Source organism: Actinoplanes rectilineatus (assembly GCF_000962825.1).
In the GTDB taxonomy this organism is placed as follows: Bacteria; Actinomycetota; Actinomycetes; order Mycobacteriales; family Micromonosporaceae; genus Actinoplanes; species Actinoplanes rectilineatus.
Genome location: NZ_JZKF01000011.1, coordinates 1 through 57530 on the forward strand (window position 1 = coordinate 1; position 57530 = coordinate 57530).

A 57530-nucleotide genomic window follows, 5' to 3' on the forward strand; every position below is an offset into this window, starting at 1 on the left:
CCATCAGCCCGAGCCGGATCGGCGACATCGTCGCCGCAGCACTTCACCTCATCCATTTCGAATACCGATACCTGACCGCCGCTCGCTGAGATCACGTCACTGGCCGGTGTGAATTGCGTTTTCTGTGATCTCGTGGCGGGGCGGGCCCCTGCCAGATGGGTGGGCCGCGAGGAGGGAGCCGCCGCTTTCCTGACGCTCCCGGAGCGGGCTCTAGCTCCAGGACATACCTTGGTCATCCCCACCGAGCACGCCGTGGGCCTCCAAGACGTGAGTCCTCAAGCGCTGATGCGCGTGATGGCGCTCGTCCAGAAGGTTGCGCACGCCATGGCGGTGGGCTTGGGCGCAGCCGGGGTCAACGTACTCAACGCCAGCGGCCCCGGCTCCGAGCAGTCGGTGCCGCACCTGCATTTTCACGTGGTCCCCAGGTGGCCGGACGATGGCTTCACCACGTGGCCGAGGGAACGGTCCCGTCGAATCATCACTGGCGATCCAGGCGCCGCCCTGGCAGCCGTTGTAGGGATCTTGCCGTCGGCTGAGTGATTGTCTCCGCAGCTGGCGCGAGTACCGGTCAGCTGATTTCCAGGACCGGATCACTTGGCCGCTTTCACACCCTGGGAGTCCATGATGGTGGCGCCCGGGTGGGGCCACCGGCCGCCAAGCACATCGCCGAGCGTAGAACCGGCTCTACCTTGATCTCTGAGATAGCGAGACAGGCACCTACGGGGTTCCTGTTACAACGGTTGCCCTTACAGCAGCTCGGCGAGGAGCTTCTCCGGACGCAGTGCGTGGTAGGTGGCCTCGTCCGACGTGCCGACCGTGATGGTGGCCTTCGCCGGGTCGTCGACGAGGGTGGCGCCGCGGGCCCGGACGTGCCGCTGCGCCAGGTCGTCGATGCTGACCTTGGTGTTGCGGCGGCCGACGACCGCGGAGACCAGCGTGGCGATGTCGTGCCCGGTGCCCTCGACGCTGGACCGCGGATAGCCGTTGACGTACACGTCCACGTAGAGGATCTCGTCGGCCCGCAGGTCGAGCAGCATCGGCACGGCGTACCGCTTGCCGCCGGTCAGGGCGAACGCGTTCGCCACGGTGGCCGGGTCGAACACCCGGTGCTCCCGGGACGCCTCGTCGCGCAGCATCCATCCGGCCGACGCCTCGGCGAGCGCGTCGAACGTGGCCCCGGCGTAGCGGTAGATCACCGGCACCAGGTAGCGCCAGCGCTTCTGACGGCCCACCTCGGCGGCCTTGGCCAGGTCGACGTCGAGGAACTCCTCGGCGCCGTCCGGGGCGGACGTGAGGTCACCGGAGTGGACCATCGGCCCGTTGCTCAGGTTGGTCCAGGAGACCTGGTCGACGACCCGGAAGTCCGCGTCGAGCGCGATGCAGGACAGATCCAGGTCGGTGGTCACACCGTCCTCCCGCCAGTGCACGAACAGCCGTGCCACCTTCGCCTCGCCGATCGGCAGGCGGCTGCCCCGCTCGACCTGCACCAGGCCCTGCGCCGTGGACCGCAGCTGGTCCGGCAGCAGAAGACGGTCGAGGCCGGGCTCGACGAACACGGTCTCCGCGGACCAGTCGCCCTTCGCCGCGATCTGTGCGTCCGCCGCCGCGTCGACCGCGGCGAGCAGTTCGGCCTTGAAGTCCGCGGGCACGGCGAGATGCCCGGCCGGGCGGGCGATCGGCAGCGACGAGCCGTCCTTGCCGAAAACCACCCGGGGGTACGTGTGACCGTTGTCAGCGAGCTGCGCGCGGGCCGCGAGCAGCACCCGCAGCGGAATCCGCTCCCCGGCGCCGGTGATCGCGGCGATCAGCGCCGCCCGCTTCTCCGCCGTGGTGACGCGCTTGCCGACGCCGCGCTCGCCGGCAGCAGTGGCGTGCTTGCCGTCGGCCGCGGCGTGCTCGGCGGGGGAAGCGGCTGCGGTCAGGGCGGCCAGGCGGCGCAGTCCGCGACCGAGCAGGCCCGGCGCCTCGGCCGCGGCCAGGTCCACCGCCGCGATGAAGTCGTCGGCGAGCAGCCGCTCGAACCGGGACGGGAACGAGGTGTGGTCGTGACGGCTGTCCCGCAGCCGGGCGAACGTCTCGCGGACCCGGGGCGCCCGGAACTCGCCCACGTGCAGGCCCCGGTCGACGGCCAGCCACAGGCCCCGCTTGCGGAACACGTCACCCAGCCGATCACTGGCCTCCAGGGTGTTCACCACGACCCGGCGGTCGCCGCGGGACAGGCGCGGGAAACGGACCGGCTCGGTCAGGCTGATGTCGCCGCCGGTCAGCCGGGCGAACAGCCGCAGCAGGTCGTCCGGGGTGGCGCCAGTGGCCGGCAGGCTCGGCCGGTCGAGCGCCCAGAGCAGCTCGAACAGCAGGGTGCGGTTCTCCCGGAAGCGGACGTCGGCGAACTCCACACCGTCCACCCCGAGACGCTTCGCCAGCACCCCGAGATCGTTCTGCACGTCCTCGCGCAGCGACGCGGCACTGGTGAAACAGCCCCGCATCCAGGCGCGCAGGCGCGTCTCCAACTCGGTCGCGCCCACCAGCCGCACGGTCAGCCACTCGATGCGACTGTCCCGGGGCAGCATCTCCTGGGCCCGGCGGTCGGCACGGGCCCGCTCGGTGTCCTGCGGGATCGAGGAGGCCGGCCACCAGCCGATGTCACTGAAGTCCAGCGCCTCCTGCCAGGCCTTCTCGTCGGGGGTGCCGATCACGCGGACCCGGGCCACCAGGAACCGGAAGATCGCGTCGTCGAAGGCGGGCAGCTTGTCCGGGAACCCGGCGAACAGCGGCGCGAACGGCGTGGTCTGCCCGCGCCGGGCCCGGACGTGCCGGATCAGGTCGCGATGCGGCCCGGCCAGCCCGTCGGTGATCGCCCCCGGATTGGCGAACCGGACGCCCACGTGCGCGAACTCGGCGAGCAGCGGCGCGGACACGGCCGGCGTGGCGGTGCCGTCCGGTGTGACGACGAGTCCCAGCCGGTCGAATCCGATGCGCTCCAGCGCGTCCACGAGTGCCCCTCCAGGGTCTTGAGAATGACGATCGGCGCCGCGCAGCGACGCCGAAGTGAGGAGAGTGCCCGGGCGTGGATTCTTAAGAGGAAGTCGTCGAAGTATGCCCAGGCTAGGCCTCGTGCCGGAATCCTAACGGCGCGCTCACCGCCGGCGCACCCGGATTATCCGGGCCCGGATCGCGGCGACAGCGGAATGAGAATCGGCGCCGCATCGCGGCGCCGATGTGAGGAGAATGCCCAGGCGATTTCCCCAAGAAGTGTCGAAGTATGCCCAGGCTAGGCCTCTGACAGCGATCCTACTCCGCCGTCCCCGGCCGGTCGAACCCGATCCACTCTCCCTCGGAGACGACCTCGACGACCCCGTCGACGACCGTGATGGCGGTCTGCTCGTCGATCGCGTAGGAGGCGACGTCCAGCCCGGCAGCCCACCGCCGTGCGTGCTCCGGCTGGTTGGTGGGGAAGAGGTTCAGGTGCGGGAAGATCGAGAAATCGACCACGCCGAGGGTACGGTCGTCGGCCGCCCCCGCCCACTCGACGAAGTAGTCACCGATCCGGGGCGTCAGCACCATGCTCCCGGCGCTCACCCCCACCCACACCGTGTCGTCCAGTTCGGGCAGAAGGCCGGCGAGCCCGGACTCCCGCATCCAGTGCCCCAGGTAGGTGGCGTCACCGCCGTCGACCAGCAGCACGTCGGCTTCTTCGACCCACGGGACCCACCGTTGCGCGCCGATCGTCGGCAGCGCGGTGAGTTCGAGCAGCCCGAGAGAGGCCCAGCCGAGCCCGCTGTGGTTCTTCCAGCCGTCGCCGGCGGCGACGAACCCGCGAGCCGACTCCGGCCCGCACATCGGATGCCCCCACTGCGCGGTCGGGATGCACAGCGCCCGGCTCTCGCCGATCGGTTTGCCGAGCATGTCGACGAGGGCGGCCCGGATGCTCGGGTTGGTGACCCCGCCGGACGTGAGCAACAGCTTCACAACGCCTCCGCAGTCGAGCTCATGAACGCCTCATCGTAGGCCGGTCCGGGCCGCCCACGACGTGTTCGAGCGGTCGAGTGGTCCCGGCGCACCGGTTCGGCAGAAGACCACTTCCGGGGTCCCCGCGCCGCTGGACCCGGAGGGAATCGCGCTGCCGGCGGGTCCTGCCCGCGAGGTGGCGGCGTGAGCCGGTGGCCGATCGCCGGGGATACGGCGTCGCCGCCGCGGTCATCGACGACTGGCCGCCGCCCGAGTGGTCAGGAGGCGGGCTGCGGGGCGGCGGCCGGGCTGCGGTAACCGGTGGTGCCCACCGCGCGTACCCCGAACAGGACGTTGTCCTTGGAGATGTCGACCGTGACCGTGGTGACCTTGCCGACCGGCTTGGTGTGTTCCCAATCCGGTGCTGTCGTCTCGCGCCACACGATCTCGTAGCCCGCCAGTCCCGGCTCGGTGCTGGGCTGCCAGCGCAGGGTGGTCTCGTTCGTCAGCCGGGTCGTGTCGATGACCACGCCGCGTGGGGTGCCCGGCGCCTGCGACAGCGACCATATCGCCGCGGCGTTCACCCTCGCCACCCTGGTGATGTAGGCGAAGTCGCAGAATTCGACGAGGTCGCCGTACTGGACGCCGTCGACCTCGCGGACGTCCTGGTGTTCGTGGGCGAAGTTCTCGCGCGGCTCGGTGAAGCGGGCGGCCGGGTAGCCGCGCAGCAGGAACGACACGTGGTCGCTGCCGCGCAGGTAGCGGTCGCGGCGCCACACCACGCGGACGTCCATGCCGGCCGGCCCGGTCACCGACGGGACGAAACGGCCGAGTTGGCGCGACGGGCCGTCGTTCTCGCCGCCGATGCTGCGGCGTACGTTCGCCTCGGCCGGGGTCTCCGCCGTGGGCACGCCCTCGACGAACAGGCGGACGGTGCGCGGGTCGGGCCGGCTGCCGTCGCGAGGGTCGCCGGTGCCGACGATGTCGTTGCTGAACATGGCCTGGATGTCGGCGTCCGTGTCCTTGAAGCTCTGCGCCAGGTGGTCCGAGCCGTACAGGCCCTGTTCCTCGCCGGCCACCGCGGCCAGCACGATGGTGGCGTCCGGGGCTCTGCGGGACAGCACCCGGGCCAGTTCCAGCACCACCGCGACGCCGGACGCGTCGTCGTCGGCGCCCGGGGCGTCGCTGACCGCGTCCAGGACGTCCGAGGCCCGCGAGTCGTAGTGCCCGGTCACCACGTAGATCCGGGACGGTGTGACCCGGCCGGGGATGGTGGCGACCACGTTGGTGATGGTGGTGGGGACCGGGATGCGGGGCGACACCGGCTGCACGAACGACTGGAGTGCGACGGTCGTCGGGGTGTTCTCCGCGTACCCCCGGAGCTGTTGGAAGATCCAGTCCCGGGCGGCGCCGATGCCGCGGACCGGGTCGGTCTGCGAGGAGAGGGTGTGCCGGGTGCCGAAGCCGGCCAGGGTGCGGACCGTCGCCTCGATCCGGGCCGGGTCGATCTCCGCGAGGATCCCCCGCAGGCCGGGTGCCGCGGCGGCGGGGGCGGGGGACAGCGCGGCGGCTGCCGGGAGAGCCAGGACCACACGCCTCTTCATAGACGAAACTCTATGTGGTACGCGAGGGGCCTGTCGAGTGATCGACGGCGAAGGGCCTGCCTACGATGCATGTCATGATCACTGGGGCGTTCGGCCGGGCCGGCGCGCGGGCCGGGGCGGCGGTGGCCCGGCGCGACGGCGCTGACGCGGTCGCCGGACCGCCCGGCACACCGCGGCGGCCTCCGGGGTGTGCCGGCCGGGCGGCGGTGATCTCGCCGAGGTTCGGATCGGGGCGGCCGGGTCCTCTGACCAGGCGCGACGGCGCGGTGATCCCGGTCCGGACGTGACCCGCCGATCTACACAGGACGTTGACAGGTGACGGGTTCCGGTATTAAGTCACCGCTGATATCTTACGGTTGCTTTTCGAGATGCATTCCCCACTCGAAACCCGAACGATTCCATTCTTGATGCTGGAGCAACACTGTGACCGCTGTGCCCGGCTGACGCCCGCTGTTTCCTCAGGACGCTGTTACAAGCTGATACACAAGAGGGCACAGCATTGAGGAATTCCCTTTCCGCCGACATGGCATTCCGTTCCGACGCCCAGCAACTCGCCGTCGTCACCCCCAACAGAATGATGACGTTGTGGAACACCGCCGACCCGGCCGAGCCGCGCCGCCTCGGCCGGTTCCGCTATGGCCGTGGCATCTACGCCGCGGCCTGGAACCCGGTCGCGGTGAGCCTGCTCGCCACCGCGTCGGTCGACGGCATGACCACGGTCTGGCGGTTCCTCGACGACCGCCAGCCGGAGCAACTGGCCGCCTGGCAGTCACCGGTGACCGCCCAGCACATCGGCTGGTCGCCGGCCGGCCAGTGGGTGTTCAGCGTGGCGCCGTCCGGGGTGGCCAGCGTGTGGGACATGCGCAGCTCGTACAACGTGGGCCAGGCCGACCTGACCGGCGGCCGGCAGGTGGTCGCGGTCTACGGGGTGGACGACACCATCGTGGTGATCGCCGAGGACGGCTGGGCCCGCTGGTGGAGCCCTCGGACCCGGACCGGCGAATGGGTACGCCTCACCGGCGCCCCCGTCCGGGCCTGCGCCCACGCCGGGGGTCTGCTCGTGGTCACCGGCGTGGACGGCACGCTCGCCTGCTTCGACGCGCGCCTCGACCCGGCCGGGGAACTGCGGGTCGACCACACCCAGACGTACGCGGTGGCCTGCACCGGTGACGGTCGTCTCGTCATCGCGTTCGGCTCCGGGAACGTGGTGGCGATCGGATCCGACGGCGACATCCTGTGGCAGCTCGACGCCGGGCCGCTGACCATGGTGGGAGTCGCCATCGCCGGGGATCTGGTGGCGATCGGGAGCGGCACCGCCCGGCCGTACCTGGTGTCGCTCGCCACGGGCGCGGCCCTCGGCGGCACCGGGTCCGGGCTGTGATGATCATCGGGGCGGGAATACCGCGGGGAGGCGCAACAGCTCACCTGAGGGTCCGCCCCGTACCGACAAGGAGCCCGCACTGATGGAGTACGCGGAAGCAGCGCTGTCCGACGCCGAGGCCGTACGCCTGCTCGGCGCCGACGGCGACGAGCTGGAGGACCTCTGCGCCCGGGCCGACGCGCTGCGCCGTGAACTGGCCGGCGACGACCTCACCTTCGTGGTCAACCGCAACCTCGACACCGCGAAGGTGGGCGCCGGCACCGACGAGTCCCGCGCCCGCCTCGCCGCGCTCGCCCGGGAGGCCGTCGCCCTCGGCGCCACCGAGATCTGCGTGCAGGGCCCGCTGCCGGCCGGCGCCCCCGACGACGGCTACCTCGACCTGATCCGGACCCTGCACACCGCCGCCCCGAGCCTGCACCTGCACGCCTTCCGCGCCCCCGAGTTCGCCGACGCCGCCGCACGCCAGGGCGTCACCGTCGCCGCGTTCCTGCGCCAGGCCCGCGACGCCGGCCTGGGTTCGGTGCCCGGCACCGCCGCGAAGATCCTCGACGACGACGTGCGGGCCCGGCTCAACGGCGGCCCGGACATGCCCGTCACCCGCTGGGTCGAGCTGATCACCACCGCGCACGAGGCCGGCCTCACCTCCACGGCGACCATGCTCTACGGCCACGTCGAGACACCCGCCCAGCAGGTCGCCCACCTGCGGCTGCTCGCCGGGATCGCCGCGACGACCGGCGGTTTCACCGAGTTCATCGCGATGCCCGCCCCGGGCTTCCCCCACCCTGATCTGGTACGCGAGACGCGCGCGCTGACCGCCGTCGCCCGGATCCTGCTGGCCGGACGGATCGCCAACATCCAGGCCCCGTGGCCGAAACTCGGTACCGGTCTCGCCGTGCGGCTGCTGCGCGGCGGTGCGAACGACCTCGGCGGCCTGCTCCTCGACGGTGACCTCGACCCGTCCGCCGGCCAGGAACAGGGCATCACCCTGACCCGTGACGAGGTGACCCGGATCGCGGCCGGGCTCGGCCGCCCGGTCCGCCAGCGCACCACCCGGTACGGACGGGTGGAAGCCGCCGCATGACCGACGTGGACGTCGTGGTGGTCGGTGCGGGACTCGCCGGGATCGGCGCGGCGATCGCGCTGGCCGGCCGCGGCGAATCGTTCGTCGTGCTGGAACGGGCCACGGAGGTCGGCGGCACCTGGCGGGACAACACCTACCCCGGGGTGGCCTGCGACGTGCCGTCCCACCTGTACGCCTTCGCCCACTCACCGAACCCGGCCTGGTCCCGCCGGTTCGCCCCGGGCCACGAGATCCAGTCCTATCTGCGTGCTCTGGCCGCCCGCCCGGGCGTCGCCCCGCACCTGCGACTGGACCACGAGGTGCTGTCCGCGGAGTACGACGGTCTCTGGACGGTCACCACCAACCGGGGCGTGTTCCGCAGCCGGGTGCTGGTGCTGGCCGCCGGCCGGCTGACCGAACCGCGAATCCCGGACGTGCCGGGACTCGCCGGCTTCGACGGCCCGGTGTTCCACTCCGCGCGCTGGGACCACGGCGCCGACCTGGCCGGCAGACGGGTCGGTGTTGTCGGCACCGGCGCCTCCGCCATCCAGATCATCCCGGAACTGGCCGGTCACGCGTCGCGGCTGACGGTGTTCGCGCGCAGCGCCCCCTACGTGGTGCCGCGCAACGACCACGCCCTGGACTCGACCGCCGACCCGGCCGCGATCACCCGCATCCGCGAGGAGATCTTCACCGACATGGAACGGGGCATCGCCGCCCGCCGCCGCGAACAGACGGCACTTGATGCGTTGCGTACCCTCGCCCTGGACCATCTGGAATCCCAGGTCCCCGACCCGGAACTGCGCAAACGGCTGATCCCGGATTACGAGGTCGGCTGCAAGCGGGTCCTGCTGTCGGACACGTTCTACCCCGCCCTGGGCCGGCCGGACGTCGACCTGACCGGTGCCCTGGACCGTCTCGAGGGCCGGGTCGCGGTGTCCGCCGACGGCAGCCGCACCGCACTCGACGCCCTGGTGCTGGCCACCGGCTTCCACTCCACGCAGCAGCCGTACGCGCACCGCGTCACCGGCCGCGACGGCCTGCGCCTGTCCCAGGCGTGGGAACAGGGCATGGTGTCACACGCGTCGACGGTCGTGCACGGGTTCCCGAACATGTTCGTGCTGGACGGCCCGAACGCGAGCCTGGGCCACAACTCGGCGGTCCACGTGATCGAGAGTCAGCTGTCGTACCTGACCGGCGCCCTGGACCACCTGGCCGGTCACGACGGCCCGCTGGAGGTCACGGCGCGGGCGCAGGACGCCTACACCCGGTCGATCGACGCGATGGCGGCCGGCACGGTGTGGCTGCGCGGCGGCTGCACCAGCTGGTACGTGGACTCCCGCAGCGGACGCCTCACCCTGCTGTGGCCGGGCACCGCGTCGGCGTTCCGCGCCCGCAACGGCCGGTTCGACCCCGAGCCGTTCCGCTGATGAGATGCCCCGTCCCCATCGCCCCCGCGGACGGGAGCGACATCGGTCCGTGAGTCCACCCGGTCAGGCGTAACTCTTGACGATCGTCACCGTCTCCTTCCAGTCCGCGACGTAGAAGTGGTGCTCCGGGCAGGAGACGATGCCGCGTTTGCGGACCTCGGTGTGGGTCAGCGGGCCGAGGAACACGATGCCCACGATCGGGGTCGCCGCGTGCGCGTTTCGTTCGCAGAGGCGCCGGCCCAGGGCGAGGTTGTCGTCGATGACGATCACCTGTCCCGGGCCGGTGGTGAGGAGACGCTCCAACTCGCCGGTCTTCCAGTCGACGGTGCGCGCGCGATCCACACTCTCCGGCCGGGCGACGACCGGTGCCACGGGGAACCCGAGCCGTCGCAGGTCCGCGGCGGTCGCCGCCGCGACCGGGGCCGGGCGGGTGGTCAGGTAGCAGCCGACCCGCACACCGGGCAGATCGCCGAGACTCGTCAGCGCCTCCACGGCGCCGTCGATGGGGTCGAGCCCGGAGTTGAACTCGGGGTCCGCCCGGAGAGTGTCCGCGAACACCGAGAACGCGGGGTAGTCCGGATGCGCCGCCAGATAGTTGTCCCATCCGCCGGCCGGCTCCACCTGCGACGACGCGATGTCCCAGCCGAACCGGCGGTTCACCCGCTCGGCCCATCGCGGCAACGGGTTCAGCAGTGTCTCGTCGATGTCGACGACCAGGTTGACCCCCGCGGGGGTCGCGTCGCGGTGGCCGCTCATGGATGGCCCTCCCTCAGGTAGGCGGTCGGTTTGATCTGTCCGAAGTACTTGCCGTGATACGGCCGTTCACAGGGCGCCGACAGACGGTGGACGAAGATCTGGCAGAACCGGATTCCCGGCCGGATGACCACCGGCCGGGAATTCAGATTGGTGACCTCCAGCGTGATGGTGTGATCGGAACCGGGGTCGACATGACCATCACCGTTGTGCACCTGGATCCCGGCCCGTGCGATGTCCCCTTTTGTTTCGAGGAATCCCTGATAGCCGTTCGGCATCCTGATGCGTTCGAGTGTTCGGGCCAGGACGAAAGCCCCTGGGGCCAGGCGGAATCCGGCGTCCGCGTCGATCTCGAATTCCTCGGTCTCCGGGTCGGACCGGCCCAATTCGATGACCTCGCAGCGGTACGTCACGAGAGTGGGCCCGAGCCGCAGGTCGATGCTGGTGGGGCCGATGGCGTCATCGTCGAACGGGTCAATCGACAACTCTCCAGACTTCACCAGGTCACGCAGTTGCCAATCCGGAAGAATCATGAATCCGGCTCGCCGATGATTGCGGATTCGTCGAGATTCCGTGCCGAGCTTAAAGTATCCGGATGATCGGATCCAAGGACCCGCTGCCGCCGCGAAAGAGTGTCCTCGTCCATCTTCCGGGCTTCGCCGGTCAACCCCAGCAGACGCAGATCAGCGGCGAGACTGTGCGCCGATTCCAGCGTGTCGGGGTGCTCCTCACCGAGGACCCGGCGGCGTCGTTCCAGGGTGTCCTCGTCCCTGAGTCGCGCCTCACCCACAAGGCCGAGAAACCGGAGATCGTGGGCAAGGTTATGGGCGGAGAGAAAAGTGTACGGATGGTCCTCGCCGAGGATCCGTCTCCGCAGGGACAGGATCTCCTCGTCCATCCGGCGCGCCTCGTCCACCCGGCCCAGGAGCCGTAACCCCTCGGCGAGGTTGTTGGCGGAACTGAGCGTGTCCGGGTGCTCCTCGCCGAGGACCCGGCGGCGCCGGGCCAGGGTGTCCTCGTCCATCTGCCGGGCCTCCTCGACCAGACCGAGACGGCGCAGGTCGATGGCGAGGCTGTGTGCCGAGGCGAGGGTGGTCGGGTGGTCGTCACCGAGCCGGTTCCGGCGCCGCTTCAGCGTGTCCTCGTCGACCTCCCGGGCCTTGACGTAGGCGCCCAGTACCCGGTGGATGACCCCGAGGTTGGTCGCGGCCACCAGGACGTACTCGTCGTCCCGGGAGTACCGGCCCGACCAGGCGGCGTACAGCTGCTCCACGATGGCCAGCGCAGTTCGCGCGTCGCCGCGGGCATGCAGATGCCACACCGCCTCGCACGCCAGTAACCTGATGGCGTCACTCGTCGTGGTGTCGGGTCCGATGGCCAGGATGTGCGCCATCAGCTGACTCCACCGCGGCCAATTCGACGGCACGCGGGGATTGCCCGGATTGCCGAGGGCGAGCACCCCCTCCGCCGCGGCCCGCCCGGCGGCCCGGCCGGCCTCGCCCAGGTCGTCGCGGATCACCGCCTGGGTGAGACGGTGCATGACCACCGAGTCCCCGCCGATCTGCAGCAGCCCGAGACCGGCCGCACGGGCGAGGCATTCCCGTAGCGCCAGCGGGTCGCCCGCGACCTGGCCGAGCTGTTCGCTGACCACCTCGGCCCCCGCAGCCAGCAGCCACAGGGGTAGCGGTTCCGGGCCCATCATGGCGAGCAGGGAGACCAACGGCCCGCCGGCCGGATCGGCCTCGGCCAGATGCGCGACCGACACGTGCACGGTTGCGGCGAGTGAGCCCGGATAGCCGACCGGTGCGCGAGTGGCCAGGATCCGGGACGCCGCCGACCCGAGCATGGCGAGATACTCGGTCGCGGGCATGCCGGTGCCGCTCATCACCCCGACCGCCTGGGCCAGCGCCAGCGGCAGATCGCCCAGCGCGTCCGCCAGCCGGTCCGCGTCGCCGGCGCCCAGACCGGGCACGTGGTCCTGCAGCAGGGCCGTCGATTCGGCGCGGTCGAAGACGTTCACCGGCAGCGGCACGGCGACACCGACCCATTCCGGACTGCGCGAGGTGATCACCAGGTCGCCCGGTCCCTGCGGGAGCCAGTCCAGCACGTCGGCCACGAAGGGGACGTTGTCGAAGACCATCAGCCATCGGGCCCGGCTGCGGAGCAGTCCGCGTGCTGCCTGGACCGCGGCCGGTGTGGGCGCGCCCGCGTCGGCGACTCCCGCGGCGACCGCGAACGCGGCAAGTTGTTCGCCGATCAGGTCGGGACGCTCGGCGTTGATCCACCACACCAGGTCGTAGTCGTCGGCGAAGCGATGGGCGTACTCGGTCGCCAGCAGCGTCTTGCCGACGCCGCCCCAGCCGTGCAGGGCGTGCACGGCGGTGCGGTGACCGCTGCGCAGTGACCTCCGCAGCCGGATCAGGAGATCGTCGCGGCCAGTGAAGGTCACGGACCGTGCAGGTACGTTCCACACCGCCGGCAGCACACCGGGGACGCGGACGGCCCGGTCGTCTCCCGGGAACGGCACCCTGGCCGGGGTGCCGCCGGCCTGGGCGACGGCATCCACCAGCACCCGGGCGGCCCGGTCGTCGTCGAGACCGAACAGGTCGTGCCGGATCAGCGGCCGCCAGAACGGGGGCGGTACGACGTCCTCGATCCGGAGCGGGACGATGCGTTTCTTGGCGGCGGAGGCGGCCCGGAGCTCGCGGATGGCGTACCCGTCCGGTTCGAAGTAGGCCGCCGACCAGAGGGAGAGGATCACGTCGGCCCGTTCCAGGGCGCCCTCGATGCGGGCCAGGAAGTCGTCGCCCGCGGGCCAGTCGCGACTGTCCAGTTCGACCCGGTAGCCCGCCTTGTCGAGCAGCCAGGTCGCCCATTCCGCCCAGGAGCGGTCGCGTCCGGCGTGACTGACAAAGATCGTGACCCTGGATTCCATCACACCGACAGTGTGCGGCCGGAGCAGCGGACGTGCCTAGCGCTGATCGATCTGCATCAGTGAGTGCACGGTGTGGTCATGAGTGGTGGTGATTCGGACCGGCCACTGCCATCGAGCTGTGGGCGGTCGGTCCGGGCTGTGAAGGCGGCTGCGGGTGGTGTAGCGCATCTACGCGGTCGCCGGCGAGACGGCGAGCTTCTCCTGGCTGTCGAGGGTTACTACTCCGACCGCGCGGAGGAGATCGCGGTCCGGCTCGCTGCGGAGCTGGGCGCGCGGGTTCAGGGCGACGACGAGGACTGATCGTGCTTGACCGTGCTTGATCTGGCTTTGATAGTGCGCCGGTGGCTTCGACCGTGCGTCAGTGGCGGAGCAGGCCGGTCACCGGGATCGGGTCGACGTGACCGGTGGCCGGCTTCTCGCGCGCCAGAGCCAGGCCGATGTCGACGAGCGACGACCGGGCGAGCCGTTCGACGGCGTCGAGCGGCGTCCACACCGACTCGGAGGTCTCCCCGTTGGGTTCGGGCCGCAGCTCACCCCCGACGATCCGAACCTGGTAGAACACGCCGACGCTGTGCAGATCGGGTCCGCCGTAAAGGCGTTCGGCGGACCGCACGACGCGAGCGTCCACACCGAGGAGACGCTCGACGACACCGGTGCAGCCGGTCTCCTCGGCGACCTCCCTGATGACCGCGTCGACGGGATCCTCACCGTGCTCGACGCCGCCACCCGGCAGCGTCCAGTGCGTGTCCCCTTTCGGCGACACGTAATGCGCGAGCAGCACACGATCGCGATCAAGACAGATGCCGTACGCGGCAAGCCGGAACTCCGTCGTCACCCCGGTGAGAATGGTCCAGAACGCGGACTCTCGTCAACGCGGGCTCGCCGCTCGCCGCAATCGGCCCGCCTGATCGCGAGGGCCGCAGCACAAAGTCCCTGTTCGGCGTGTGGGTGGACCGTGGACGACGGCCGGTGGCTCCGGGCGGTGCCCGGCTCGGCCGTCGTCTGCGGTTCCTGCCCTCGTCGACTGCGGCGAACTCGGGTCACGCCGACAGCGGCCGATGACGAATGACCGGGTAAGCGTCGGAGATGCGGCCTATCTGGGCGACCACTGCTGGAAGACTTTCCGGACCTCCCGGGGCCAATCCCGGTCGCCCTTACGCCAGCCGGTGCCCGGCTCGCCGGTTTCCTGATTCACCACCAGGGCTGCGAGGGACCCCTTCTCGCCGCGGGCCTCGCAATCGCCGGATACGTCGTCCAGTATGAGCCCGAGCTGATTACGCAGGTCGACGCCCCGCATTCCGAGGGCCATCCCGAGTTCGCCGTAGGTGACGAGTGTTCTGCGGGTTGCGGCGATGATCAAGGCTGCCCGGGCTTGGTGCACCCACCGGGTTCGCTCCTCTGATGGCATCCCATGACCATGGATCCGTGGTCGCTGGATCCGCATCGCCGAAAAGGCTCACGACTCCCGCCGGACCGGCTGCGAAGACGAACGCGACAGCCCCGGCGCCGGGGGAACGGGGCCGGGGCTGTCGTGCGGTGCGGGTCAGCTGGTCGTGGTCACCAAGGGAGCGTCGTCCTCCTCGGGCGACGGGGTCTGCGGGGCCACCGGGTGGCTGCGTTCCAGGGCGGCGCCCTCCACGTCCACGTTGGGCAGGATGCGGTCGAGCCAGGCGGGCAGCCACCACGCCGAGCGGCCCAGCAGGTGCATCACCGCCGGGATCAGCAGCATCCGGACCAGGAACGCGTCGGTGAGCACGCCGAACGCCAGGCCGAAGCCCAGCGAGCGGATCATCGCCGAGTTGGAGAAGACGAAGCCGCCGAAGACCGCGATCATGATGATCGCCGCGGCGGTGACGACCGTGCGGCCGGCGTGCAGGCCCTGGCGGACGGCGAGGCGGGCCGGGGCACCGTGGGCGTACGCCTCACGCATGCCGGAGACCAGGAACAGCTGGTAGTCCATCGCCAGGCCGAACAGGATGCCGATCAGGATGGTCGGCAGGAAGCTCAGGATCGGGCCCGGATCGTGCACGCCGAAGATCGCGCCGAGCCAGCCCCACTGGAAGATAGCGGTGATGCCGCCGAAGGTGGCGAACAGCGACAGCACGAAGCCGAGTGTCGCGGTCAGCGGGACCAGGATCGAGCGGAACACGAAGATCAGGATGATCAGGGACAGGCCGAGGACGACGGCCAGGTAGGTGGGCAGCGCGTCGGCGAGCTGTTCCGAGATGTCGATGTTGCCGCTGGCGCTGCCGGCCACGCCCAGTGTCACGTCGCCGTCCAGCGGGGACAGGTCGCGCAGGTCGCGGACCAGCTGCTCGGTGGATTCGCTGGTCGGCCCCTCGGCCGGGATGACCTGGAAGGCGATCAGCGTCTTGTCGGTGGAGACGCCGACCGGGGCGACCGCGACGACGTCCGCCTGTTCCTGAAGAATGGTGCCGATCTTGACTTGTTCTGAAATGTCGGCATCAGGTGTCGGCAGCGACGCCACCACGAGCAACGGCCCGTTGACACCGGCACCGAACTTGTCCTCGATCAGCTGGTAAGCCTGGTACTGGGTGGAGTCCTGCGCCTCCGACGACCCGTCCGGCAGGTTCAGCCGCAGGTCCAGGGCGGGCAGCGCGATGACGATCAGCGCGGCCAGCCCGGCGACCACGGTGATCACCGCACGGCCGGTGCTCATCGGTTGAGTGGGTACGGTGCCGTGCTGCTGACCGATGGTGGCCCGGGCCTTGCGGCTGAGGACACGCAGGCCCAGCAGGGACAGCAGCGCCGGGGTCAGCGTGACCGCGATGATCACCGAGACGGCGACACAGATCGCGCCGACCGTGCCCATCATGCCCAGGAAGCCGATGCCGGTCAGGTTCAGGGCGAGCAGGGCGACCAGGACGGTCGCGCCGGCGAACACCACCGCGTTGCCGGAGGTGCCGTTGGCCAGGCCGATCGACTCGTGCAGCGGCATGCCGGCCAGCAGCTGGCGACGGTGCCGGTTGAGGATGAACAGGCAGTAGTCGATGCCGACCGCCAGGCCCAGCATCACGCCGAGCACCGGGGTGATCGAGAGCATGTCGACGACGCCGGACAGGGCGAGCGCCGCGGTGACGCCGACGCCGACCCCGGTCAGGGCGCTGACCAGCGGCAGCGCTGCGGCGATCAGGCTGCCGAGCATGACCAGCAGGGTGATCGCGGCGATCAGCAGGCCGATGACCTCACCGACGCCGAGGACCTCCGGCACGTTCTGGGTGATCTCGTTGGAGAAGTCGGCCTCGACGCCGGCCGGGACACCGTCGGTGACGTGGTCGACGACGCCCTGCTTGGTCTCCGGGGTGACGTCCAGCTGAGCCTTGTCGAAGATGACCGCGCCGACGGCGGCGCTGCCGTCCTCGGCGACGGTGCGGATCCCGGACGCCATGGTGAGCAGCTGCTCGGAGAGCTCCAGCTGCCGGCCCTGCGCGTCCAGTTCGGCCTTCTGCTGCTCGATCGCGGCCTTCTGCGCGGCGGGCAGGCCGGGCTGGGCGAGCGCGGCATCGATCTGCGCGAGACCGCCGGTCACCTGCTCTTTGCCGGCGGTCAGCTGGGCGGTCTGCTCCGCGATCTGTGCCGCGGTGGCGAACGGGTCGGTGGTGGAGGACACCCCGTCCAGGTCGGCGGTGCCGGTGAGCAGCGCGCCGACGGCGGTCCGCTGCTCGTCGGTGAACGCGGAGCCGTCGGTGGTGTGGAAGACGATGGTGCCGGTGCCACCGCTGGCGCTCGGGAACTTCTCCGCGAGCTGTTCGGTGACCTGGGCGGTCTTCGTGCCGGGGATGGTCACCTGCGACGACAGGGTGCCCCCGGCCACGAAGTACGCGGTGACGGAGGCGCCCAGCACGACCAGCCAGGTGATCAGCACCGTCCAGGCGCGCCGGGCGCCGAAGCGTCCGAGGCGATACAGCAGTTCAGCCACAGTGTTCCGTTCTCGTGGGGTGGTCAGTAGCCAGTGCGGATGCTGGTGATGAGGTGGTCGAGCAACCGGTCCCATGCGGCGCGGGTGCCGTCGTCGAGGACGGCACCGGTCGCCGCGATCCAGTGGTGGGCGATCACCTCGGTCCCGTGCATGAGCGAGCTGACCAGCAGCTCCGCCTCGAGCGGGTCGAGGTTCGCGTTGCGGACGGCCAGTTCCCGGGCGAACTCGTCGGTCGCGCGGGAGAAGGTCGCCTGGAAGATCTGCTGCGGGCGGGTGTCGGTCGTGCTGAAACCGCCCAGCGCCTGCCAGAGGAAGGCGATGATGCCGGGGACGTCGGCGGCGCGCAGGGCGGCGGTGATCGTGGCGAACATGGTCGCCCGGCTGCCCGGACCGACCGGTCCGGCGGTGACCTGCGCCCGGAAGGTGTCGATCACCACGGCGAGTTCCTCGGTGCAGACGCTCGTCACGACGTCGTCGACCGACACGAAGTGGTTGAAGATCGTGCGCCGGGCGACGTCGGCACGCTCGGCGAGCTGGTCGACCCCGAACCGGGTGCCGTCCTCGGCGATCAGTTCCTTGGCGGCGTCGAGGATGGCGCGCCGGTGCCGGGCCTTGAGCGCCGCCCGGCGGTCCAGCGACGCGGGTTCACTCTTCACACGATTACACTAAGTGCATCGTTGCACTTCGTGCAAATACATGCCTCGCTGTGTACGAGTACGCAGCACAACGTGACCAGGACATCCTTCCGACGAGCCACGAGCATGCTCAGCTCGTACCCCTGGAAAAGGAAACGGCCGGGAGGTGCACTGTGAACAGTGCGTGGCGGGGCGGCGGGGCAGCGCCGGTGATTTCTAGGCTCCGCGCATGCGACCACACCTCAGGCCCGCTCTGGCGGCGGGCATCCTCGGCGTCCTCTCGGCCGGACTGGTGACCACACCGGCTCAAGCGGCGGCACCGAACCGGGTCTACACCGAGATCAACGGTGACGGCACGAACAGCTGGTATCTGATGTTTCAGGCCGGGGCCGGCAACCGCAACACGCCCGTCTTCACCCGCTCCGGCAACACCATCACCATCGACGACCGGGTGCCGTTGCAGGCCGGCGCCGGCTGCACCGCGGTCACCGGCGACCGCACCAAAGTCCGCTGCACCCGGGCCCTCTGGTACGACGTCATCGCCAACCTCGGCGACGGCGACGACACCCTCACCAACAGGACCACCCTGCGGTTCTGGGGCAGCGGCGAAGCCGGCAACGACGTCCTGCACGGCAGCGCCGGCTTTGACCTCTTCCACGGCAACGACGGCAACGACACCCTGTACGGCAACGGCGGCGACGACCAGCTCGACGGCGGCGCCGGTGTGGACAAGCTGTGGGGTGGCACCGGCGCGGACGGCCTCGTCGGCGGCCCCGGCAACGACGTCATGCACGGGCAGAGCGGCAACGACCACCTGATCGGCCAGGCCGGCGCGGACCTGCTCTACGGCGAGGACGGCAACGACAACCTCGAGGGCGGTAGCGGCAACGACAAGCAGTACGGCGGCGACGGCGCCGACCTGCTGCGCTCCCGGCCCTACGGCGGTGCCGACGCCGACTACTTCTCCGGCGGCACCGGCACCGACGTCGTCTCCTACGAGGAGAAGACCACCGCGGTCACCGCCGACGCCGACGGGGTCAAGGGCGACGACGGCGTCAAGGGCGAGAAGGACACCATCGCCACCGACGTCAACGTGATCGTCGGCGGATCGGGCGACGACCGGCTCTCCGGCGTGTACGGGCGCGCGGTGCGCCTGGTCGGCGGCCCCGGTAACGACACCCTGCGGATCACCGGCAGCACCGCCGGACGGTCCGGGCGCAACATCCTCGACGGCGGCGCGAACCGGACCGCCGCCGGCGACCTGTGCACCACCGTCGCGCCGCGGACCGACGAACGCATCAACTGCGAACGGTAGGCGTGGCCGCCCACGAGGCGAGCAGCCCCAGCGCGTCGGCGGTCGGTGAACCCGGTTCGGCGGTGTAGACGGTCATCCGCAGGCCCTCCTCGGCGACCAGGGCCATCGTCTCGTACGCCAACGACAGATCACCCACCACGTGATGGTGGAACTGCTTGATCCCGGCGCCGTGGATCCGCACGTCGTGCGACCCCCACCGTCGCCGGAACTCGTCGCTGCGGGTGGACAACTCACCGACCAGGTCGTGCAGGCCCTTGTCGTGCGGGTCCACCCCGGCGGCGGTCCGCAGGTTCGCCACCGTCATCTCGGCGAACCGCTCCCAGTCCGGGTAGAACCGGCGGGCCGCCGCGTCCAGGAACGTGAACCGCGCGAAGTTCGGCGTGTGTACCGGGTCCGCGAACAGGTCGCTGTGCATGGCCCGGCCGAGCAGGTTCGCGGCCAGCAGATCCGACCGGTTGTTGACCACGATCGCCGGGGCGGTGATCGCGTCGAGCGACCACTGCAGGCCCGGCCGGACCGTCCACTGCCGGGCCCGGCGGCTCGGGCGCAGCAGCGCACCACTGCCGTTCGCCTCCTGCGCGAGACGCATCAGGTGGGCGCGTTCCGCGTCGTCCAGGCGCAACGCCCGGGCGATCGCCTCGAGCACCCCGGCGGACACCCCGGCCAGGGCGCCCCGCTCGAGCTTCGCGTAGTACTCGACGCTCATCCCGGCCAGCGCCGCCACCTCGCCCCGGCGCAGCCCCGGAACCCGGCGCGTCCCGCCGGACGGGATGCCCGCCTCGGCCGGCGTGACCTTGGCGCGGCGCGAGGTGAGGAAGTCGTGCACTTCGGCTCGGTTGTTCACTCCCTCGACGCTACGACAGGTTCCGGGAGACAAGGGTGCACTGCCGGTACACCCCTCGGCAGGGACTCCCTGCGGCACGCCCACCGGGGTTCTCTGGGATGCGGAAACCGTTCAGCAAGGAGAACCCTCATGCGTGGTGCAGTCCTGCACGCCCCCGGCGACGTCCGCGTCGAGAACCGCGACGACCCGCGGATCGAACTGCCGACCGACGCCGTCATCCGCCTCTCCGCCACCTGCGTCTGCGGGTCGGACCTGTGGCCGTACCGGGGGATCCAGACCGTGGACGGCCCGGCCCCGATGGGCCACGAATACGTGGGCATCGTCGAGGAGACCGGCCGGGACGTCACCGGCGTGCGGCCCGGCCAGTTCGTCGTCGGCTCGTTCTTCGCCTCCGACAACACCTGCGAGATCTGCCGGTCCGGGTACCAGAGCGGCTGCGTGCACCGGGTGCCGGTCGGCGAACTCGGCGCGCAGGCCGAATACCTGCGGGTGCCGCTGGCCGACGGCACCCTGGTCGCCACCCCCGAGGTGCCGTCCGCCGACCTGATCCCCGGCTACCTGGCCGCCTCCGACGTGCTCGGCACCGGCTGGTTCGCCGCGGTCGCCGCCCAGGTCGGACCGGGCAAGACCGTCGCGGTGGTCGGGGACGGCGCGGTCGGCCTGCTCGGTGTCCTCGCCGCGAAGCAGCTCGGCGCCGAACGCATCATCGCGATGAGCCGGCACACCGACCGCCAGAAACTGGCCCTCGAGTTCGGCGCCACCGACGTCGTCACCGAGCGCGGCGACGACGGCGTCACCCGGATCAAGGATCTGACCGGCGGGTACGGTGCGCACTGCGTCATCGAGGCCGTCGGCACCCAGGAGTCGATGATGCAGGCGGTACGGTCCACCCGGCGCGGCGGTCACGTCGGTTACGTCGGTGTCGCCCACGACGTCACCCTCCCCGGCATGGAGATGTTCTTCTCCCAGGTGCACCTGCACGGCGGTCCCGCCCCGGTCCGCCGTTTCCTGCCCGAACTGATGGCCCTGATCGCGGACCGGACCATCGACCCGGGCAAGGTGTTCGACCTGCGGCTCCCCCTCGAGGAGGCCGCCGAGGGCTACCGCGCGATGGACGAACGCCGCGCGATCAAGACCCTGCTGACCGTCTGAGTCCACTGGGAAGCTCCTGGCAGTTGCGTCAGGAGCTTCCCAGTATCCGGTCAGGACACCGCCAGAATCCGGCCAGGAGACGCGTTTTCCCAGCTCAGAGCCGTCCGGGCAGTCGGTTACTGTTCGGCCCGTGGGTGGTTTCGGATGGCAGATTGTCCTGGTAGTGGTCCTGGTACTCCTGAACGCGGTGTTCGCGGGCAGTGAGATGGCCCTGGTGTCGTTGCGGGAGAGCCAGCTCCAACGACTCGAACGCGAGACCCGTACCGGCCGCACCCTGGCGAAACTCGCCCGCGACCCGAACCGGTTCCTGGCGACCATCCAGATCGGCATCACCCTGGCCGGGTTCCTGGCCTCCGCGTCCGCCGCGGTCTCCCTCGCCCAGCCACTGGTGGAACCGCTGCGTGGGGTCCTCGGCACCGCCGCCGACGCGGTCGCGATCCTCATCGTCACGGTCATCCTGACGTTCTTCACCCTGATCGTCGGTGAGCTCGCCCCCAAACGCATCGCCATGCAGCGCGCCGAGAGCTGGGCGCTGCTCGTGGCCCGGCCTCTCGACATGCTGGCCACCGTCTCCCGGCCGGTGATCTGGCTCCTCGGGAAGACCACCGACCTGGTCGTCCGGCTCACCGGCAACGACCCGCGGGCCGCCCGCGAGGAGGTCAGCACCGAGGAGATCCGCGACATGGTCGCCCAGCAGCAGGAATTCTCCGCCGAACAGCGCACCATCATCTCCGGAGCCTTCGAGATCGCCGACCGGATCCTGCGGGAGATCCTGGTGCCCCGCCGCGACGTGGTGGTCCTGCCCGCCGGCCTGACGGTGCCGGAAGCCCTGGAACGCCTGGTCGCCGGCGGTCACTCCCGGGCGCCGGTGGTCGGACCGGCCGGTCTGGACGACGTCCTCGGCGTGGTCCACCTGCGCGACCTGATCGGCGCGACCGGCACGGTCCGCGACCACATGTTCACCGCCCTGTTCCTCCCGGAGAGCCTCAAGGTGTCCGACGCGATGCGGCAGATGCGGACCGCCCGCCAGCAGTTCGCCCTGGTCGTCGACGAACGCGGCGCCATCGACGGCATCGTGACGATGGAGGACCTGGTCGAGGAGGTCGTCGGCGAGATCTACGACGAGACCGACCGCGACGTCCCGTCCGTGCAGCACGAAGAGGACGGTGCGCTGCTGCTCCCCGGCACGTTCCCCATCCACGATCTGCCCGACCTGGGCGTGGACGTGACCACGCTGGAGGACGGCGACTACACGACGGTCGCCGGTCTGGTGCTGGCCCGTCTCGGTCACATCCCGACCGGCCCCGGCGAGGTGGTCGACGTCGACGGGCACACCGCGGAGGTCACCCAGGTCACCGGGCGGGCCATCACCCAGTTGCGCTTCCGTAAGGCGGCCGCCGCCCCCTCCGTTTCCTGACCCGCGGGTGGCCGCCGTCGGAGGGGGCGGCGGCCACCCGCCGGGCGCCTACCGCGCCGGGGTCAGTGCGGCGGTGAACCGTTCGGCGATGTCCCGGTCGATGGTGTCCGGCACCGGCTGCACGCCCGGCGCCAGACCACCCCGGGCGACCGCGGCCAGCGACGCCGCCTGCAACGTCAACCCGAGATCCATCGCCTCGATCGGATTCCCGCCCGCCGCCACCAGATTGATCATCTGGGTTTCGGCGAGCACGACCACCCGCCGCCCGTCGGCGAGCAGATGCACCCGATGATGCATTCCGGACACCGGACCGGCCTCGCCCAGCAGCCGCAGATCCACTTCGTCCCCGCGGTGCCCCACCCCGGCGAGCACCGTGCCGTCCCGCAGCTGCCCGATCTCGTCAGGCCCGAGCACCCCCGTGCGCCCGGTGGCCAGGAACACCAGATCCGCTCCGGGCAGCAAGTCGACCAGGTCCCCGGTGACATGCCCTTCCAGAAGAGCTTCAAGCCGGCGGTACGCGTCGACCTCGGCCACCGCCACCCGCGCCCCGAGCAGCCGCAACGTCTGCGCCACACCGCGCCCGCACGGCCCGTACCCGACCACCACCGCATCCGCGCCGGGCAGCATCCGGTTCGTGGCGTTCATGAACCCCTGCACGACACTCTGCCCGACCCCGAACCTGTTCTCCACCAGCTGCTTCAGCGGACTGTCATTGATCACGACAACCGGGAACGGCACCTTGCTGTGCCCACCTTCGCGCAGCCGCAGACCACCGGTGGTCGTCTCCTCAGTCCCGCCGAGGAAGTCCGCCGGCGGATTCCGCAGCAGCCCGAGGGTGAGGTCGGCACCGTTGTCGAGCAGCAGATCCGGTTCCAGGGCGAGCACCTCGTCCACGTGCGGCGCCCCGTCCGCGGCGGTCACCTCCACCCCGGCGCCGGTCAGGGCCGCGGCGACGTCAGGCTTGGTGGTCCCCGGAGACCCGGTCAGCCGTACGCGCGCGCCGTGCCCCACCAGCAGCGAGGCGAGCACAGCCGTCTTGGGTTCGATATGCAGACACATCCCGATCCGCAGGCCGGCGAACACGCCCCCGTCACGGGCCATCGTCTCGTGCAGCAGCGGCATGTGCGCCGCAGCCCACCGAATCCCCGGATGCCCATATGCGGACAGCATCGACTCAGGAATCATTCTTTTCTCTTTTCCAGCGGTGTTCTCACAATGGTCGACAGGCGAATGCCGACCCACCTACTGGTAGAGGTCCTTGCGATACGAGTGGTCCCCGAACACGGCCGTGCCCCGCTCCAGGCGAAGGCAGCAGGTCCGGCTCACCCCCGCACGCTAACACCACCCGCGGACCGCCGGTCAACAGCGAGCCGGTTTCCGATAGACGGTGACGTGTGACGGGGATTCGGCGGTGAAGGGGGTGCCGGACCACTCGGCGTGCCGGGACTCGCGGTCGAGGCCGGCGAGTCGAGCCATGAGATCGAGTTCGGCGGGCCAGATGTACCGGTGCGGGCTGCGAAAAAGCCTGGCCTGCTTGCCATCGTCGAACCGGAAGTGGTGGGAGACGAGGTGCTGGTTCAGTACGTCGTAGGTGTCCACCCCGAGGTAGCCGGGTTCGGTGTGGAAGACGGAGGCCTGCCGTCCGGGCGGGAGCCGGCGCAGCTCGGGCACCTCCAGCTCCACGGCGAAGCACCCTCCGGGGGCGAGGTGCCGGGCGGCGTTGCGGAAGCAGGCGACCTGCTCCTCCTGGGTGAGCAGGTTGGAGATGGTGTTGTAGACGATGTAGACGAGCGCGAACGTGCCCGGCGCCGTGACGGTGGCCATGTCGCCGCGGATGACCGGGATGCTGGTGTCGCCGACCTTCGCGTGCAACCGGTCGATCATGGGCTGGGAGAGTTCGATCCCGGTGACGGGCACCCCTCGTGCGGCGAGCGGGATCGCGACGCGGCCGGTGCCGATGGCGAACTCCAGCGCGGGCCCGCCGGCGGCCAGCTCGTGGAGCCGCTTTACGGCCGGTTCCAGCACATCGGGCGCGAACATGCCGGTGCCCGGAGTGTCATAGCTTGCGGCGGCCTCGGTGTCCCAGACGTCCTCTTGGCGCATGCCCCAACGATTTCCGCGCCGGCCGTCGTTGTCCACTCATATCGGTGGTTCGGCGTCCTCGATGCGGTCGCAGCGCAGGTAACGGAGGAAATGCTCCTGATCGGGCAGGGTGGCGAAGGCCGCGTACGCCGCGGCCCGGGCATGCGGCGCCTGGGTCTGCAGCAGGGCCACGATCGCGGCCCACGCCATCGTCACCAGGTGGAAGCGATCGTTCTGCAACTCCGGCGTCTGCGCCAGTTCGCCGAGCGTGGCCGCCGCTTCCGGGGAGGACGCGGACCGGTCCGCCAGCTCGTAGACCGCCCGGCCGCGGAACAGGTTGCTGTGCCGGGCCAGGTCGGCCAGTTCGGCGATACTCATCCCGGCCACCGCGGGCCCCGGCGGAAAATCCGTCACCGTGCCTCCCAAGATCCTCGGTTACTGTATGCGCCGTCCGGGCGGCGCTGGTGGGAGGTGGCATGCGGTTCTTCGTCGGTTCCCGCGTCGGGATCGCCGCGTGCGCGCTGGTGATCCTGGGCGTGGCCGTCTTCTCCACGGTCACCGACCCGCACGGCGGGATGAGCCCGACGCTGCTCGCGGTGATGGTCGTGCAGGCCGCCGCGCTGGTGGTGCGGCCGACCGCACCCGTACCCGTGTGGATCATCTGTCTGGCCGGTTACATCGCCGTCGGGGTGGCCGGCGAGTGGGCGGGTGGCGCCGCCGCGATGTGCCAGGTGGCGCTGCTCAACCTGGCGCTGGCCCGGGGTGGCCGGCCGCTCGCCGTCGCCGCGGTGATCACTTTCCTGGTCGTCTACGCGGTGGTGCTCAGCTACGAGCCACCCGGCAGTCTGCCCGGCATCGGGTTCACGATGATCGCCTGGACGATCGGCGCGGCCGGGTTCGGGGTGGCGCTGCGGGCCCGCCGTGATCAGGTGGCCGCCGCGGAGGACCGCGCCCGCTGGGCGGTGGAGACCCGGGAGGCCGAGGCGCAGCGCCGGGTCGCCGAGGAACGTCTGCGGATCGCCCGTGACCTGCACGACGTGCTCGGCCACCACGTCGCGGTGATCCGGCTGCACACCGGTCTGGCCCGGCGCAGTGTCCGCACCGATCCGGACCGGGCCGAGACCGCGCTGCGTGAGGCCGAGTCGGCGGGCCAGGCCGTGTTGCGGGAGATGGCCGGCATGCTGCAGGTCCTCCGCGAGCCGGGACAGGGTGACACCGCCGGTCCCGCGCCCGGTCTCGCCGACCTGGATCCGCTGGTGGCGACGTTGCGCAGCGGTGGGATGGACGTGACCGTCGAGCGGGACGGCGACCCGGGCCGGGTGCCCGACCTGGTGGGCCTGACGGCGTACCGGGTGGTGCAGGAACTGCTCACCAACGCCCGCCGGCACGGCAGCGGACCGGTGACTCTGGCGGTGCGGGTCACCGGCGACGCGGTGGTCATCCGGTCGTCGAACCCGGCCTCCGTCGACGGCAGGCTCGCGACGTCCGGTCACGGTCTGATCGGCATGCGGGAGCGGGTACGCGCGACCGGCGGTCACCTGGAGATCCTCGAGGGGGACGGCACGTTCACGGTGTGCGCCACGCTCCCTCTGCAACCGGAAGGAGCCACACCGCGGTGACGGTACGTGTCCTGATCGCCGACGACCAGGCGCTGATCCGGGTCGGACTGCGGGGTGTCCTCGACTCGGAGCAGGGCATCGTCGTCGCGGGTGAGGCGGCCGACGGCGCCGCCGCGGTCCGGGCGGTCCGGGCCGGCGGTGTCGACGTGGTGTTGATGGACCTGCGGATGCCCGGCACCGACGGTATCGCCGCGACCCGGCAGATCACCGAGGACCCGGGTGCTTCGCCGGGGGTGGCGGTGCTGGTGCTGACCACGTTCGAGACGGACGGGAACGTACTCGACGCGGTGGCCGCCGGTGCCCGCGGTTACCTGGGCAAGGACGCCGACCCGGAGGCGGTGGTGGAGGCGGTCCGGGTGGTGGCCCGCGGGCATTCGCTGCTGTCTCCGAAGGCGATGGCCGCTCTGGCCGCCCGGGCGAGCGCGGTGTCGGTGCCCGCGCCGCGCCCGCGTGTCGAACTCGCCGCCCTGACCGACCGGGAGCGGGAGATCGTGCTGCTGGTCGCCACCGGTCTGAGCAACGAGGAGATCGCCTGCCGGCTGTCCATCTCCCCGCACACGGTGAAGACCCACGTGAACCGGGCGATGGCGAAGCTGGGCACCGGCGACCGGGCGGCACTGATCGTCGCCGTGTACGACAGCGGCGTACCGCGGCCGCGGTAGTCGCCGCCGTATACCGCCGCTGCGGTACGCCGATATGCCGCGGGCAGGCGACGACACGGGAGGAATCGCCTGCCACAATAAAGAAAAGCATCTTCATGGAATGCGATTCACAGCTTATTCAAATGTGTCTGTGAATGTCCGATGATGCGTTGATTTTCCTTTCCGGAACTGTCGAGAATTGCCTTGCAGGTAATTCTCAGCATCCGTTCTCAAGGAGAATCCGTGAAGGAAGAAAGCAAGCCGGCGCCCCGGCGCTGGCGTGGCCTGGCCATCGCCACCGCAGCCGCCGCCGTGCTCAGCGCCGGTGTCGTGGCCGCCAACGCCGCCACCGTCGACCGCAACGGCGGCGCGAACGGAACCCGGGCCGCGGCGGTCAAGAACCCGACCGGCGGCGCGAAGGGTGTGCAGGGCCTGGTGAACGCCGCGACCGCGTTCCTGGCCACCCTCGACGAGGACCAGAAGAGCGAGGCGTTGCTGGAGTTCACCGAGGAGAACGCCACCGCCTGGTCCAATCTGCCGTGTGCGGACACCTGCCGTCCGGGCGTCGGCCTCGGTGACCTCGACGAGGATCAGCTCACCCTGGCGAAGGCCGTCCTGAAGGCCGCCACCGGCACCGGGACGGGCACCGGCTTCGACCAGATCCAGAAGATCGTCGCCGCGGACGAGGTCCTCGCCGCGGACGCCGGTTCCGCAACGCCCGGTGGTGGCGCGCCGTCCGCGGACCCGTCGGCGAGCGTCCCGGCCGACGCCCCGTCCGGCGGTCCCGGTGGCGGCGGCGACATGCCCGGCCTCACCTACGGCAGCGACTACTACTACCTGGCGTTCCTCGGCACCCCGTCGGCCACCGGCACCTGGGAGCTGAACTTCGGCGGCCACCACCTGGCCGTGCACCTGACGTACGAGAACGGCAAGGTCACCAGCGCCAGCCCGTTCTTCCTGGGCGTGGAGCCGATCAGCTACACCGCCGAGGACGGCACCGTCGTCGAGGCGATGGCCGCGCAGAAGAACGCCGTCGCCGCCCTGGCCGACAGCCTCACCGACGCGCAGGTGACCGCCGCGACGCTTCCCCAGTCGTTCACCGACGTGCTGGTCGGACCGCAGAAGGACGGCCAGTTCCCGGAGACCAAGACCGGCCTGGCCGCCAAGACGCTGTCGGCCAAGCAGAAGAAGCTGGTCATGAACGTGGTCAAGCAGTGGGTCGGCAACGCCGACGACGCCACCACGGCGCAGTTGCTCAAGACGTACGAGTCCGAACTGAACCAGACGTTCGTCGGCCTGTCCGGCGGTACCGGGTACGACACGCAGGGCGACTACCTGCGCATCGACGGCCCGGGCGTATGGATCGAGTTCGTCTGCCAGAACGGCGTCGTCTACAACACCGAGATCCACTACCACACGGTGTACCGCGACCACGTCCGTGACTACGGGGCCGAGTTCTCCTTCTGATGACCCTCCTCCGCATCCTTCGCGTGCCGGCGGGGATCGCGGTGGCGGTGACGGCGGCGCTCCTGTTCGGGGCGTCGCCGGCCGCTGCCCACCCCATGCCCCATACGGTGGTCCTGCTCGACGTGCACGAGACGTCGGTGACCGCGCACCTGGAGATCCCGCTCAGCGACCTCACCCTCGCCAGCGGTCTCGACGGCGGCTTCGGCCCCTATCTGTCGGAGCACATCAAGCCGGCCACTCCGGACGGCACACCCTGGACCGTCACCGTCGGCGAGACGACCGTCGGCGAGGCCGAACAGACCTCCACCGGCCCTTACCAGGAACTCGACGCCGAGGTCACGCTCACCCCGCCGGCCGGGGCCGACATCCGGCACTTCACCTTCGGGTACGACGTGGTCGTGCACCAGGTGGTCACGCACACCGTGCTGGTCTCGGTCCGCGAGGACTGGGCCGCCGGTCAGCTCGCCGAGAACGGCGGTGAGGCCGTCCAGGTGGGCACCATCGCCATCGACAACCGGACGCTGACCGTACCCGCGATGGACGTCGACCTCGACGAGGGAAGCACCTGGTCCGGGTTCCTGGCGATGGTCCGGCTCGGCGGCGACCACATCCTCGAGGGCACCGACCACCTGCTGTTCCTGCTCATCCTGCTGCTTCCGGCGCCGTTGACGGCGCGCGGCGGGCGGTGGCGCGAGGTCAGCGGGCCGGGCACGGCCGTCAAACACATTCTGCGTACGACGTTGGCGTTCACTCTCGGGCACTCGGTGGCGCTGGCGGTCACCGCGCTGATCCGGGTGGACGTTCCGGCGTGGCCGGTCGAGGCGTTCATCGCCGCGAGCATCCTGCTCGGGGCGGTCCACGCCATCCGGCCGCTCTTCCCCGGCAGGGAGGCCGCGGTCGCCGGGTTCTTCGGGCTCGGCCACGGCATGGCGTTCTCGTTCACGCTGGCCGCGATGCAACTGTCCACCGGCCGGCTGGTGCTCAGCCTGTTCGGCTTCAACCTGGGCATCGAACTGGTACAGCTGATCATCGTGGTGCTCGCCCTGCCCGCCCTGGTGGTCCTCGCCGGAACCCGGATCGGCCCGGCCGTCCGGATCACCGGCGCGGCCCTCACCGGTGTGGCCGCGACCGGATGGCTGGCCGACCGGCTGGGCCTGGCGAACCCGGTGGCGACCGCCGCCGACGCTCTCGGCGCGCACACCACGCCGATGCTGGCGGTGCTGGCGGCCGCGTCGCTGGTGACGCTCGGGTACGCGTACACCGCGAAAAAGAGCACGGCCGGGACGGGCGCCGCGGTGGCCGAGAAGATCGGGGGCCGGCCGTGATGCCGGGCCGCGGAACGCTGCGGCGGGGACTGCTGGTCGCGGTGGCGGCGCTGGCCGGTGGCATGCTGCTGCCGGCCGCACCGGCCGTGGCGCACCCGCTGGACCAGGTGGTGCACGAGGTCACGCTCTACCCGGACGGCGGCGTCCTCGGCATCGAGGTCGACCTGCTTCCCGGCGCGCTGATCGCCGGCGCGTTCGCCCGCACGGTCGACACCGACGGTGACGGTGCGCTCAGTGCCGCGGAGATCTCCGCCCACGCCGCGACGGTCGTGAGTGCACTGTCGGTCACCGCGGACGGCGTGCCGGTCGTGGTGGAGGTGGGCCGGACCAGCTATCCGGACTACCCGGTGATGGCCGCCGGTGGGGGAGTGACCGCGATCCTCGCCTCGATCACGCTGCCCGCCGGGACCGGGACGATCACGTTCACCGACGGGTACCGCAGCGGCCTGAGCGAGACGGCGCAGATCGGTGTGGAGGTGGCCGCCGACGCCACCGTCGCCGCCGAGGAGATCGTGACCAGCGACGACGCCCGCACGGTGTCGTTTCGGACCGCGGCCCGCCAGACGGTGGCGGCCGGCGACCAGAAGGAGTCCGGCGGTTTCACCGAACGTGCCCTGACGGCGTTGCGGGAACCGCTCGCCTCACCGTGGACGCTGGTGCTGCTGATCGGTGTGTGCGCCCTGCTCGGTGGCTTCCACGCGCTGACGCCGGGGCACGGCAAGACGCTGATGGCGGCCTACCTGGTCGGCACCAGGGGCACACCCCGGCAGGCGATCACGCTGGGTGGCATCATCACGGTCACGCACACGGCGTCGGTGATCCTGCTCGGCACCGCGGTGGTGCTGCTCGGCGACCGGGTGATGCCGGGCGTACTGGTTCCGGCGCTGGAGTTGACCGCCGGCGCGGTGGTGCTGGTCCTCGGCGTCCGGCTGGCCGTGCGCCGCTGGCGGGGCCTGCGATCCGGCGGGCACACGCATGACCACTCCCATGAGCACACGCATGACCATGCCCATGGGCACAGCCACAGCCACGGCCATCACGTTCCGCGCAGCCGGCGGGAGATGCTGGCGATGGGCCTGACCGGCGGCATGATCCCGTGCCCCGAGGCGCTGAGCATCCTGATCCTCGCCGTCGGCCTGCACCGCACCGGCCTGGGCCTGGCCATGATCGTCGCCTTCAGCGTGGGCCTGGCCGCCGTGCTGGTCGGCCTGGGCCTGTTCCTGGTGACGGTCCGCGGCGCACTCCAGCGGGTCCGCCCGGCCGGCGACGGCGTGCTGATCACCCGCCTGCCGCTGGCCTCCGCCGCCGTCGTGGTGGTGCTGGGCGCGGTGATGGTCTCCACCGGACTGGTGCACGTCGCGGACGCCACCGCCCTGTGACCGCTGGGGGCCGTCAGCTCACTGCGGGCCGCTGAGGTCCCGTGGCGGCCGGTACCGGAAGTCCCTGTCCTTCTCGGTGATCTCCCGCAGCACCCGGGCCGGCACGCCTGCCACCACCACACCGGGCGGCACGTTCCCGGTCACCACCGCACCCGCCGCGACCACCGAACCGGCACCGATCGTGACGCCCGGCAGGATCACCGCGTTCGCGCCGATCCACACGTCGTCCTCGATCCGCACCGGATCCGAGAACTGGGAACCGTCGCGGCGCAGGTCAGGGTGCACCGGATGCCCGGTGACCGTGATCGTCACGTTCGGCGCGATCATCACCCGGTCGCCGATCGTCACCGGCACGTCGTCGACGAGCACCAGGTTGACGTTGATGAAGACGTCATCGCCGAGGAAGACGTTCTTCCCGTAGGACACCTGCATCGGCGGTTCGACCCACACCCGCTCGCCGACCGCCCCGAGCCACTCCCGCAGCAGACGCTGCCGCTCGCCGGTGTCGGCGGGCCGGCTGGTGTTGAAGTCGTAGGCCAGTTCCTTGGCCCGGAGCCGCTCGGCGTCCAGCCCTTCCAGACCGGGCAGTGCGTCGGTGTACAGCTCGTGCGCGGCCATCCGGCGGCGCACCTCCTTCTCAGCCTCGCTCATGATCAACACGCTATTCCCGATCGGTGTTCCGGCATGCCCGGCTGAACGAACCCGGGGAGCCCACTGCGACGAGTGGGCTCCCCGGGGTGGTGCGGGACGGTCAGGACTCGACGGCGGCCGGTGTGGCGGTGGTCAGCCGGCGGGCGACCAGGAACAGCGCGTACCCGATCATGATGAAGATGACGCCCAGGCCGGCGGCCATCGCGGCGATGCCGAAGGAGACCACCGAGGTGAACAGCGAGGCCCGCAGGAAGCTGCCGTTCATCACGGTCTCCCGCTTCGGGTCCTCCTTGTCCAGCTCGGCGTAGGTCTTGCCGCCGCTGGCCGCGAGGGCGTGCTTCTCGATGACCTGCGCCTCCTGGTAGGCGCTGAACGGGCCGTTGATGTCGTCACCGGCGAGCCAGCCGGCGTCCTCCGAGACGGTGATCTTCTCGTCGGCGAGCTGGCCCTGCACGGTGAACCAGGTCGCCGCACCCGCGACCACCATGATCACACCCGCGGCGGCGACGGCGAGGGAGAGCAGGCGGACGAGACGCCCGATACGGGAGACGGTGTCGGTGGGGGCGGTGGCCTGTGCCATGGTGAACTCCACTAGCGAAACGAACGAGGTTGTTTCTTCGCCATGAAAGTCCCATCCCGGGGCCCCTCCCGCCCAAGGGCTAAAGTCCCGACCTGCCGGGCCTGGCGGCGGGGGAGGACAATGGCGGCATGTATGTGATCAGGGAACGGTTCTTCTCCGTCGGCGACGACTTCGACGTGATGGACGAGAACGGCGAGAAGGTCTACCACGTCGACGGCAAGGTGCTGAGCCTGCGCGACAAGGTGATCATCGAGGATCTCCACGGCGACGAGGTCGCCACCGTGCACCGCCATCTGATCTCGCTGCGCACCACCTACGAGGTGCGCATCGGCGGTGAGAAGGCGGCCGAGGTCCGCAAGAACCTGTTCACCCCGTTCCGCGACAAGTTCACCATCGACGTCCCCGGCCCCGACGACCTGGAGATGAAGGGTGACCTGCTCGACCACGAGTATGTGATCGAGCAGGGCGGCGTGGAGGTCGCGTCGGTCTCCAAGCGCTGGCTGACCATCCGTGACACCTATGCGGTGCAGGTCGCCCCGGGCGTGGAGCCGCTGCTCATCATCGGCAGCGTCATCGCCCTCGACCTGGCGCTGGAGCGCGCCGAGGACAAGAAGGACAAAGACAAGGGCAAGGACGACGACTGACGGGTATGGGGGCCCGCGGGCCCCCGTGGTCAGCGCAGGCCGTCCAGGTAACGCTTGCGGACGGCCCCGAGTTTCTCCCCGGTCTGCTGGACACTCCAGAACGTCCAGCCGTTCTTGGCGACGCCGACCAGGTCGGTGACGGCGGGGGTCGGCGAGGCGAAGACCCGGCCGGTGGTCGTCTGGATGTGTCCGTCCGCGAGCACCTGCGCCTGGATCGTCTGGTTCTGGTGCCTGCCGACGAGTTGGGCGTTGGCGCCGATCAGGCCGTTGCGTACCAGGTGCTTGACCCGCACGGTGTGCATTCCCAGCCTCGGGGCGGGGATGACGCCGGACGGTGGGAGCAGGCCGAGCGCCTGCAGGCTCCACACCCGTTTCGCGATCTCCAGATAGAACTGGTTGCGCGCCTCCAGGAACGGCTGCATCGGAGTGTCCGCGGTGTAGGTCGGGACCAGCCCGATCAGCCCCTGCGCGGTCAGGAACAGCCGGAGGTGGGCGTTGCCCCCGGCGAGGAAGTCCGGGTTGAGCAGCCCGGCGAGCAGGGTGTCCGACCGGTACTGGTTCAGCTTCTGTGCCAGGGGGACACCGCCGTAGGTGCGGTTCTCCTTGCCGTCCAGGAGCAGCAGCCCGCCGATCTGGTGACGCAGGTGGCCGTAGTAGCGGGGATCCACACCGGCCGGCGGGGTGCTCGGGAAGAGGTGTTCGATCTCGAAGCCCAGGTCGCCGGGGCGCCGGGTCAGGAACCGTTCGGTCGGATCCTCCCTGCCGCCGCCGGTCTCCACCCATGCGGTGAGCCGGGCCAGCACGTACCGGACCAGCTTCTTCTTCCCGGTGTACGCGAGATCCGGGATCCGTTTGAGGCGCGCCGGCCAGGCCGCGGCGTGCGCCCCGAGAACCCGCCGCAGGTCGTCCTCGGAGGCGGCCTGCCGGACCGCGGGCAGCACCTCGGCGACCAGTTCGTCGACGGTGCCCTGGTCGGCCGGCTCGTCGTCGAGCGCCTGCGCCACCAGGAACAGGTCGAGGAATCCGGCGACCAGGGCGGCCTTGTTCTCCTGGACGCTCTTCGGGTCGCCGGGGCGGACCGCCGCGAACGTCAGGTCGAACTGGTCGGCGATCCCGTTGACCGCGGTGAATCGGACCGCCCGCAACGACGGGTGCAGGCGGTTCCTCGCCCGCAGCAGCGTCACGTAGAGGCCGTGCAGCGGGTACAGCACCTCGGTGAACAGCCGGGACCGGTCACCGTTCTTCCGGTCCGGCCAGATCTGCGCGGCGTGCGCGTGCATCCACTCGTGGGTGGCACCGTTGATGCCCGCCGCCGACCCCGGGAAACGGGACCGCAGCACGGTCCGCACGTACGCGAACGCGGCACCCCGCTCGACGCGTTCCAGGTTCGCGACCATCGCACCCCACGAACCCTCCAGCATCCGGGGGTCGCACTCGGCGTCACTGAGCAGGTAGCGCTTGAGGTGATCCATCGGGGACAGGTGCACACCCCGGTCGTTGATCGACTGGAACATCTCCACGGCCCGGTCCGGGTCGCCGGCGTCCATCGCGACCAGCGACACCCGGTGCAGCAGCCAGTCCACGAACAGCCCGAGCACGTCACCGTGCAGGTCGTCCGGGAAGTGCGCGCCGATGTGCCGGTACGCCTCCCACACCCGCCGGATGTTCGGCGGTGCCCCGTCGGCGTCGAACTCCCGGCCGTGCAGCAGAGCGTCGAAACAGTCGGCGTAGTCGTTGACGTCCACCCGGAACGTACGGCGCCCGAACTGTTCGGACAGGATCAGCGTGGAGAGCAGGCCCGAACCGGTCCGCCGGCGCAGGAAGATGAGCAGCAGAAGCAATGTGATGATCCGCTGCTGACCGTCCGCGAGGAATGTCCTGCCGTTCTCCTGATAGACGATGAACGGACCCAGGAAATAGGGGTCGTAACCGCTGACGTCGCCCGGTGAATGCTCGGCCCGCCACTGTTTCAGGAATTTTCCGGACAGGTCGGCCATCAGTTTCTCGACCTGCGGCTCCTCCCACACGTATTCGCGCTGGAAGTAGCCGAGTGCGAACGACGGCGGCTGGAACAGGTCGTGCACCGAGTGCGCCGACGCGTTGACCAGACTCTTGGATTCGCGATTCACGGGCCCTCGCTCACCGTCACGAGGGCCTTGGCGGCGACGACCGGTTCGCCGCCGCCGTGCCAGACGTAACCGGAGCGGACCACGGTCGCGGACGAGCCGGTCGCGGGGGACAGGCCGTCGGCCGCGTGGGCCTGCGGGTCGAAGGCGACCGTCTCACCGGGGGTCCCGATCGGCCACAGACGCTTACGCTGCGTCTCCTCGGCGAACAGGGTGCTCACCTCGGTGATCGTCGCGCCGGCGGCCCGCAGCGCGTCCACCGCCACCGCGAGGTCCGCGACCAGCCGCGCCTTCTCGAACTCCTTGCCGGCCCAGGCGGACCCGGACCCGGCCGGCTCCTGGACGACGGCCGTCTCCACGAACTCGTACCGGTTGGCCGCGCAGCGGATCCGTGAATCCGCTTTCAGGCTCCGTTGATGCCTTTTCCACTGTCGATCGACATCGGTCCGGTCCACCCCGGCGCCGATCACCGCCCGTTTCACGTCGGCCGCCCGGACCGGCGCCGCGGCGATGCGGATTATCTCCAGGAACACCTGTCCGGGATCGCTGCCGAACTGCTGGAGAAGAACCTTCGCATCCACCGAATTCCACCTTCCGTCTGGTCCTGGGAATGGTAGAGGCGGATACCCCGATCCCGGCTGTCGGCAGATTGACAGGGGGACACCCCCGGGCGGTATCCCGGCCCGGCCCGCGATGCGATCATCGCCGATGACCCCCGCTCCCGTTCGAGCTTGGAGACACCACCGTGGAACAGCGCTACGCGACGAGCCCCGACCAGCTTCCCCAGTTCGACACCGCCGAGCTGCGCCGGCGGTACCTGGTCGAGGAGATCTTCGTCCCCGGCGAGGTGACCGCCGTCTACACCCACCACGACCGGATCGTGCTCGGCGGTGCGGTCCCGGCCGGCGCCCGGCTGCCGCTGCCGGTCTTCGACGAGCTGCGCGCCGAGTACTTCCTGGAGAACCGGGAGCTGGGCATCGTCAACGTGGGCGGCACCGGCACGGTCACCGCGGACGGCGAGGAGTACACCCTGCCCAAGGGCGCCTGCCTCTACATCGGCCGGGGCACCCGCGACGTCGTCTTCGCCGACGCGGACGGCGAGGCGCAGTTCTACCTGTTCAGCGCGCCGGCGCACACCGCGTACCCGACGAGCCTGGTTCTGCGGGGTGAGGGCACCGTGCGGGAGCTCGGCGACCAGCTGACCAGCAACCGGCGGTCGCTGAACCAGTACATCCACCCGAACGGCATCCGGTCGTGCCAGATCATGATGGGCGTGACCGAGCTGCACCCCGGCTCGATGTGGAACACCATGCCGGCGCACACCCACGACCGGCGCACCGAGTGCTACCTGTACTTCGACGTGCCGGCCGACGCCCGCGTGATCCACCTGCACGGTGAGCCGTCGGAGACCCGGCACCTGGTGGTCGCCGACCGGCAGGCGGTCATCTCCCCGTCGTGGTCGCTGCACTCCGGCGTGGGCACCGCCGCCTACTCGTTCATCTGGGCGATGGCCGGCGAGAACCAGTCGTTCGACGACATGGACGCCGCCCCGGTGACCGCGATGCGCTGACCCGCGGACAGCGCGGTGGATCGCCCGCCCGGTGATCCACCGCCGCTGATCTCTACGGTGGCGTGGTGACCGCTCTTCCCCACGCTCAGGACATCGCCCGCCGGTGCGGCGACTCCGGTCCGTTGACACCGGCGCCCAGCCTGTCGCACCAGGTCTACCTCGGCGCCCGCGTCGTGGTGAAACTCATCGACAGCGTTGGCCACTCCCGTCTGGACCGCGAGCTCGCCCTCGCCCCGCACCTGCCGCCCGGACTGACCGCGCCGCTGCTGGCGAGCGGCCGGCACACCGTGGACGGCCGCGAGATGCGGTACGCCTGCTACACCCGGATGCCCGGGGTCAACCCGGAACCGGACGCCGCCACCGTCCGCTCGTACGCCGAGCAGGCCGTGCACCGCCTCCACATCCTGCACACCTGGACCCCGCCGCACGCCGTCGTCGGCACACTCGGCGAGACCCTCGACCACGGCGGGTTCACCACCCGGGAGGCGCTGCTCGCCGGCATCGAGGAGCTGGCGGCGACCGGCCGGGTCCCCACCTGGCAGACCGGCGTGCTCCAGAGGATCGCGCAGGAGGCCCCGGTGGCGTCGCCGGTCACGGTTCCGGTGCACGCCGACTGCCACTGGGGCAACTGGCTCGCTGACGGCGGACGGCTCACCGCGCTGCTGGATTTCGAATGGGCCCGCTTCGGCGACCCGCTCGACGACTGGTTCTTCCTGATCGGCGGTCCCGGGCCCCATCAGGACGCGGCCCGGGACGTCGTCGCCCGCGAGACCGGCATCGCCCCGGACGTGCTCGCCGCGCAGTGCGAGGTCCGGCATGCCGCGTACCTGGTCGCCGACATCCTGCTCGGCGTCACCGGTTCCGGCCTGCCAGAGACGATCTTCCAGCAACGAGTGGAGAGTCTCGCCGGGCTGACGGCCGCACGCCGATGATGTCGTACCCCCTCGCTACGGTCTGCGGGTCGGGAACGCGGGGAGGCGGGGACCACGGTGGCAGGCAGGGCAGTGGGCGGGACACGGAAACCGGTCGTGATCGAGGGGCTCGTCTGTGACGACCCGGCCGTGATGGCGTGGGCCGACGGCGAGCGGGACCGCTGGCTGGCGCGGGCCGCCGTCCTCGACGCAGGGCCGGCGCAACCCGACTGGCCCAAGGCCGTGACCTCGGCCGACAAGCTCGGCGACCTGACCGGCCCGCAGCGGGTCTGGCTGATCGCCGAGGGCCCCGAGGGTCCGGCCCGCGCGCTGGTCGCCGGGTCCGGTGATGCCGGCCGGCACCAGGCGATCGACGTGGCCCGGGTCGCCGCCGCCCGGTTCGAGGTGGACGCCCTGCGGATGATCCTCGGCTATGTGGACTACCACCCCGACACGATGGGCGCGCTGGTGCTGCCGTTCCGCAGTCCGCAGGTCGCCCTGGTGGTCGCCGGCTGGCTGCGCCATCTCGGGTCGGCCCGTCTCTGGGCCCGTCTCTGGCTGACCCGGCATCCCGGTTGCGCGGCCCGGGCGCTGCTCCCCGTCGCCGCCGGCCGTCCGGGCAAGGCGCGGCAACAGGCCGAGGAGGCGTTGCTCTTCCTCGCTGCCACCGGCGCCGGGCCGTTGATCCTGACAACAGCTGCGGGGTACGCGCCGGAGCTCCACCAGCTGGCGACCGGATTGCTCGAACCCCGTTCGCCGGGGAACGAGTCGACTGCGCTTCCCGGCGTACCCAGGAAGGGCAGTGTGCCGCAGTGGGCGCAACCGGACGCCCTGCCGGAGATCCTCCTGGCCGGTGGGGGTGTGATGCCGGAGGACGAGGTGATGTCCCTGGTGGGGGCGTTGACCCGGTCGCGTCTGGCGGATCCGCCGGAGCCCGCGCCCGGCGACCCCGACCCGCGCGACGGTGGCGTCCCGGTGGCGGTGGAGTCGTCGGCGGCGGTGCAACCACTGGTCGCGCCCGCCGAACCGGAGGCGGCCAAGCTCATCGCGCGGGCCGACCCGGCGAGTGTCGCGCGGTTCGGGCGGGCGCTGCTGGACGGCTGGCTGACCGACGAGATGCCGGCGGCCAGTGCCTGGGTGGTACTCGCCCAGGCCCACCTCGGCGACGAGGCCACGATGGAGCAGCTCGGTCCGCTGGTCAGGTCCTGGCCGGGGCGCAGTCGCTACGCGCGGGCGATCGACGGGTTCGCGGTGCTGGCCACGGTCGGCGCCGACGCCGGGCTGCGGCACATGCTGGCGATGGAGGAGAACATGACGGGCGGCGCGATGAACGATCGTGCGCTCGACTACCTCCGGCAGGCGTGCGAGCGTCGCGGGCTGACGGTGACCCAGCTCGCCGACCGGCTGGCGATCACGCACGGGCTGGACACCGGGGTGACCGTCGACTACGGCGGCCGGACGTTCACCGTGGCCGTCGACGAGCACCTGACCGCCTCGGTGGTCGCCCCGGACGGCCGTCGTCTGGCCCGGCCGCCCAAACCCGGGGCCAAGGACGCCAACCCCGGCGCCTATCAGGAGTTCCTGCAGTTCAAGAAGGATCTGCGGGCGACCGTCGTGGCGCGGGCCGCGCGGTTCCAGCAGGACATGCACCGGCGTCGTCTGCGCCCGGCCCGCGACGTGCCGGCGGTCCTGGTGCCGCACCCGATTCTGGGGCCGATCGCCCGGCGCCTGCTCTGGGGTGAATACCGCGACGGCCGGCTGCTCCGGGCGGTGCGGATCGCCGAGGACGGCAGTTTCGCGGACATCGACGACGCGACCGCGGCGGTCGACGGTGACGCGTGTCTCGGCGTGGTGCACCCGGCGGACCTGCGTGGCGACCTCGGCACCTGGGCGCAGATCTTCGCCGACTACGAGATTCTGCAGCCGTTCCCGCAGGTGCACCGTCCGGTGGTGATCCTCGGCGAGGAGCAGCTCACGGCCACCTCGCTGCCGGGCCTCGGGCTCGGCCCCGGCTCTGCTCCGGTTCCGGCAGAGGCGATCGAGGGCCTGCTGAGCGGGCCCGCCTGGTACGGCAACGGCGACGGCAATACGCGCTACCTGCACACCCGGATCCACCGGCAGCTGGCCGGCGGCTGGACGCTGCTGCTGGAGCTCGACCCGGGCATGCGGACGCACAGCGGCGCGCCCGACCAGCGGATCACCGAGATCTGGCTCGACGAGGCCGGCTCGGAGCACTGGCAGCCGGCCCGCCGCATCCCGATGGGCGCCTGTGACCAGGGGGTTCTCTCGGAGGCGCTGGTACAGGTGCACGCTCTCGCGCACTGATTCGTCATCTGCCGGCAACCGATCCGAGAATGTCTGAAACAAGAACGTCTTGCCTCAGACATTCTCGGCCCATAGGATCGGATCATGTCGCCCCATGCCGAGCCCACCGCCCGGACGGCCGCCCCGCCTCTGCCCGAGGCGAGCCCGCCGGCCGAGATGGCCATCTACCACCTACCGACCGGCACCTTCGAGAAGCGGGCCGGCTTCGCCGTCAAGGGCGGGTCGTTCCGGGACAAACGACGCTTCGCCGCGTCGTCGGTCCTGGTGCGGCATCCGCACGGCGATCTGCTGATCGACGCCGGTTTCGGCACCGGCATCGCCGAACACGTCTCGATGCTGCCCTGGCTGACCCGCCCGCACTACCGGATCGGCCGGACCGTGCGCGAACAACTCGACAGCCTCGGCTACGACCGCGGGCGCCTCCTCGGGGTGCTGCTGACCCACACCCACTGGGACCACGTCAGCGGACTCGACGGCCTGCGCGGCGTCCCGATCTGGATGACCGCCGCCGAACGCCGGCACGCCGCCACCGACCCGTCCGGCAAAGTCTTCCGGCACGTCGCCGCCGGCCACGACATCCACGAGTACGGCTTCACCGGCCGCCCCCACCTGGGCTTCCCGAGCAGTTTCGACGTGTACGGCGACGGCTCCGTGGTGGTCGTCCCGGCCGGCGGCCACACCCCCGGCTCGGTGGTCGTCTTCGTGACACTGCCGACCGCGGAACGGTACGCGTTCGTCGGCGACCTGACCTACGAGATCGGCGACCTCCGCCGCGCCGCCGACCGCCCCCGGCTGGCGAGCCGCTTCACCCACACCGACTTCGAGCAACTGCGCCGCGACCTCTGCCGGATGAGCACCCTGGACGGGCCGGTGCGTATCGTCCCCGCCCACGACCTGGGCACCTATGCGAGCATCCCGAGGCTGACGCCCGAAGCCGCCACCTCACGACGGTAAGGCTACGGTTCACCCATGCACAGCCCCTCGATCGACTCTGAGGTCACCTGGCTCCTGCATCGCGCGGCGCAACGGATGCGCTGCGCGAGCGGTGAGCAGGCCGAGAAGCACGGGCTCGCCCTGCGCGACTACATCGTGTTGAACGCCCTCAGCAAGACGCCCGGCCTCACGCAGGGCGAGCTGGGCAAATCCCTCGGGCTGGACAAGACCACCCTGATGAGCCAGCTGGACGGGCTGGAACGCCGCGGCCTGGTGGTCCGCCACAACGACCCGCGTGACCGGCGCCTGCGCATCCCGGTGATCACCGAGGACGGTGAGGCGTTGCGGACCACGGTGGCGGCGGCTTGCGTCACGGTGGAGGCGGACCTGTTGGGGGCGTTCACGGCGGACGAGGCCCAGTCACTGCGCCACATGCTGGTCACGATCATCGGTGCGACGCCGGACCGGGGCTCCTGCCTCTGAGGGGACGGCCGGTCCCACCGGCCGTCGTCGTGTGAGCGGTCGGCTCTGTCCTGTCGGCTCTGTCCTGTCGGCCGTCGTCGTGTGAGCGGGCGGTCCTGTCCTGTCGGCCGTCGTGGGTGGTCGGTCCCGTCCTGTCGGCCGTCGTCTCCAGCGTGGTCCGGGCCGTTGCCGCTTCGTATGCATGTGGCTGTTGCAGGCCGGGTCTCGCTGACCCGCTTTATCATCTTGTTTCGTCGAATGCCGCGCTTCGAACACTTTGCGTGCCCCGGACTGCGGCCGCGCCGTGACTCCCCTTGTCGCCGGAACCGTTTCGTGCGGCGCGTAGCCGTAGCGGGTTGCGGTGCCGGCTGTGCAGCCGGGATGTTGTCATGCTGAGCGTCTGTGCGGCTGGGCGGCGAGAGCCCGGTGCCGGCGGACGGCATCGCGGTTGGCGCATCGCGTCGAGCAGTACCGTTGGCGGCCCGTCCGCGACACGTCCGCGAAGATCAGTGTGCAGGGGCCGGCCGCGCACCTTCCGAGCCGGTGCATGCCGCGACCGGCCAGGTGCAGGGCGGTTCCCACGGCGAACAGTGAATGCAGCACCTCTCCGAGCGGCCGCCCCGGATCCCGGTAGTGCAGATGCCACCCACCGGAATGATCGGTCAACCGTGGATAGGCGGCGGCGACCGCGAGCATCTCGTTGAGCAGCCCGGCCCGTGCCGTGTCGTCGCCGGCGTCGACGATCGCCTCCCAGGTGTCCAGCACGTGACGGAGGCGTACCACATCGTGGTCTGTCACCGGCGACTCGAGGACCAGGCCCGCCTCCTGGCAGCGCCGCGCCAGGTCGGCGGCGTCGCGGGGCCGCCGGTTCGCCAGCGCCGCCGCCAACGTCACCGCGGCCGCGCCGTAAGGGTTGAGATGCATAAGACCATTACACCAGTCTGGGTCTCATGTATCGATGGACGGTTCTGGCCGTGGCGACGTTCACACAGGTCACCGCCGCTTTCTTTGTCCAGGGGCTGGGGGCGCTCGGCGTCGTACTCCGCGACGACCTGAACATCAGCGCCGCCCAGCTGGGGTTGTTGGTCTCGGCCGCGCAGCTGGCGCCCCTGGTCGGGCTACTGGTGGCGGGCGTGCTCCTGGACCGCTTCGACGAACGTTGGGTGGTCGGGATCGGCGCTGCCCTGGTGGGTGCCGCACTGCTGACCGGCACGCTGGCGCCCGGCTACCCGGCGTTGCTGATCGTCCTGCTGGTGGTCGGCGCGGGCTACAGCACCATCCAGCCGGGCGGCAGCAAGTCGGTGGCGTCCTGGTTCGACGATTCCCGCCGCGGCCTGGCGATGGGCATCCGGCAGGCCGGACTTCCGCTCGGCGCGGTGGCCGCGGCGGCCACCCTGCCGCTGATCGCCGCCGCGGCGTCCTGGCGGGCCGCGATCTTCGTGGGCGGAGCGGTGGCCATGAGCGGGGCGATCGCCTTCATGCTGGTCTACCGCTCACCGGCATCCCCGTCGAACCTGTCGGCGCCGTCGGTGCCGTCGCTCGTTCCGAGCCCATCGAGCCGGTCGGTCCCGTCGAAGCCGCCGAGCCCGTTGCCCGTGTCGAGCCCGTTGCCCGTGTCGAGCCCGTTGCCCGTGTCGAGCCCGTCGCCCGTGTCGAGCCCGTTGACCGCAGCGGGCGCGTCGAGTCCGCCGAATTGGTCGACTACGTCGAACCTGTCGAAGCCGTCGAGTCGGCTGAGCGCGGGAGAGGGAAACCGCGCCGGCTCTCAGGCCGGCGTTCGTGGCGACCGCCGGGCGGTGCCCATGCGGTTCGCGGTCGTCACCGGCACTTGCATGGTCGCCGTGCACAGCGGCATCGGCCTGCTCACCGTCCTGCACCTGCACGAGCAGGCCGGCATGACGGCCGCCGCAGCCGCCGCCGCACTCGTGGCCGTTCAGTTCGCCGGTGCCGCGGGCCGGATCGGACTCGCCGCCCTCAGCGATCGTTCCCGGTCACGCGCCACGGTGGTGACCGCCAGCATGCTCGCCGTCGCCGGAGGCCTCCTGGCCCTGGTCACCCCGGCCGGCCGTCACCCGGTCACCGCGGTCCTGCTGTTCGTGTGGCTCGGCTTCTTCGGTATCGGCTGGTACGGACCATGGATCGCCATCGTCGCCACCCCCGGCAGCACCGGCTTCTCCATCGGCCTGGTGTTGGCCGTCAACCAGATCGCGGTAGTGATCGCCCCGCCGTTGCTCGGCCGTCTCCGCGACGTCAGCGGCGGCTTCACCGCCGGTTGGGTCCTTCTGATCGCCCTGCTCATGCTCTCTTGGGGGTACGCCGTGAAGCACTCCCGAACAGGACGCCTTCGACGAACAGCTTGTCGAGCTGCGCAACCCCGCCCACCGGGCCCGCACCCCGCCCATGGGTGACGGTCTCTCCTCGGCACGGGCGATGACCGCGAAATGTGTCCATGTCTCTGTGAGTCGAAGTGGGGCGAGGTGAGGCCCAGGTGTCGTGTGGACCACGCCGCAGCACGTCTCCCACTTCTCTGCGAGCCTCAGGTCAGCCGGCCGTCACCAACTGGGCCGCGGCTACCGTGACCAGCCCAGCACCGAACAGTGTGATGCCGCCGGCGGCGATCAGCGGCGTGACCCGGCTGGCCAGCCGCAGCGTGGACTGGGTGCGGACACTCTTGGTGACCAGCGAACTGCCGGCAACCGCGAGTACGCCGACGCCGAACAGGACGACGGCCATGCCGATTCCGAACGTGAGCACGAGCAGCAGCGCGAACCCGGCCCGCCCCAGGAACAGCCCGGTGGCCAGCACCAGGAAAGCCGCCGGGGAGGGCGTCAAGCCGCCGGAGATGCCGAGGAGGAGGAGTCCCGGTTTCCGTACATGATCATGGTCGTGTCCGTGATCTTGCCCGTGACCATGGTCGTGCTGGTGACCTTTGTCGTGTTCCTGATCGTCCGCGTGCACCTGTTCGTGGCCGGTTCCGTGGTCGTGTGAGCGGCCGTGGTCGTGACCATGGCCGTGTGAGTGCCCGTGGGAGTGGCTGTGTCCGTGCAGGTGACGGCGCAGCATCCAGACGCCGGTGCCCAGAATGATCACGCCGGCGATCACCTGCAGCCAGCCGGTGAGCTGCTCCATGCGTACGAAATCAGAGAGTGAGAAGAACGTCCAGGCCACGCCGATGACCAGAACGGAGAAGGTGTGCATGACCGCTACCGAACCGCCCAGCCAGGCCGCGTCCCGGATCCGGCCGCGCGAACCGGCCAGGTAGGCCGCGGCCAGGGTCTTGCCGTGACCGGGAGTGACCGCGTGCCAGGCGCCGGCCAGGAACGCGATCACGAAGGCCGCCGGGGCGATGCCGGGCGTGTGGATGATGTCCTGCAGGCGGTCGGAGAGTTCGGTGACGTTCACGCGGTCACCGCCCGGCGGCGGCGCTTCGCGGTGGCCAGGATTCCGGCCAGGGTGCCGGCGACGAGAATGACGGCGAGCAGGATGCCGCCGATCTGCAGCAGGGCGCTGCGTCCCCTGCCGACCGATTCGGCGGGGGGCGCGCCGGTGAGGGTCCACTCGTGGGTGTCGTCACCGCCCTCGTAGACGGCCCGCTGCCCGGACGGTCCGGTGGCCAGGGTGCGGTAGGCCGGGTTCAGGTCGGTCAGCGTCCGGACCGCGACCGAGGCGGTGGTGACCGGGCCCGGGCAGGTGAAAGCGGCGGTGGCACCCTTCAGGGCGAGCGCGCGGATCGGCTCGACGGCGCCGGTGCATTCCTGGGCGCCGGTACGCACGGTGATCCGCTGCAGGAGATAACCGGTGAACTCGGCGGACGCGCCGACGACGCCGGGATCGGTGTAGCGGTAGTCGACCGTACCGTCGGTGGCGAGCCGGTCGGACGGCAGCAACCCGAGCGAGACGCCGAGCAGGGTGAGGTCGTCGGGGCCGCCGACGCGCCACTTCACGTGGACGACGTCGGGATGCTGCGCGTCGACGGCGATGTCGACGGTCTGCGGGTCGCCGAACGGGTGGGCCGAGGCGGGGCTCGGCATGAGGACGGCGGCTCCGGCGGCCACGAGGGTCACCAGCACGCGAGTGCCTGGGAGGGACACGGTTCAGAACTCCTGGAGCTGTCGAGCACACCAACGGCGTTCAGTCTCCGGGTAGTGGGTGGGCGGTTCATGATCTTGAAAAGGCCCGCATGTGAACACTGCATGGCTCGCAGCGGCAGGCCGGTGCCACGGGCGGGAACGGGGCATCCCGCCCCCGGCCGAGCCGCCGTCCGGGATGCTGGGGGTGACCGTGGTCGTACCGTCCGGCTGGCTGGTCGTACCGTCCTGGTGGGGGTGACCGCGCCTGCACCCTCCTACGGGGGGAAACGCGGCTGTACCGTCCGGCTGGTGGGATCGCAGTCGGACTGTTCGGCTGGTGGGCCGCGGTCGGACTGTTCGGCTGGTGGGCCGCGGTCGGACTGTTCGGCTGGTGGGCCGCGGTCGGGCCGTCCCGCTGGGGACTTCGGTGGCGGCGGGCCGCGTACCAGAGCATGATCGTGTTTTGCCGTTTGATCTTCTCGTGTTCCCGGAGGACGTCATTCTCACTGTCAACGCCATCGCCGCGACCTCGGCCACCGAGCCGCTCGTCCGCACCACGCTCGAACGCCGGGACGTCGGGCCGCACGACATTCTGATCGACATCGCGTACGCGGGTATCTGCCACTCGGACATCCACACCGTGCGGGGCGAGTGGGGGCCGGTGCCGTACCCGCTGACCGTCGGCCACGAGATCGTCGGGCACGTCGCGGAGGTCGGATCCGCGGTGACCCGGCACGCCGTCGGCGACCGGGTCGGCGTCGGCTGCATGGTCAACTCGTGCCGGACCTGCGACAACTGCCAGGCGGGGTACGAGCAGTACTGCGCGCAGGGCAACATCGGCACGTACGCGGCGACGGACCTGGACGGGACGATCACGCAAGGCGGCTACTCCACGCACGTGGTGGTCAACGAGGACTTCGTGCTGCGTGTGCCGGAGTCCCTGCCGATCGAGGCCGTCGCGCCGCTGCTCTGCGCGGGCATCACGACGTACTCGCCGCTCGCCCACTGGAAGGCCGGCCCGGGTACGAAGGTGGCGGTCGTCGGTATGGGCGGCCTCGGGCACATGGCGGTCAAGTTCGCCGCGGCGATGGGCGCCGAGGTGACGGTCCTGTCGCAGACCCTGAGCAAGAAGGACGATGGCTTGGCGTTCGGAGCGGCGCACTACCACGCGACGAGCGACCCGACCGCTCTGGAAGGCTTGAAGAACACCTTCGACCTGATCATCAACACCGTCAGCGCGTCCCTGGACATCGGCGCTTACCTGCGTCTCCTCCGCCTGAACGGCACCCTGGTCGCGGTGGGCGCCCCGCCGGAGCCGCTGCCGGTCCAGGTGTTCACGCTGTTCGGCAACCGCCGCTCGTTCGCCGGCTCCAGCATCGGCGGCATAGCCGAAACCCAGGAGATGCTGGACTTCTGCGCCGAACGCTCGATCGTCTCCGAGGTCGAGGTGATCAACGCTGACGCGGTCAACGAGGCGTACGAGCGTGTCCTCAAGTCCGACGTCCGCTACCGCTTCGTCATCGACGTGGCCTCCTTGCGCTGAGTACTGTCCGCACGGAGGCCTTCGTCGGCCCTCCCGCGCTGGTCCTCGTCGGTCCTCGTTCGCAGTGATCTGCGTCTGCACTGAGTTCTGTCCGTTCTGGGCGATGTCCATCCGTTCTGAGTTCTGTCTGCCTTGAGAATCTCTGCACCGAGGTCGCCGGCTGTGCAGAGGCCCGTTGGCGTCGATGGCTCTGGCCGGGCCCTCCCTGGGTCCGGCCCGTCTTCGAGTTCGGTCCGAGCCGGCTACCCGGTCACCAGCCCACCTCGAGCCGCTTCCCGGTTCTCGGCCCAAGTTGACCTTCCCATCCTCGGTTCAGCCCGAGCCTGCCTCCCCGTTCCCGGTGGGCAGCTTCTTCCCATCGGCGCCGGTCGCAGCCAGGTCGCTGACAGCGCCCGCCCCGAGGTCGAACCAGAACAGCACAACGGTGTCCCCGCCGACGCTGAGCGTGTGCTGCCGAGCGATGAAGCTCTTGCCCCCGACCTTCCCGGTGATCTGGGTAGCCGCCCCGGCGTAGTAACCGAACTCAGGAACCAGGACCCCACTGTGATCCGCCAGCGCGTGCACAGCATGGAACCCGGGCGAGACGTCCGGCGCGTTCACCTCGTTGATCCCGACCAGCCTCTTGACCTGCCCCGACGGAGCCCGCAGCCCGGCATTGACGCCGAACCGGATCCCGGGCAACGCCGAGCTGTTGAGCGGACTCAGGAACAGCACGATCTCCCCGCCCGCATGCATGACCCCGGTAGGCACCACAGTCCCCGGAATCTCATCGATCGATGAACTGCTCACAGATCCCTGTGCTGAAGTCCCGTCGTCCGCCGAAACGCCGCCCCTTCGACCGCCGCTCGCCGACCCGACGTTCGTAGTCCCGCCGACCGCCTGGCCGCCGGTTGCCGCCTTGCCGTCCTTCTGGTTGCCGCCCACCGGTCCGCCGTTCCATCGGGCGCCGTTCGCCGAAACGTCAGTCGATCGGGTGCCGTATGCGGTTCCGCCGTTCGCGCGGCTGCCGGTTACCGACATCCCGGTTGTCTGGCCGTTGGCTGCTGGGTCGTTGCTCATCGGCCTACTGTTCGCAGCGTGGCCGGTTACTGGATCACTATTCGTGTGCCTACCGGTCACCGATATTCCGGTCGTCTGCGTGCCGGTCGCCGAGTTGTTGCTCGCCGGCCCGCCGTTTGCCTGGCGGCCGCTTCCCAGTTCGCCGCTCATAGACCCAGCGGTCGACTGCTCACCATTGACCGAATTGCCGGCTGCCCCGTTGCTGACAGCCGGGTCGTCGGCCGTCGTGTTGCCGTTTGCCAGGCTGCCGTTCGCCGGGATGCCGCTTGTCGGCCCGTCCGGCTGGCCGGTCGTCTCAGCCCCGGCGGTACCACCGGCCACCAGCGCCACGAGCGCACCGGCGACCACAACGGTCGATTTAACCGTCCTCATCAGGCCACCTCCTCCTCCCTTCGATCCTCGCGGAGAATCCCTTACTCGTCCCCGAACTCACCGTTCTTCCTTCGAGGCGACTCGGAGGAAGAGGCACATCCAGGTGGTTGTCCACCGAGTCCTCGTCACACGGTGAAAGTCAGCCGTAGCCGAGTGGAAGTCAGCCGTAGGAGAATCTACCGGGACGTCGCGTTCCGGTTTTCCGAGGCGAATTCCTAGTTGCGGGACGACCGGGCGGAGTGTCGCGGTCCGTGACAGGGAAATTCGACCTTGATCCCCGCTGCCTCGGTGATCAAGCCGTGACGGGGATTCGGCGTCATTGCCTTCTCCCGTCCGACGCCTCAAACCCTCGGGCCTGTTCTCGGCCGGGCCCTGTTCTCGAGTGGGTTCGACCGCGGGTGGGCTCGACCGCGGGCGGGCAGGTCCTTGATCCGACCGCGGGCGGGCCTGTCCTGGGGCCGGCTCGACCGTCGGCAGTGAGACGAGCGTGTCCCCGTGCAAGCCCGGCGAACCGGCACCGCGGGCTCCGACTTGTGAGGCTGAAGTCGGGGGTGAGGCGGCGGAGCGCTGTGGTTTCTGGCGAGCGGACGAGGCTCGGCGGCATCGTCGTTGCCCCGGAAGCCCGAAGATCAGTGCGGCGCCGACCGTCACGTGCATGGCGATCAGTGCCAGGCACCCGCCGGTGGTGGTGGCAGCGAATGGGCCGACCAAGCAGAGCAGCAACATGGTCACCGCGATGAGCCGGAAGGCGCGGGCCGGGCGACGCAGGCGGTTCTCCAAGAGGGCGAGAAGAGCCCAAGCGGCGAGCCCGGCGAGCAGGGCCGTCAGCACGACGGCCGCCGGCCCGACCTCACGGACGTCGTCGCCCTGGCGGACCGTCAGGTCGGTGCCTGTGCCGACGACGTCGACGGTCCACAGGAGCAGCGCTCCGCCGGCTCCCGCGACAACGGAGAGGGCCCGGCGGGAGCGTCGCACGGTGGCGCGGGTTGCGGGGCGGGTGGTGGTGTCCGAGGACTGTCGCGGCTCGTTCGTCATGCCGATGAGGATTGCGCTCCGGCGTGGGCGCGCACATCCTTCTCCCGGTCTCGCGGGGCCCTTCCAAGGAAGGGGGGTGAACCCCTACTTTGGATGGTGTTCCCGCTCTGCACCAGGCGGTTAGCCTCGCCCGGTGACCAGCTTTCCCCCTGCCTCGACGGACCGAGTCGGCCGCCCCGGCGCTGCCGCTGTCGCCGCCGTCATGACCGGTTCCGCCGTCATGGTTGCGATCACGGCGCTGGCCTGGTGGAGCGACCGCACACCCAGCCCGTTGCTTGTGCTCGACCTCGTCACCGCTCTCCTCGCGCTCCTGCTGGCACCGCTGACGCTGTGGCGACCGGTCACCACGACTGCCGTGTCGACGGTGCTGGCGGCTCTGTCTCCGGTGGCGACATCGCCGGTGACGATCGGTGCCCTGCAAGTGGCGTGGCGACGACGGTTTCCGGCCGCGGCGGCCACCGGAGCGGCCGACCTTGGCCTGGCCGGCTGGGATCGCCGGCCTGGTGAGGACGCCCTGGTGAGGACGGTTCGGTGGGTGCGGCGGCCGAGGCGGGTCTATGCCATGTCGGGTCAGCTGGCTGGCCGACTGCGGATGCGGCTGTTGCGGGTGCTACTTCGGCCGGTTGGCTGGGCCGTGGGTGGTGTTGACCTTGGAAAGAAGGTGACATCTGGAACGATCGGTTGGGACGGGATCGGGCCTATCCTGTTTCGGTGCTTCTGGAGGTAGGGGATTCACGGGTCCTGGGTGACGCTGCGCCGCGACTTCGCTTCGTTGAGGAGAAGTCCGCGGTGCAGGGAGTCGATGAAGCGAGAATCGAGGCGCGGCGGGTTGGCCGGCGGGTGCTGGCTGTTGATGACAAGCCCGCGTTCGAGCTGAGCTACTGGTGTGGGACCTGCCAGTTTCTGTTCGAACGCCTTGAAGGGGCTACGGCCACCTTCTCGCCCGATGACGCCGATGGGCTTGCCAGCGGAATATCCGGGATCGACCACGCGGTGATCTCTCGGTTCGGCACGTTGCTCCCTGAGGGCGGCTACCGGCCTCTGCTGCTGGAGGTCACGCCCCGCCTGGTGTTTCCGTCGGCGCCCGGTGACTATTTTGCCGAGGACCAGGTCGCCACCTGGGGGCCTGAGTCGTTCTGGGGGCTGCCTGTTTATCCGCGGACACCCTACTACCGGACGTTCGAGACTCGTGTTGATGATGGTGCGCACTTCTACGAGTTCGTTGTTCCGATGGTACCGCCGTCGTGGAACGAGCCGGACCGGGTTGCCGCCTACACCGCTGCGCTGGGCTCCGGGGTCACCCCGACCGCCGTGGCAGTCTCGATCTTGGACGTCTGTAACCCGGCCGAGGAGCACGGCGTTGATGTCTACGCGCATTGGGCCCTTACCCATTTTCTGCTCGACGGCCACCACAAGACTCAGGCCGCAGCCGAGGCGGGACGCCCGATCCAACTGCTGTCCCTGCTGGCTGTCGACCCGGGGTTGTCGACGCCGGAGCAGGTTGCCCGGGTGCCCGCTTTGCGTGCCGCCGAGGAGCAGACGCGGCTTCGGCCCCGCTCCTGACTGACCCGCTCCTGACTGACCCGCTCCTGACTGACCCGCTCCTGAATGACCCGCTCCCGGGCGGTCCGCTGCCGACTGACCCGCTGTTGGCCGGCCCGGCGCGACTTCTGATCGACCGGCCGTCGCAGCGCGGATGTGGGGCTGCCTCTGATCGGCGTCGGGTTGGAACCGTCTTCGCGGCTCGGATGCGGGACTCTTTCTGGACAGTCGTGGTTGCTGAAGTGGTGACCGTACCCATACTTTTTTAGCGCACGCCCCCGATCACCGGTTTGGGTGCTGTTGCCGTCTTGTTGGGGTTGGTGGTTGCACCCGATCGCATGATCGGGTGCCCTTGCCGCCCGCCGCCCGCCGCCCGCAGCCCCCCGCCCGCCGCCCGACAGGGCGTGGACTCGACAGCCCGCGGAGCTGAGGTGCGTGATGGCGGTGAGTTAGCCCGGTTGGGTGATCGGGTGCGCCTGCTGCCGCGTGGCGTTGGGGACGGGATGGGGGACCGAACCTGCCTGGTTGATCAGGTGCGGATGCCGTCGGGCTGGGGTGCGCCGGGGTGGTGATGGCACCCATGCTTCTTTAGTGCACGCCCCCGATCACGGTTTTGGGTGCTGTTGCCGTCTTGTTGGGGTTGGTGGTTGCACCCGATCACATGATCGGGTGCCCTTGCCGCCTTGCCGCCTTGCCGCCTTGCCGCCTTGCCGCCTTGCCGCCTTGCCGCCTTGCCGCCTTGCCGCCTTGCCGCCTTGCCGCCCGGGCTGCCCGGGCTGCCCGGGCGCCGGGCGTGGTGTGGACTCGGCTGCCTGCGGGTTGAGGGGCGGGAGGACGGCGAGTGAACCCGACGGCATGATCTGGTGGATCCATTGCCGGATCGGGGCGCAGCAGGGTGGTGAGTGCACCCGACCGTTTGATCGGGTGCGACCGGTCCGCGCGGTGTGACGAGGCGAGGCGAGGCGTGGCGAGGCGCGGCGTGGCGAGGCGCGGCGAGGCGCGGCCAGGTGCGGCGAGGTATGGGCCTGGGGCCGGTTAATCGGCTGCGGGCACCGGGGGGACCGGGATCACGGGCGCCTGGCGGGACCGGCGGTCCAGGGTGAAGCTCAGGGCTGCCATCGCCAAGCCGACGACGCTCAGGGCCAAGCCCGTCCAGGCCGGGGCCAGGTAGCCGAGACCGCGGGCGATCACCACGCCGCCGAGGGCCGCGCCGAGGCTGTTGGCGACGTTCATCGCTGACTGGTTGACGGCGGCGCCCATCAGTTGCGCCCCGGGCGCTACCGTGATCAGTCTTGCCTGCAGGGCCGGCCCCAGGAACATGCTGGTGGTGCCGACCAGGAACGCGCCGAGGAACAGGCCGGGCGTGGTGTGTGCGGTCAGGGCGAAGAACAGGATCGCGGCGATCACGCAGCCGAAACCGATCAGCAGGGCCCGTCGCAGGTCCCGGTCGGCGAACCAGCCGCCGAGTGCGTTACCGATGGTCATGCCGAGGCCGAAGGCGACCAGCACCCAGGGGACGGTGCCGGCGGACAGGCCGGTGACCTCGGTGGTGACCGGGGCGATGTAGCTGTTCACGGCGAAGAAGCCGGAGAAACCGATTGCGACGGTGGCGGCTACCAGCCACACCTGCGGGCGGGCCAGGGTGCGCAGTTCGGATCGGGCCGAACCGCTGGCCGCGGCGGGGGCCTCCGGGACGCTGGCGGCGATGGCGAGCAGGGTGAGGGCGAAGACTGCGGCGATCACCAGGTAGGAGGCCCGCCAGCCGGCGGCCTGTCCGAGGCTGGTCATGGCGGGGACGCCGACGAGGTTGGCGATGGTCAGGCCGCTGAGTACTGCGGCGTACCCGCGCGCTTCGCGGCCCGGGCCCATCAGTGATGCCGCCAGCAGTCCGGCCGCGCCGAAGTAGGCGCCGTGCGGTAGTGCGGCGGCGAAACGTGCGACCAGGACCAGGCCGAACGTGGGGGCGAGCGCGGATGCCGCGGTTCCGGCCACGAACAGCACGAGCAGGGCGAGTACCAGGCGTTTGCGGCGCCAGCGTGCGGTCAGTGCGGCGATCAGGGGGGCTCCGGCTACCACGCCCATCGCGTACGCGGTGATGGTCCACCCGGCGCGGGCGACCTCGTCGGTGCCGGTGCCGCCCAGCAGGTCCCGGGCGATTTCGGGCAGCAGGCCCATGGCGGCGAACTCGGTGAGGCCGATCGCGACGCCGCCGAGTGCCAGGGCCAGCAGGGCCGTCCAGCGGCGGCGGGTACTGAGATGTTCCATGGCCGGGACTTTAGCAACGGCGTTGCGAAACTCTCCAGCGTGCGGCGGATAGGGTGATCGAATGCACCAGACGTTCCTGCGCGGGTACAACGAGGCACTGGTCATCGCACTCGCGCGGAGCACACCGACCTTCGAACGCGGCGACGTCTCGCAAGCCACCGGACTGACGCCGCAGGCCGTCTCGAAAGTGCTCGGCCGGCTGCTCGACGAGGGCGTGGTCGCGCCCGCCGGGGTGCGGCGCCCGGCGATCGGGCGGGCGGCCGGGGTCTACGAACTCGTGCCGGGGAGCCGGTACGCGATCGGCGCCCACGTGACCCGCCGCGGGCTGCGCCTGGTCCTCACCGATCTGGCCGGGCGGGTGCTGTCCGTGTCGGTCACGCCGCTGCCCGGTGACTTCACGCCCGCCGAACTGCTGGACGTGCTGGCGGAGCGGGTGGGCGACGTGCGGGCCGCGTTCGACCTGGGTGACCGGCTCACCGGCGTCGGTGTCGGCATGATCGGGCCGCTGGACCAGGCGGCCGGTACGGTCCGGGGCGCCCACCGGCTGCGGCACTGGCACGACGTCCCCCTGGCGGCGCTGGCCCACGAGGTGCTGGACCTTCCGGTGCACGTGGAGAAGGACGTCACCGCGGGTGTGACCGCCGAGGCGTGGCGGCGCGGTGCGGCGTTCCGGGACGCTGCCCTGATCATGGTGGAGTCGGGGCTCGGGGCGGGCCTGTGGCTGGGCGGCGCGGCGCACCGGGGAGCGCACACGAACGCGGGGGAGTTCGGGCACAGTGTGGTCCAGCTTGACGGGCCGGTCTGCGCGTGCGGGCGGCACGGGTGCCTCGAGGTGGTGCACGACCGGGCCTTCGAGGCGGGGGACGTGGCGCTGGCGGCGCGGGTGCTCGGGGTCGGCGTCGTCAACCTGCTGCAGACGCTGGACCTGGGGCATGTGGTGCTCGCCGGTACTGATCTGTTGCGGCACGGTGCGGTCTATCTGGAGGCGGTGACGTCGGCGGTCCGGACGCAGGTGCCGCGGGCGGACTGGCTGACGGTGGACGTGTCGTTGTCGTCGCTGGGGGTGGACGCGATCGCGGCGGGCGCGGCGATGCAGGTCCTGGACGCGCGGTACGGGGTCCCAGGACTGTCGCCGCGCTTGTAGAACGGGACTGCTGCCGGGGCTGTAAACGGGACCGACGCCGTATCGATGACGCGAAGGGCGTGCCGGACCGCATGGGCCCGGCGGTCGCGCAGCGGCCGGGACGTCGCACCTGGCCTGCGGATCGCCGGAATGTGGGAGCCGTTGTCGCGTACCCCAGAAAAGGCGAAAGAGAAATCTCCTGGCCGGACCACCTGTGCTAACTTGAACGCGTTCAGTTGAACGCGTTCAAGGAGTGTGGCGGCATGGACCGGTTGAGCGACACCGGATGGACCGGGCTCCACCTGGTGGTGGCGGTGTGCGTGGTGCTGTTCGTGCCGCTCGGTCTCGGCGTCCTGGGCCGCGGCCGCACGCTGGCCCGCGCCTGGCTGCTCGTGGCGGTGCCGGCGGTGATCGCCCTGGCCCTGCCGCGCGGGGTGGTCGCCGGCGCGTTGAGCGTGCCCTACCTGGCGGCCTGCTGCCTCGTCCCGGTGGTGCTCCGGCGCGACCGGCTGACGGCGTTCGCGGCGGCCTGCCTGCCGGTGGCGGCGATCGGGCTGGTCGCCGAACGGGCCGGGGTGGAGCTGCTGGGGTTCCCGGCGGGGGTGCTCGGGCTGACGGCGGCGCACTTCCACGTGGCGGGCTTCGGCGCGATGCTCCTGCTGTCCCTGAACCGTGCGGCGGGCAGGGAGCCCGGCCACGCGAGAGAAGGGAAGGCGGCGGGCACGGCGAACGTCCTGGGACCGATCGGGGTGGCCGTCGTCGGCGTCGGCTTCCTGATCGGCCGCACACCACTGGGGGAGAGGGCCGGCGACCTCGTCGAACTTCTCGGGGCCGGCCTGCTCAGCGCCGCCCTCTGGCTGGCGATCGCCACCCGGACCGGCCGGGCCGCCCGTCTGCTGCTCGGCCTGAGTGTGCTGACCATGGGGCTGGCGCTGCTCTACGCGCTCGGCCAGCTGATCACGATCCCGCACCTGAACCTGACCTGGATGGTGCTCACCCACGGCGTGCTGAACGCCGCCGCCGTGCTGACGGCCCTGGTCGTGGCCGGGGTGCACCGGGAGCAGCCGTGGTCGGAACACCGCTGGTCGCACCGGATCGGGCACGGGCGGGAGCGGTTCGAGGCGGCCTCGGCGGCGCTGCTCGGCTGGGACATGCACCGGGGCGCGGGCGCCTGGGTCGACCCGGCGACACCGCCGGCGTTCGTGGGGCAGCGGATGCGGTCGTCGCTCGGCGTGTGGCGGCTGCGGGTGCCGGAGCCGTGCGAGGTGCTCGACGTGGTCCGCGACGACTCACGAACGGTCATGCACTACCTGGCGCTGCCGGGGCACACCTTCGACGGGGACGAGTCGTTCGCGGTGGTGCTCGACCCGGACGGGCAGGTGCGCCTCGAGGTGTCGGTCCGCTCCCGGCCGGCCCTGCTGGTGGCCCGGCTGACCGAGCCGGTGGTGCCGGTGGCGCAGTGGACGTTCATCGCCCGGTGCGCGGCGGTCCTCAGAACAGCGCCCGTAACTGCGAGCGCGCCCAGTCGTACTGGTCGGTCGTAGTGTGGCCGCGGTACCTCGTCTCGACCACCATCGCGACGAGCAGATAGACGCTGTACAGCCACCGCCGGTCCCGCTGCACCGCGGTGAGGGGCGGCTGGCCGTACCCGCGCATGTACGCGGCCGGATCCCCGAACTCCGCCGGCAGGTCGACCCCGACGAGACCGTGTTCGATCAGCGGATCGCCGTAGAACGCCCGCTCGTGGTCGATCACGCAGACTATCTTCCCGTCGGCGACCAGGACGTTGCCGCTCCACAGGTCGGTCTCGACGAACCGGGGTTCGCTCACCTCGTCGAGGCTGTCGAACCGGGCCGCGGTCAGGGCACGGACCCGGGCGTAGGGCAGTCCCAGGTCGACGTCGCGGCGCTCGCCGTCGGCCAGCAGTTCGGCGAGCTTACGGGTGAAGCAGGCCCGCCACGTCGGCTCGCCCGGTCCGGCCAGGTCACCGAACCAGCCGCCGCGGATCCCGTTCAGCTCCCGGTTGACCGCGCCGATCGCCTCGTCGTACGCCTGAGTCTCGGCCGGCGTCCTCTCCAGCAGGGACAGGTTGTCGGCCTCGATGAACGGCATGACGAACCAGTCCGCGTCGCACAGCTCGTGACTGAGGTCGGCGAAGTCGACCGGCGGCACCGGCACCGTGGTCCGTTCCCGGATCAGCTCGAGGGCGGCCAGTTCGGTGCGCATCGCCCCGCGCTCGTGGCTGAGCACCTCCACCCCGGCCGGCGGCGCGATCTTCAGGACCACCCGCCGGCCGTCGGTCAGGTCCAGCCGGTACGCCACGTTGAACCAGCCGTGCCCCAGCTCGCTCCACCAGCCCTGGTCGGTGGCGGGCGCCAGCCCCGGACCGTAGGCGCGGGTGACCATCGCCCGCAGCGTCGCCGGGGACTGCCGATTCTTGGTGATGCTCTCCATGGAATGGCAGGTTAGCGAGCGGCGAGGGCCAGTGCGCCCTCCACCGGCGCCTCGGTCAGCACGCGCAGGGTGACGCCCGGTTCGAGCCGCTCGGCGAGCAGATCCTGCAGGACCCGCTGCGCGGTGAGCACACCCCCGGCGCCGACGACCACGTCACCGAGCGCGCCGCGGCGGCGGAGCGCGGCGACGTTGCCGGCCAGGACGCCGGCGGCCTCCTCGACGACGGTCCGGGCGATCCGTGAGCCGGACTCCAGGGCCTGGAAGATCAGCGGGGCGTGCCGGCCCCAGGCGTACGGGTCGTCGTGGGAGACCTCCACGGCCAGGTCGGCCGGGGCGGGCACGGCGTAGGCCGCGCAGAGCAGCGCCACCACGGGGTCGGCGAGGGCGGCGTCCGGGCCCGCGGCGTCGGCGAGGCGCAGCCCGGCGCGGACGGCCTCGCGGACCAGGGCAGGTGCGCTGCCGTGGTCGGCGAGCAGCGCGCCGTGCCCGTCGGCGACGAGGGTGCCGCCGTCCGCGGTGGTGCCCAGGGCGATCGCGCCGGTGCCGACGATCAGCCGCAGGCACGTGGTGAGCCCGGCGGCCGGGCCGAGCAGTTCGGCGTCGTTGACCACCCGGAGGCGGCCGGGCACCAGGGCGCCGAGCGCGGCGTCGGCGATCCTCTGCTGGGCCGGGGTGTCCAGGTCGTGCAGGCCGATCACGGTCGTGGTCCGGGGGCCGGCGGCGGTCAGCAGGGCGGCCAGCCGGGCGAGGTTCTGCGGGTCGGCGAACATCGCGCCGTGCCGCCAGCTCGCCGAGGCGACGATCGTGTCGTGGCGGGTGCCGTCGGGCGCGACGACGGCGAGGTGGGTCTTCGTGCCGCCGACGTCGACGCCGATCATGGAGGCCGACTTTGTCATCCGGGGACGATAGATCCGCGCTGACCGGCCTGGCAAACGTGC

The 57530-nt window shown here is 70.8% G+C and carries 52 protein-coding genes; 26 read left to right on the top strand and 26 right to left on the bottom strand.

Translation table 11 applies throughout. From position 1 onward, the window contains the following. The first annotated feature begins 108 nt into the window (after window positions 1-108). Window positions 109-540, top strand: a complete 432-nt coding sequence (locus WH85_RS11075) for an HIT family protein (RefSeq protein ID WP_045741705.1) — start codon at window positions 109-111, stop codon at window positions 538-540. A gap of 206 nt (window positions 541-746) precedes the next feature. On the opposite strand, the gene WH85_RS11080 is transcribed toward WH85_RS11075, so the two are convergent. From WH85_RS11080 to WH85_RS11090, 3 genes are all read right to left on the bottom strand, one after another. Beyond that, a complete protein-coding gene (locus WH85_RS11080; protein WP_045741706.1) occupies window positions 747-2993 on the bottom strand; it encodes a TerD family protein in 2247 nt (748 codons plus the stop codon). A 298-nt stretch (window positions 2994-3291) separates the two neighbouring features. After that, window positions 3292-3969, bottom strand: coding sequence for a Type 1 glutamine amidotransferase-like domain-containing protein (locus tag WH85_RS11085; protein ID WP_045741707.1), 678 nt, complete (start codon window positions 3967-3969; stop codon window positions 3292-3294). A 257-nt stretch (window positions 3970-4226) separates the two neighbouring features. After that, window positions 4227-5552 carry a M20/M25/M40 family metallo-hydrolase gene (locus WH85_RS11090; protein ID WP_045741708.1) on the bottom strand — a complete coding sequence of 442 codons (1326 nt, stop codon included), beginning with the start codon at window positions 5550-5552 and terminating at the stop codon, window positions 4227-4229. 74 nt (window positions 5553-5626) lie between these two features. Here WH85_RS11090 and WH85_RS11095 point away from each other — a divergent pair, with 74 nt between their 5' ends. The 4 genes from WH85_RS11095 to WH85_RS11110 all read left to right on the top strand — a co-directional run bounded on the left by WH85_RS11095 (window position 5627) and on the right by WH85_RS11110 (window position 9423). Then, window positions 5627-5839 carry a hypothetical protein gene (locus tag WH85_RS11095; RefSeq protein WP_045741709.1) on the top strand — a complete coding sequence of 71 codons (213 nt, stop codon included), beginning with the start codon at window positions 5627-5629 and terminating at the stop codon, window positions 5837-5839. Between the two features lie 236 nt (window positions 5840-6075). Next, window positions 6076-6933 carry a WD40 repeat domain-containing protein gene (locus tag WH85_RS11100; protein WP_045741710.1) on the top strand — a complete coding sequence of 286 codons (858 nt, stop codon included), beginning with the start codon at window positions 6076-6078 and terminating at the stop codon, window positions 6931-6933. 82 nt (window positions 6934-7015) lie between these two features. Continuing rightward, window positions 7016-8014 carry an FO synthase gene (locus WH85_RS11105; RefSeq protein ID WP_045741711.1) on the top strand — a complete coding sequence of 333 codons (999 nt, stop codon included), beginning with the start codon at window positions 7016-7018 and terminating at the stop codon, window positions 8012-8014. Further along, window positions 8011-9423 carry a flavin-containing monooxygenase gene (locus WH85_RS11110; RefSeq protein WP_045741712.1) on the top strand — a complete coding sequence of 471 codons (1413 nt, stop codon included), beginning with the start codon at window positions 8011-8013 and terminating at the stop codon, window positions 9421-9423. Before WH85_RS11105 ends, WH85_RS11110 begins: the two co-directional genes overlap by 4 nt. Before the next feature lie 63 nt (window positions 9424-9486). Here the strand turns inward: WH85_RS11110 and WH85_RS50270 are convergent, their stop codons facing one another. From WH85_RS50270 to fxsT, 3 genes are read right to left on the bottom strand one after another with little or no spacing between them, the layout of a single operon-like run. Continuing rightward, window positions 9487-10179 (bottom strand): HAD family hydrolase, encoded by a 693-nt coding sequence (locus tag WH85_RS50270; RefSeq protein WP_045741713.1) that lies wholly within the window; start codon window positions 10177-10179, stop codon window positions 9487-9489. Continuing rightward, window positions 10176-10709: a dCTP deaminase gene (gene dcd / locus WH85_RS11120; RefSeq protein WP_045741714.1), complete on the bottom strand. Its 534-nt coding sequence runs from the start codon at window positions 10707-10709 to the stop codon at window positions 10176-10178. The genes WH85_RS50270 and dcd overlap by 4 nt, the downstream gene beginning before the upstream one ends. After that, window positions 10706-13111, bottom strand: a complete 2406-nt coding sequence (gene fxsT, locus WH85_RS11125; protein WP_052720311.1) for an FxSxx-COOH system tetratricopeptide repeat protein — start codon at window positions 13109-13111, stop codon at window positions 10706-10708. Before fxsT ends, dcd begins: the two co-directional genes overlap by 4 nt. Before the next feature lie 138 nt (window positions 13112-13249). Between fxsT and WH85_RS50275 the strand changes: the two genes are divergently transcribed. Continuing rightward, entirely contained in the window at window positions 13250-13411 is a 162-nt protein-coding gene (locus tag WH85_RS50275; RefSeq protein WP_157410929.1) for a hypothetical protein, read from the top strand. Between the two features lie 58 nt (window positions 13412-13469). Here the strand turns inward: WH85_RS50275 and WH85_RS11130 are convergent, their stop codons facing one another. The 4 genes from WH85_RS11130 to WH85_RS11145 form a co-directional block, all read right to left on the bottom strand. After that, entirely contained in the window at window positions 13470-13946 is a 477-nt protein-coding gene (locus tag WH85_RS11130; RefSeq protein WP_045741715.1) for an NUDIX hydrolase, read from the bottom strand. A 258-nt stretch (window positions 13947-14204) separates the two neighbouring features. Beyond that, complete coding sequence (locus WH85_RS11135) at window positions 14205-14519, bottom strand: hypothetical protein (RefSeq protein ID WP_157410930.1); 315 nt, start codon at window positions 14517-14519, stop codon at window positions 14205-14207. A 135-nt stretch (window positions 14520-14654) separates the two neighbouring features. Then, window positions 14655-17051, bottom strand: a complete 2397-nt coding sequence (locus WH85_RS11140; RefSeq protein ID WP_045741717.1) for an MMPL family transporter — start codon at window positions 17049-17051, stop codon at window positions 14655-14657. Between the two features lie 23 nt (window positions 17052-17074). Next, window positions 17075-17707 (bottom strand): TetR/AcrR family transcriptional regulator, encoded by a 633-nt coding sequence (locus tag WH85_RS11145; RefSeq protein WP_045741718.1) that lies wholly within the window; start codon window positions 17705-17707, stop codon window positions 17075-17077. Window positions 17708-17915: 208 nt separating this feature from the next. Between WH85_RS11145 and WH85_RS46885 the strand changes: the two genes are divergently transcribed. Next, a complete protein-coding gene (locus WH85_RS46885) occupies window positions 17916-19001 on the top strand; it encodes a calcium-binding protein (protein ID WP_052720312.1) in 1086 nt (361 codons plus the stop codon). On the opposite strand, the gene WH85_RS11155 is transcribed toward WH85_RS46885, so the two are convergent. Beyond that, window positions 18985-19845, bottom strand: a complete 861-nt coding sequence (locus WH85_RS11155; protein ID WP_045741719.1) for a helix-turn-helix transcriptional regulator — start codon at window positions 19843-19845, stop codon at window positions 18985-18987. The genes WH85_RS46885 and WH85_RS11155 overlap by 17 nt on opposite strands. A gap of 129 nt (window positions 19846-19974) precedes the next feature. On the opposite strand from WH85_RS11155, the gene WH85_RS11160 reads away from it, so the two are divergent. Both WH85_RS11160 and WH85_RS11165 read left to right on the top strand, forming a co-directional pair. Further along, window positions 19975-20997, top strand: a complete 1023-nt coding sequence (locus WH85_RS11160) for a zinc-dependent alcohol dehydrogenase family protein (protein ID WP_045741720.1) — start codon at window positions 19975-19977, stop codon at window positions 20995-20997. Window positions 20998-21127: 130 nt separating this feature from the next. Next, entirely contained in the window at window positions 21128-22414 is a 1287-nt protein-coding gene (locus WH85_RS11165) for a hemolysin family protein (protein WP_045741721.1), read from the top strand. 48 nt (window positions 22415-22462) lie between these two features. Here WH85_RS11165 and WH85_RS11170 read toward each other — a convergent pair whose 3' ends face one another. The 3 genes from WH85_RS11170 to WH85_RS11180 form a co-directional block, all read right to left on the bottom strand. Continuing rightward, window positions 22463-23599 (bottom strand): adenosylhomocysteinase, encoded by a 1137-nt coding sequence (locus tag WH85_RS11170; RefSeq protein WP_045741722.1) that lies wholly within the window; start codon window positions 23597-23599, stop codon window positions 22463-22465. Between the two features lie 174 nt (window positions 23600-23773). Beyond that, window positions 23774-24517, bottom strand: coding sequence for a class I SAM-dependent DNA methyltransferase (locus WH85_RS11175; RefSeq protein ID WP_045741723.1), 744 nt, complete (start codon window positions 24515-24517; stop codon window positions 23774-23776). A 36-nt stretch (window positions 24518-24553) separates the two neighbouring features. Further along, entirely contained in the window at window positions 24554-24910 is a 357-nt protein-coding gene (locus WH85_RS11180) for a hypothetical protein (RefSeq protein ID WP_245673899.1), read from the bottom strand. 62 nt (window positions 24911-24972) lie between these two features. Here WH85_RS11180 and WH85_RS11185 point away from each other — a divergent pair, with 62 nt between their 5' ends. From WH85_RS11185 to WH85_RS46890, 5 genes are all read left to right on the top strand, one after another. Further along, on the top strand, window positions 24973-26115 hold the full coding sequence (locus tag WH85_RS11185; RefSeq protein ID WP_157410931.1) for a sensor histidine kinase: 1143 nt from the start codon (window positions 24973-24975) through the stop codon (window positions 26113-26115). Beyond that, window positions 26112-26777: a response regulator transcription factor gene (locus tag WH85_RS11190; RefSeq protein WP_045741725.1), complete on the top strand. Its 666-nt coding sequence runs from the start codon at window positions 26112-26114 to the stop codon at window positions 26775-26777. The genes WH85_RS11185 and WH85_RS11190 overlap by 4 nt, the downstream gene beginning before the upstream one ends. A 222-nt stretch (window positions 26778-26999) precedes the next feature. Then, window positions 27000-28223: a DUF3500 domain-containing protein gene (locus tag WH85_RS11195; RefSeq protein WP_052720314.1), complete on the top strand. Its 1224-nt coding sequence runs from the start codon at window positions 27000-27002 to the stop codon at window positions 28221-28223. Next, a complete protein-coding gene (locus WH85_RS11200) occupies window positions 28223-29548 on the top strand; it encodes a HupE/UreJ family protein (protein WP_045741726.1) in 1326 nt (441 codons plus the stop codon). The genes WH85_RS11195 and WH85_RS11200 overlap by 1 nt, the downstream gene beginning before the upstream one ends. Next, entirely contained in the window at window positions 29548-30927 is a 1380-nt protein-coding gene (locus WH85_RS46890) for a HoxN/HupN/NixA family nickel/cobalt transporter (protein ID WP_052720315.1), read from the top strand. The genes WH85_RS11200 and WH85_RS46890 overlap by 1 nt, the downstream gene beginning before the upstream one ends. An 18-nt stretch (window positions 30928-30945) precedes the next feature. Here WH85_RS46890 and WH85_RS11210 read toward each other — a convergent pair whose 3' ends face one another. Continuing rightward, on the bottom strand, window positions 30946-31578 hold the full coding sequence (locus WH85_RS11210) for a sugar O-acetyltransferase (protein WP_045741727.1): 633 nt from the start codon (window positions 31576-31578) through the stop codon (window positions 30946-30948). Window positions 31579-31678: 100 nt separating this feature from the next. Continuing rightward, entirely contained in the window at window positions 31679-32158 is a 480-nt protein-coding gene (locus WH85_RS11215; protein ID WP_045741820.1) for a hypothetical protein, read from the bottom strand. A gap of 128 nt (window positions 32159-32286) precedes the next feature. On the opposite strand from WH85_RS11215, the gene WH85_RS11220 reads away from it, so the two are divergent. Further along, window positions 32287-32802 (top strand): LURP-one-related/scramblase family protein, encoded by a 516-nt coding sequence (locus tag WH85_RS11220; RefSeq protein WP_045741728.1) that lies wholly within the window; start codon window positions 32287-32289, stop codon window positions 32800-32802. A 29-nt stretch (window positions 32803-32831) separates the two neighbouring features. Here the strand turns inward: WH85_RS11220 and WH85_RS11225 are convergent, their stop codons facing one another. Further along, the gene (locus WH85_RS11225) at window positions 32832-34931 is read right to left on the bottom strand and encodes a GmrSD restriction endonuclease domain-containing protein (RefSeq protein ID WP_045741729.1); all 2100 of its coding nucleotides are present in this window, start codon (window positions 34929-34931) and stop codon (window positions 32832-32834) included. Beyond that, window positions 34928-35509, bottom strand: coding sequence for a hypothetical protein (locus tag WH85_RS11230; protein ID WP_045741730.1), 582 nt, complete (start codon window positions 35507-35509; stop codon window positions 34928-34930). Before WH85_RS11230 ends, WH85_RS11225 begins: the two co-directional genes overlap by 4 nt. 164 nt (window positions 35510-35673) lie before the next feature. Here WH85_RS11230 and kduI point away from each other — a divergent pair, with 164 nt between their 5' ends. From kduI to WH85_RS11255, 5 genes are all read left to right on the top strand, one after another. Then, the gene (kduI, locus tag WH85_RS11235; RefSeq protein ID WP_045741731.1) at window positions 35674-36498 is read left to right on the top strand and encodes a 5-dehydro-4-deoxy-D-glucuronate isomerase; all 825 of its coding nucleotides are present in this window, start codon (window positions 35674-35676) and stop codon (window positions 36496-36498) included. Between the two features lie 65 nt (window positions 36499-36563). After that, the gene (locus tag WH85_RS11240; protein WP_169792432.1) at window positions 36564-37430 is read left to right on the top strand and encodes a phosphotransferase family protein; all 867 of its coding nucleotides are present in this window, start codon (window positions 36564-36566) and stop codon (window positions 37428-37430) included. A 96-nt stretch (window positions 37431-37526) separates the two neighbouring features. Then, window positions 37527-39734: a DUF4132 domain-containing protein gene (locus WH85_RS11245; protein ID WP_157410932.1), complete on the top strand. Its 2208-nt coding sequence runs from the start codon at window positions 37527-37529 to the stop codon at window positions 39732-39734. An 84-nt stretch (window positions 39735-39818) separates the two neighbouring features. Then, window positions 39819-40688: an MBL fold metallo-hydrolase gene (locus WH85_RS11250; RefSeq protein ID WP_045741734.1), complete on the top strand. Its 870-nt coding sequence runs from the start codon at window positions 39819-39821 to the stop codon at window positions 40686-40688. A gap of 15 nt (window positions 40689-40703) precedes the next feature. After that, a complete protein-coding gene (locus tag WH85_RS11255) occupies window positions 40704-41150 on the top strand; it encodes a MarR family winged helix-turn-helix transcriptional regulator (RefSeq protein ID WP_045741735.1) in 447 nt (148 codons plus the stop codon). 366 nt (window positions 41151-41516) lie between these two features. Here WH85_RS11255 and WH85_RS11260 read toward each other — a convergent pair whose 3' ends face one another. Then, entirely contained in the window at window positions 41517-42053 is a 537-nt protein-coding gene (locus tag WH85_RS11260) for a CGNR zinc finger domain-containing protein (protein WP_045741736.1), read from the bottom strand. A 50-nt stretch (window positions 42054-42103) separates the two neighbouring features. On the opposite strand from WH85_RS11260, the gene WH85_RS48615 reads away from it, so the two are divergent. Continuing rightward, window positions 42104-43537 carry an MFS transporter gene (locus WH85_RS48615; protein ID WP_211275333.1) on the top strand — a complete coding sequence of 478 codons (1434 nt, stop codon included), beginning with the start codon at window positions 42104-42106 and terminating at the stop codon, window positions 43535-43537. Between the two features lie 133 nt (window positions 43538-43670). On the opposite strand, the gene WH85_RS11270 is transcribed toward WH85_RS48615, so the two are convergent. Then, window positions 43671-44531 carry a nickel/cobalt transporter gene (locus tag WH85_RS11270; protein ID WP_052720317.1) on the bottom strand — a complete coding sequence of 287 codons (861 nt, stop codon included), beginning with the start codon at window positions 44529-44531 and terminating at the stop codon, window positions 43671-43673. After that, complete coding sequence (locus WH85_RS52850) at window positions 44528-45199, bottom strand: hypothetical protein (RefSeq protein ID WP_045741737.1); 672 nt, start codon at window positions 45197-45199, stop codon at window positions 44528-44530. Before WH85_RS52850 ends, WH85_RS11270 begins: the two co-directional genes overlap by 4 nt. A gap of 499 nt (window positions 45200-45698) precedes the next feature. Here WH85_RS52850 and WH85_RS11280 point away from each other — a divergent pair, with 499 nt between their 5' ends. After that, the gene (locus tag WH85_RS11280) at window positions 45699-46742 is read left to right on the top strand and encodes an NAD(P)-dependent alcohol dehydrogenase (RefSeq protein ID WP_045741823.1); all 1044 of its coding nucleotides are present in this window, start codon (window positions 45699-45701) and stop codon (window positions 46740-46742) included. A 312-nt stretch (window positions 46743-47054) separates the two neighbouring features. Here the strand turns inward: WH85_RS11280 and WH85_RS50280 are convergent, their stop codons facing one another. Then, window positions 47055-48173 (bottom strand): hypothetical protein, encoded by a 1119-nt coding sequence (locus WH85_RS50280; protein ID WP_157410934.1) that lies wholly within the window; start codon window positions 48171-48173, stop codon window positions 47055-47057. Window positions 48174-48230: 57 nt separating this feature from the next. After that, window positions 48231-49208, bottom strand: a complete 978-nt coding sequence (locus WH85_RS52855) for a DUF6069 family protein (RefSeq protein WP_245673900.1) — start codon at window positions 49206-49208, stop codon at window positions 48231-48233. A gap of 133 nt (window positions 49209-49341) precedes the next feature. Between WH85_RS52855 and WH85_RS11295 the strand changes: the two genes are divergently transcribed. Together WH85_RS11295 and WH85_RS11300 are read left to right on the top strand one after the other, a co-directional pair. After that, the gene (locus tag WH85_RS11295) at window positions 49342-49935 is read left to right on the top strand and encodes a hypothetical protein (RefSeq protein WP_045741738.1); all 594 of its coding nucleotides are present in this window, start codon (window positions 49342-49344) and stop codon (window positions 49933-49935) included. Beyond that, window positions 49920-50771 (top strand): hypothetical protein, encoded by an 852-nt coding sequence (locus WH85_RS11300; protein WP_045741739.1) that lies wholly within the window; start codon window positions 49920-49922, stop codon window positions 50769-50771. Before WH85_RS11295 ends, WH85_RS11300 begins: the two co-directional genes overlap by 16 nt. 1014 nt (window positions 50772-51785) lie before the next feature. Here the strand turns inward: WH85_RS11300 and WH85_RS11305 are convergent. Beyond that, window positions 51786-53015 (bottom strand): MFS transporter, encoded by a 1230-nt coding sequence (locus tag WH85_RS11305; protein ID WP_045741740.1) that lies wholly within the window; start codon window positions 53013-53015, stop codon window positions 51786-51788. 61 nt (window positions 53016-53076) lie between these two features. Between WH85_RS11305 and WH85_RS11310 the strand changes: the two genes are divergently transcribed. Both WH85_RS11310 and WH85_RS46895 read left to right on the top strand, forming a co-directional pair. After that, window positions 53077-54159 carry an ROK family transcriptional regulator gene (locus WH85_RS11310; RefSeq protein WP_045741741.1) on the top strand — a complete coding sequence of 361 codons (1083 nt, stop codon included), beginning with the start codon at window positions 53077-53079 and terminating at the stop codon, window positions 54157-54159. A gap of 242 nt (window positions 54160-54401) precedes the next feature. Next, window positions 54402-55682 carry a YndJ family transporter gene (locus tag WH85_RS46895; protein WP_052720319.1) on the top strand — a complete coding sequence of 427 codons (1281 nt, stop codon included), beginning with the start codon at window positions 54402-54404 and terminating at the stop codon, window positions 55680-55682. On the opposite strand, the gene WH85_RS11320 is transcribed toward WH85_RS46895, so the two are convergent. Together WH85_RS11320 and WH85_RS11325 are read right to left on the bottom strand one after the other, a co-directional pair. Beyond that, complete coding sequence (locus tag WH85_RS11320) at window positions 55630-56592, bottom strand: phosphotransferase family protein (protein WP_045741742.1); 963 nt, start codon at window positions 56590-56592, stop codon at window positions 55630-55632. The genes WH85_RS46895 and WH85_RS11320 overlap by 53 nt on opposite strands. An 11-nt stretch (window positions 56593-56603) precedes the next feature. Continuing rightward, the gene (locus WH85_RS11325; protein ID WP_045741743.1) at window positions 56604-57488 is read right to left on the bottom strand and encodes a BadF/BadG/BcrA/BcrD ATPase family protein; all 885 of its coding nucleotides are present in this window, start codon (window positions 57486-57488) and stop codon (window positions 56604-56606) included. Window positions 57489-57530: the final 42 nt, after the last annotated feature.

Bases quoted from the DNA above. Each gene is read 5' to 3' on its own strand.
- WH85_RS52855 (WP_245673900.1), bottom strand. From the start codon at position 49,208: ATGACGAACGAGCCGCGACAGTCCTCGGACACCACCACCCGCCCCGCA.
- WH85_RS11090 (WP_045741708.1), bottom strand. From the start codon at position 5,552: ATGAAGAGGCGTGTGGTCCTGGCTCTCCCGGCAGCCGCCGCGCTGTCC.
- WH85_RS11255 (WP_045741735.1), top strand. From the start codon at position 40,704: ATGCACAGCCCCTCGATCGACTCTGAGGTCACCTGGCTCCTGCATCGC.
- WH85_RS11160 (WP_045741720.1), top strand. From the start codon at position 19,975: ATGCGTGGTGCAGTCCTGCACGCCCCCGGCGACGTCCGCGTCGAGAAC.
- WH85_RS11105 (WP_045741711.1), top strand. From the start codon at position 7,016: ATGGAGTACGCGGAAGCAGCGCTGTCCGACGCCGAGGCCGTACGCCTG.
- WH85_RS50270 (WP_045741713.1), bottom strand. From the start codon at position 10,179: ATGAGCGGCCACCGCGACGCGACCCCCGCGGGGGTCAACCTGGTCGTC.
- WH85_RS11100 (WP_045741710.1), top strand. From the start codon at position 6,076: ATGGCATTCCGTTCCGACGCCCAGCAACTCGCCGTCGTCACCCCCAAC.
- WH85_RS11325 (WP_045741743.1), bottom strand. From the start codon at position 57,488: ATGACAAAGTCGGCCTCCATGATCGGCGTCGACGTCGGCGGCACGAAG.
- WH85_RS46885 (WP_052720312.1), top strand. From the start codon at position 17,916: ATGCGACCACACCTCAGGCCCGCTCTGGCGGCGGGCATCCTCGGCGTC.
- WH85_RS11110 (WP_045741712.1), top strand. From the start codon at position 8,011: ATGACCGACGTGGACGTCGTGGTGGTCGGTGCGGGACTCGCCGGGATC.
- WH85_RS11215 (WP_045741820.1), bottom strand. From the start codon at position 32,158: ATGGCACAGGCCACCGCCCCCACCGACACCGTCTCCCGTATCGGGCGT.
- WH85_RS11260 (WP_045741736.1), bottom strand. From the start codon at position 42,053: ATGCATCTCAACCCTTACGGCGCGGCCGCGGTGACGTTGGCGGCGGCG.
- WH85_RS46890 (WP_052720315.1), top strand. From the start codon at position 29,548: ATGCCGGGCCGCGGAACGCTGCGGCGGGGACTGCTGGTCGCGGTGGCG.
- WH85_RS11250 (WP_045741734.1), top strand. From the start codon at position 39,819: ATGTCGCCCCATGCCGAGCCCACCGCCCGGACGGCCGCCCCGCCTCTG.
- fxsT (WP_052720311.1), bottom strand. From the start codon at position 13,111: ATGGAATCCAGGGTCACGATCTTTGTCAGTCACGCCGGACGCGACCGC.
- WH85_RS11185 (WP_157410931.1), top strand. From the start codon at position 24,973: ATGCGGTTCTTCGTCGGTTCCCGCGTCGGGATCGCCGCGTGCGCGCTG.
- WH85_RS11175 (WP_045741723.1), bottom strand. From the start codon at position 24,517: ATGCGCCAAGAGGACGTCTGGGACACCGAGGCCGCCGCAAGCTATGAC.
- WH85_RS46895 (WP_052720319.1), top strand. From the start codon at position 54,402: ATGGACCGGTTGAGCGACACCGGATGGACCGGGCTCCACCTGGTGGTG.
- WH85_RS50280 (WP_157410934.1), bottom strand. From the start codon at position 48,173: ATGAGGACGGTTAAATCGACCGTTGTGGTCGCCGGTGCGCTCGTGGCG.
- WH85_RS11320 (WP_045741742.1), bottom strand. From the start codon at position 56,592: ATGGAGAGCATCACCAAGAATCGGCAGTCCCCGGCGACGCTGCGGGCG.
- WH85_RS11095 (WP_045741709.1), top strand. From the start codon at position 5,627: ATGATCACTGGGGCGTTCGGCCGGGCCGGCGCGCGGGCCGGGGCGGCG.
- WH85_RS11210 (WP_045741727.1), bottom strand. From the start codon at position 31,578: ATGAGCGAGGCTGAGAAGGAGGTGCGCCGCCGGATGGCCGCGCACGAG.
- WH85_RS11170 (WP_045741722.1), bottom strand. From the start codon at position 23,599: ATGATTCCTGAGTCGATGCTGTCCGCATATGGGCATCCGGGGATTCGG.
- WH85_RS11200 (WP_045741726.1), top strand. From the start codon at position 28,223: ATGACCCTCCTCCGCATCCTTCGCGTGCCGGCGGGGATCGCGGTGGCG.
- WH85_RS11135 (WP_157410930.1), bottom strand. From the start codon at position 14,519: ATGCCATCAGAGGAGCGAACCCGGTGGGTGCACCAAGCCCGGGCAGCC.
- dcd (WP_045741714.1), bottom strand. From the start codon at position 10,709: ATGATTCTTCCGGATTGGCAACTGCGTGACCTGGTGAAGTCTGGAGAG.
- WH85_RS11305 (WP_045741740.1), bottom strand. From the start codon at position 53,015: ATGGAACATCTCAGTACCCGCCGCCGCTGGACGGCCCTGCTGGCCCTG.
- WH85_RS11310 (WP_045741741.1), top strand. From the start codon at position 53,077: ATGCACCAGACGTTCCTGCGCGGGTACAACGAGGCACTGGTCATCGCA.
- WH85_RS11220 (WP_045741728.1), top strand. From the start codon at position 32,287: ATGTATGTGATCAGGGAACGGTTCTTCTCCGTCGGCGACGACTTCGAC.